At 72.6% G+C, this 56,735-nt stretch carries 50 protein-coding genes (1 of these 50 running past the window's edge); 17 read left to right on the forward strand and 33 right to left on the reverse strand.

Features of this window, described 5'->3' with window-relative positions; all coding sequences use genetic code 11:
- The first annotated feature begins 251 nt into the window (after positions 1 to 251).
- The 3 genes from AB0K36_RS23935 (at position 252) to AB0K36_RS23945 (ending at position 2,801) form a co-directional block, all read left to right on the forward strand.
- On the forward strand, positions 252 to 1,262 hold the full coding sequence (locus AB0K36_RS23935) for a small ribosomal subunit Rsm22 family protein (protein ID WP_364597867.1): 1,011 nt from the start codon (positions 252 to 254) through the stop codon (positions 1,260 to 1,262).
- Positions 1,263 to 1,301: 39 nt separating this feature from the next.
- A complete protein-coding gene (locus AB0K36_RS23940) occupies positions 1,302 to 1,919 on the forward strand; it encodes a TetR/AcrR family transcriptional regulator (RefSeq protein ID WP_189473972.1) in 618 nt (205 codons plus the stop codon).
- Positions 1,920 to 2,042: 123 nt separating this feature from the next.
- Positions 2,043 to 2,801, forward strand: a complete 759-nt coding sequence (locus tag AB0K36_RS23945) for a bifunctional DNA primase/polymerase (protein ID WP_364597870.1) — start codon at positions 2,043 to 2,045, stop codon at positions 2,799 to 2,801.
- 243 nt (positions 2,802 to 3,044) lie between these two features.
- On the opposite strand, the gene AB0K36_RS23950 is transcribed toward AB0K36_RS23945, so the two are convergent.
- Positions 3,045 to 4,040: an SCO2278 family lipoprotein gene (locus tag AB0K36_RS23950; RefSeq protein ID WP_364597873.1), complete on the reverse strand. Its 996-nt coding sequence runs from the start codon at positions 4,038 to 4,040 to the stop codon at positions 3,045 to 3,047.
- Positions 4,041 to 4,250: 210 nt separating this feature from the next.
- On the opposite strand from AB0K36_RS23950, the gene AB0K36_RS23955 reads away from it, so the two are divergent.
- Entirely contained in the window at positions 4,251 to 5,057 is an 807-nt protein-coding gene (locus tag AB0K36_RS23955) for a PhzF family phenazine biosynthesis protein (RefSeq protein ID WP_364597876.1), read from the forward strand.
- On the opposite strand, the gene AB0K36_RS23960 is transcribed toward AB0K36_RS23955, so the two are convergent.
- Entirely contained in the window at positions 5,047 to 5,709 is a 663-nt protein-coding gene (locus tag AB0K36_RS23960) for a biliverdin-producing heme oxygenase (protein ID WP_364597879.1), read from the reverse strand. The two genes, AB0K36_RS23955 and AB0K36_RS23960, sit on opposite strands and share 11 nt — an antisense overlap.
- A 135-nt stretch (positions 5,710 to 5,844) precedes the next feature.
- Complete coding sequence (gene map, locus AB0K36_RS23965) at positions 5,845 to 6,702, reverse strand: type I methionyl aminopeptidase (protein WP_005318390.1); 858 nt, start codon at positions 6,700 to 6,702, stop codon at positions 5,845 to 5,847.
- 58 nt (positions 6,703 to 6,760) lie between these two features.
- On the opposite strand from map, the gene AB0K36_RS23970 reads away from it, so the two are divergent.
- Positions 6,761 to 6,988, forward strand: coding sequence for a hypothetical protein (locus tag AB0K36_RS23970; RefSeq protein WP_189473966.1), 228 nt, complete (start codon positions 6,761 to 6,763; stop codon positions 6,986 to 6,988).
- A gap of 369 nt (positions 6,989 to 7,357) precedes the next feature.
- On the opposite strand, the gene AB0K36_RS23975 is transcribed toward AB0K36_RS23970, so the two are convergent.
- A complete protein-coding gene (locus AB0K36_RS23975; protein WP_364597882.1) occupies positions 7,358 to 8,650 on the reverse strand; it encodes an MFS transporter in 1,293 nt (430 codons plus the stop codon).
- A 54-nt stretch (positions 8,651 to 8,704) separates the two neighbouring features.
- A complete protein-coding gene (locus AB0K36_RS23980) occupies positions 8,705 to 9,325 on the reverse strand; it encodes a hypothetical protein (RefSeq protein ID WP_307706045.1) in 621 nt (206 codons plus the stop codon).
- A gap of 94 nt (positions 9,326 to 9,419) precedes the next feature.
- On the opposite strand from AB0K36_RS23980, the gene npdG reads away from it, so the two are divergent.
- Both npdG and AB0K36_RS23990 read left to right on the forward strand, forming a co-directional pair.
- On the forward strand, positions 9,420 to 10,139 hold the full coding sequence (gene npdG / locus AB0K36_RS23985) for an NADPH-dependent F420 reductase (protein ID WP_364597885.1): 720 nt from the start codon (positions 9,420 to 9,422) through the stop codon (positions 10,137 to 10,139).
- Between the two features lie 149 nt (positions 10,140 to 10,288).
- Positions 10,289 to 10,480 carry a hypothetical protein gene (locus tag AB0K36_RS23990; protein WP_189473962.1) on the forward strand — a complete coding sequence of 64 codons (192 nt, stop codon included), beginning with the start codon at positions 10,289 to 10,291 and terminating at the stop codon, positions 10,478 to 10,480.
- A 4-nt stretch (positions 10,481 to 10,484) separates the two neighbouring features.
- On the opposite strand, the gene AB0K36_RS23995 is transcribed toward AB0K36_RS23990, so the two are convergent.
- Positions 10,485 to 11,285, reverse strand: a complete 801-nt coding sequence (locus AB0K36_RS23995; RefSeq protein WP_189473961.1) for a site-2 protease family protein — start codon at positions 11,283 to 11,285, stop codon at positions 10,485 to 10,487.
- A gap of 610 nt (positions 11,286 to 11,895) precedes the next feature.
- Between AB0K36_RS23995 and AB0K36_RS24000 the strand changes: the two genes are divergently transcribed.
- Positions 11,896 to 15,525 (forward strand): ATP-binding protein, encoded by a 3,630-nt coding sequence (locus AB0K36_RS24000; RefSeq protein WP_364597890.1) that lies wholly within the window; start codon positions 11,896 to 11,898, stop codon positions 15,523 to 15,525.
- A gap of 3 nt (positions 15,526 to 15,528) precedes the next feature.
- On the opposite strand, the gene AB0K36_RS24005 is transcribed toward AB0K36_RS24000, so the two are convergent.
- From AB0K36_RS24005 to AB0K36_RS24020, 4 genes are all read right to left on the reverse strand, one after another.
- Positions 15,529 to 16,353, reverse strand: a complete 825-nt coding sequence (locus AB0K36_RS24005) for an ABC transporter permease (protein ID WP_364597893.1) — start codon at positions 16,351 to 16,353, stop codon at positions 15,529 to 15,531.
- A complete protein-coding gene (locus AB0K36_RS24010; protein ID WP_364597896.1) occupies positions 16,350 to 17,351 on the reverse strand; it encodes an ATP-binding cassette domain-containing protein in 1,002 nt (333 codons plus the stop codon). Before AB0K36_RS24010 ends, AB0K36_RS24005 begins: the two co-directional genes overlap by 4 nt.
- Before the next feature lie 98 nt (positions 17,352 to 17,449).
- Positions 17,450 to 18,091: a hypothetical protein gene (locus AB0K36_RS24015; RefSeq protein ID WP_364597899.1), complete on the reverse strand. Its 642-nt coding sequence runs from the start codon at positions 18,089 to 18,091 to the stop codon at positions 17,450 to 17,452.
- Entirely contained in the window at positions 18,088 to 18,438 is a 351-nt protein-coding gene (locus AB0K36_RS24020; RefSeq protein WP_364597902.1) for a hypothetical protein, read from the reverse strand. Before AB0K36_RS24020 ends, AB0K36_RS24015 begins: the two co-directional genes overlap by 4 nt.
- A 67-nt stretch (positions 18,439 to 18,505) precedes the next feature.
- On the opposite strand from AB0K36_RS24020, the gene AB0K36_RS24025 reads away from it, so the two are divergent.
- Positions 18,506 to 21,817, forward strand: coding sequence for a CHAT domain-containing protein (locus tag AB0K36_RS24025; RefSeq protein WP_364597905.1), 3,312 nt, complete (start codon positions 18,506 to 18,508; stop codon positions 21,815 to 21,817).
- A 73-nt stretch (positions 21,818 to 21,890) separates the two neighbouring features.
- On the opposite strand, the gene AB0K36_RS24030 is transcribed toward AB0K36_RS24025, so the two are convergent.
- Positions 21,891 to 22,253 (reverse strand): cupin domain-containing protein, encoded by a 363-nt coding sequence (locus AB0K36_RS24030; RefSeq protein WP_189473954.1) that lies wholly within the window; start codon positions 22,251 to 22,253, stop codon positions 21,891 to 21,893.
- Positions 22,254 to 22,387: 134 nt separating this feature from the next.
- Positions 22,388 to 23,248, reverse strand: coding sequence for a 3-methyl-2-oxobutanoate hydroxymethyltransferase (gene panB / locus AB0K36_RS24035; RefSeq protein ID WP_364597908.1), 861 nt, complete (start codon positions 23,246 to 23,248; stop codon positions 22,388 to 22,390).
- A gap of 339 nt (positions 23,249 to 23,587) precedes the next feature.
- Here panB and AB0K36_RS24040 point away from each other — a divergent pair, with 339 nt between their 5' ends.
- Together AB0K36_RS24040 and AB0K36_RS24045 are read left to right on the forward strand one after the other, a co-directional pair.
- Entirely contained in the window at positions 23,588 to 24,619 is a 1,032-nt protein-coding gene (locus AB0K36_RS24040) for an endonuclease/exonuclease/phosphatase family protein (RefSeq protein WP_364597911.1), read from the forward strand.
- Between the two features lie 173 nt (positions 24,620 to 24,792).
- A complete protein-coding gene (locus AB0K36_RS24045; RefSeq protein ID WP_364597914.1) occupies positions 24,793 to 26,022 on the forward strand; it encodes an MFS transporter in 1,230 nt (409 codons plus the stop codon).
- On the opposite strand, the gene AB0K36_RS24050 is transcribed toward AB0K36_RS24045, so the two are convergent.
- From AB0K36_RS24050 to AB0K36_RS24085, 8 genes are all read right to left on the reverse strand, one after another.
- On the reverse strand, positions 25,991 to 27,748 hold the full coding sequence (locus tag AB0K36_RS24050; protein WP_364597917.1) for an NAD+ synthase: 1,758 nt from the start codon (positions 27,746 to 27,748) through the stop codon (positions 25,991 to 25,993). The genes AB0K36_RS24045 and AB0K36_RS24050 overlap by 32 nt on opposite strands.
- 115 nt (positions 27,749 to 27,863) lie before the next feature.
- On the reverse strand, positions 27,864 to 28,319 hold the full coding sequence (locus tag AB0K36_RS24055) for a CBS domain-containing protein (protein WP_364597920.1): 456 nt from the start codon (positions 28,317 to 28,319) through the stop codon (positions 27,864 to 27,866).
- A 332-nt stretch (positions 28,320 to 28,651) separates the two neighbouring features.
- Complete coding sequence (locus AB0K36_RS24060) at positions 28,652 to 29,311, reverse strand: DUF305 domain-containing protein (RefSeq protein ID WP_364597922.1); 660 nt, start codon at positions 29,309 to 29,311, stop codon at positions 28,652 to 28,654.
- Positions 29,312 to 29,316: 5 nt separating this feature from the next.
- Positions 29,317 to 29,964, reverse strand: coding sequence for a DUF3105 domain-containing protein (locus tag AB0K36_RS24065; RefSeq protein WP_364597925.1), 648 nt, complete (start codon positions 29,962 to 29,964; stop codon positions 29,317 to 29,319).
- 71 nt (positions 29,965 to 30,035) lie between these two features.
- Positions 30,036 to 30,470 (reverse strand): hypothetical protein, encoded by a 435-nt coding sequence (locus AB0K36_RS24070; protein ID WP_364597927.1) that lies wholly within the window; start codon positions 30,468 to 30,470, stop codon positions 30,036 to 30,038.
- A gap of 139 nt (positions 30,471 to 30,609) precedes the next feature.
- A complete protein-coding gene (locus tag AB0K36_RS24075; protein WP_364597930.1) occupies positions 30,610 to 32,724 on the reverse strand; it encodes an MMPL family transporter in 2,115 nt (704 codons plus the stop codon).
- Positions 32,725 to 32,892: 168 nt separating this feature from the next.
- Complete coding sequence (locus AB0K36_RS24080) at positions 32,893 to 33,147, reverse strand: hypothetical protein (protein WP_307706025.1); 255 nt, start codon at positions 33,145 to 33,147, stop codon at positions 32,893 to 32,895.
- Positions 33,144 to 33,536, reverse strand: coding sequence for an ArsR/SmtB family transcription factor (locus tag AB0K36_RS24085; protein WP_364597933.1), 393 nt, complete (start codon positions 33,534 to 33,536; stop codon positions 33,144 to 33,146). The genes AB0K36_RS24080 and AB0K36_RS24085 overlap by 4 nt, the downstream gene beginning before the upstream one ends.
- Positions 33,537 to 33,761: 225 nt before the next feature.
- Between AB0K36_RS24085 and AB0K36_RS24090 the strand changes: the two genes are divergently transcribed.
- The 4 genes from AB0K36_RS24090 (at position 33,762) to AB0K36_RS24105 (ending at position 36,793) form a co-directional block, all read left to right on the forward strand.
- Positions 33,762 to 35,123: a glutamine synthetase family protein gene (locus tag AB0K36_RS24090; protein ID WP_053557377.1), complete on the forward strand. Its 1,362-nt coding sequence runs from the start codon at positions 33,762 to 33,764 to the stop codon at positions 35,121 to 35,123.
- 243 nt (positions 35,124 to 35,366) lie between these two features.
- Positions 35,367 to 35,921, forward strand: a complete 555-nt coding sequence (locus tag AB0K36_RS24095; RefSeq protein WP_364597936.1) for a hypothetical protein — start codon at positions 35,367 to 35,369, stop codon at positions 35,919 to 35,921.
- A gap of 61 nt (positions 35,922 to 35,982) precedes the next feature.
- The gene (locus tag AB0K36_RS24100) at positions 35,983 to 36,483 is read left to right on the forward strand and encodes a hypothetical protein (protein WP_364597939.1); all 501 of its coding nucleotides are present in this window, start codon (positions 35,983 to 35,985) and stop codon (positions 36,481 to 36,483) included.
- Between the two features lie 103 nt (positions 36,484 to 36,586).
- On the forward strand, positions 36,587 to 36,793 hold the full coding sequence (locus AB0K36_RS24105) for an antitoxin (protein ID WP_364597941.1): 207 nt from the start codon (positions 36,587 to 36,589) through the stop codon (positions 36,791 to 36,793).
- 68 nt (positions 36,794 to 36,861) lie between these two features.
- Here the strand turns inward: AB0K36_RS24105 and AB0K36_RS24110 are convergent, their stop codons facing one another.
- Both AB0K36_RS24110 and AB0K36_RS24115 read right to left on the reverse strand, forming a co-directional pair.
- The gene (locus tag AB0K36_RS24110; protein ID WP_364597944.1) at positions 36,862 to 37,539 is read right to left on the reverse strand and encodes a class I SAM-dependent DNA methyltransferase; all 678 of its coding nucleotides are present in this window, start codon (positions 37,537 to 37,539) and stop codon (positions 36,862 to 36,864) included.
- A 112-nt stretch (positions 37,540 to 37,651) separates the two neighbouring features.
- Positions 37,652 to 38,083 (reverse strand): VOC family protein, encoded by a 432-nt coding sequence (locus tag AB0K36_RS24115; protein ID WP_364597946.1) that lies wholly within the window; start codon positions 38,081 to 38,083, stop codon positions 37,652 to 37,654.
- Positions 38,084 to 38,415: 332 nt separating this feature from the next.
- Between AB0K36_RS24115 and AB0K36_RS24120 the strand changes: the two genes are divergently transcribed.
- Positions 38,416 to 41,403 carry a bifunctional [glutamine synthetase] adenylyltransferase/[glutamine synthetase]-adenylyl-L-tyrosine phosphorylase gene (locus AB0K36_RS24120; RefSeq protein WP_364597949.1) on the forward strand — a complete coding sequence of 996 codons (2,988 nt, stop codon included), beginning with the start codon at positions 38,416 to 38,418 and terminating at the stop codon, positions 41,401 to 41,403.
- A gap of 413 nt (positions 41,404 to 41,816) precedes the next feature.
- On the opposite strand, the gene AB0K36_RS24125 is transcribed toward AB0K36_RS24120, so the two are convergent.
- From AB0K36_RS24125 to AB0K36_RS24155, 7 genes are all read right to left on the reverse strand, one after another.
- On the reverse strand, positions 41,817 to 42,710 hold the full coding sequence (locus AB0K36_RS24125) for a phosphatase PAP2 family protein (RefSeq protein WP_364597952.1): 894 nt from the start codon (positions 42,708 to 42,710) through the stop codon (positions 41,817 to 41,819).
- Positions 42,711 to 42,784: 74 nt separating this feature from the next.
- Positions 42,785 to 43,864: a LacI family DNA-binding transcriptional regulator gene (locus tag AB0K36_RS24130; RefSeq protein WP_364597955.1), complete on the reverse strand. Its 1,080-nt coding sequence runs from the start codon at positions 43,862 to 43,864 to the stop codon at positions 42,785 to 42,787.
- Between the two features lie 78 nt (positions 43,865 to 43,942).
- Positions 43,943 to 44,512: a GNAT family N-acetyltransferase gene (locus tag AB0K36_RS24135; protein WP_364597958.1), complete on the reverse strand. Its 570-nt coding sequence runs from the start codon at positions 44,510 to 44,512 to the stop codon at positions 43,943 to 43,945.
- Positions 44,513 to 44,541: 29 nt separating this feature from the next.
- A complete protein-coding gene (locus AB0K36_RS24140; protein ID WP_364597961.1) occupies positions 44,542 to 45,282 on the reverse strand; it encodes a TetR/AcrR family transcriptional regulator in 741 nt (246 codons plus the stop codon).
- 154 nt (positions 45,283 to 45,436) lie between these two features.
- The gene (locus tag AB0K36_RS24145; RefSeq protein ID WP_435877925.1) at positions 45,437 to 47,437 is read right to left on the reverse strand and encodes a hypothetical protein; all 2,001 of its coding nucleotides are present in this window, start codon (positions 47,435 to 47,437) and stop codon (positions 45,437 to 45,439) included.
- A 71-nt stretch (positions 47,438 to 47,508) separates the two neighbouring features.
- Positions 47,509 to 48,309 (reverse strand): tyrosine-protein phosphatase, encoded by an 801-nt coding sequence (locus AB0K36_RS24150; RefSeq protein WP_364597967.1) that lies wholly within the window; start codon positions 48,307 to 48,309, stop codon positions 47,509 to 47,511.
- 26 nt (positions 48,310 to 48,335) lie between these two features.
- The gene (locus AB0K36_RS24155; RefSeq protein ID WP_364597970.1) at positions 48,336 to 51,473 is read right to left on the reverse strand and encodes an alpha-N-acetylglucosaminidase; all 3,138 of its coding nucleotides are present in this window, start codon (positions 51,471 to 51,473) and stop codon (positions 48,336 to 48,338) included.
- Between the two features lie 102 nt (positions 51,474 to 51,575).
- On the opposite strand from AB0K36_RS24155, the gene AB0K36_RS24160 reads away from it, so the two are divergent.
- Positions 51,576 to 52,148 (forward strand): hypothetical protein, encoded by a 573-nt coding sequence (locus AB0K36_RS24160; protein WP_364597973.1) that lies wholly within the window; start codon positions 51,576 to 51,578, stop codon positions 52,146 to 52,148.
- Between the two features lie 174 nt (positions 52,149 to 52,322).
- On the opposite strand, the gene AB0K36_RS24165 is transcribed toward AB0K36_RS24160, so the two are convergent.
- The 4 genes from AB0K36_RS24165 to AB0K36_RS24180 all read right to left on the reverse strand — a co-directional run.
- Positions 52,323 to 53,909, reverse strand: coding sequence for a DUF1996 domain-containing protein (locus tag AB0K36_RS24165; RefSeq protein ID WP_364597976.1), 1,587 nt, complete (start codon positions 53,907 to 53,909; stop codon positions 52,323 to 52,325).
- Between the two features lie 166 nt (positions 53,910 to 54,075).
- On the reverse strand, positions 54,076 to 54,738 hold the full coding sequence (locus AB0K36_RS24170) for a LuxR C-terminal-related transcriptional regulator (protein WP_364597978.1): 663 nt from the start codon (positions 54,736 to 54,738) through the stop codon (positions 54,076 to 54,078).
- Complete coding sequence (locus AB0K36_RS24175) at positions 54,723 to 55,991, reverse strand: sensor histidine kinase (RefSeq protein WP_364597980.1); 1,269 nt, start codon at positions 55,989 to 55,991, stop codon at positions 54,723 to 54,725. The genes AB0K36_RS24170 and AB0K36_RS24175 overlap by 16 nt, the downstream gene beginning before the upstream one ends.
- A gap of 406 nt (positions 55,992 to 56,397) precedes the next feature.
- Positions 56,398 to 56,735 carry the final stretch of an NAD-dependent epimerase/dehydratase family protein gene (locus AB0K36_RS24180; RefSeq protein ID WP_364597983.1) on the reverse strand. The gene runs 646 nt beyond the window's last position, so 338 of the gene's 984 nt are visible here — the last part of the coding sequence; its start codon lies off the right edge, out of view; its stop codon occupies positions 56,398 to 56,400.

Raw genomic sequence — 56,735 nt, forward strand, 5'->3', positions numbered from 1 at the left:
AGGCAACTTGAGCCCGCCCGGCGATTGAGGGCACCGCGCGAAGCGCGGTACGCCGCCCGCAGGGGCGGTACGGGGTCCGGGCGGAGCCTGGTTTCGGGAAGGGGCGGGGTGGGGAAACGGCCCCGCGCAGCGGCCCCGCCGGCAAGGGCGCGGCGGCCTCGCCCGCCAGGGCGCAGCGGACCCGCCCGCAGGACGCCCCCCCCCGCCCGCCACGGCGTCCGGCGTGGCTCGCGCCCGCGTAGACTCTTCCGGTGAACGCCGCCCCCGCCCCCGCCGCCGAGACCCTGCGCAGTGCCCTCGCCGGGCTGCTGGACGGGCTGCCGCCCACGCAGGCCGCGCAGGCGGTCGAGCGGCTGATCGCGAACTATCGGGGGGACACCCCCACCGGCGCGCCCATCCTGCGGGACCGGAGCGACGTCGTCGCCTACGCCGCGTACCGGATGCCCGCCACCTTCGAGGCGGTGCGGGCCGCGCTCGACGCGCTGCGGGCCGCGGCGCCCGGCTGGGTGCCCGGCAGGCACACCGACATCGGCGGCGGGACCGGCGCCGCGAGCTGGGCGGTCGCGGACGCGTGGGACGACGCGGCGCCGAGCACGACGGTCCTGGACTGGGCCGAGCCCGCGCTCGCGCTCGGCCGGGAGCTGGCCCGCGCCTCGCACGTGCCCTCGCTGGAGGCCGCCCAATGGCAGCGCTCGCGGATCAGCTCGTCGCTCCGTGTCGAGAGCACTGATCTCGTCACGGTGTCGTACGTCCTCAAGGAGCTCGACCCCGCCGCCCGCGCCGCCGTCGTCGCGGAGTCCGCGCGCGCGGCGGGCGCAGGCGCCGTCGTCATCGTCGAGCCCGGCACCCCCGACGGCTACGAGCGGATCATCGAGGCCCGCGACGCCCTGATCGCCGCCGGGATGCACATCGCCGCGCCCTGCCCCCACAGTGCCGCCTGCCCCATAGAGCCGGGCTCCGACTGGTGCCACTTCGCCGCCCGCGTCTCCCGTTCGTCCCTGCACCGCCAGGTGAAGGGCGGCTCGCTGGCGTACGAGGACGAGAAATTCAGCTACGTGGCCGCCACCCGCTTCCCGGTGGAACCGGCGAGCGCCCGCGTCACCCGCAAGCCGCAGATCCGCAAGGGCATGGTGCTGCTCGACCTCTGCACCAAGGACGACGGGCTTCGCCGCGACACCGTGACCAAGCGGCACGGCGCGCTCTACAAGGACGCCAGGGATGCCGAATGGGGCGACGCCTGGCCGCCCCGTACAGCAGAGTGAGACGAGACGTCTCGGTTCATCGTTGCTAGATTGGCCGCCATGACCGAGATGAAGGCACCCGACTCCGCCCGCCGCAGTGAACGCTCCCGGCGCGCGATCTACGAAGCGGCCCTCGCACTCGTCGGTGAGGTCGGCTATCCGAAGACCACCGTCGAAGGCATCGCCGCCCGTGCCGGTGTCGGCAAGCAGACGATCTACCGCTGGTGGCCCTCCAAGGCTGCCGTGCTCCTCGAGGCTTTCCTCGACATGGCGGACCAGGCGGCGGAGGCGGCAGGGCCCGGCGGCTATGAGATTCCCGACACCGGGGACCTCGAGGCCGACCTCCGCACGGTCCTGCGGGCCACCGTCGACGAGATGAACACCCCCGTCTACGACGCCCCCGCCCGCGCGCTGGCCGCAGAGGGAGTGGTCAACGCGGAGGTCGGCGCCCAGTTCGTCGAAAGACTGCTCGAGCCGCAGCTCCAGCTCTATGTCACACGGCTGCGCGCCGCGCAGGAGGCGGGCCAGGTGCGGTCCGGGATCGACCTGCGCATCGCCCTCGAGCTGTTCACCGGGCCGCTCGCCCACCGCTGGCTGCTGCGCACCCTGCCCCTCACGCACGAGTACGCCGACCAGATCGTGGACTGTGCCGTGAACGGTCTCGCGCCCCGCGACTGATCCCGTGCGCCCCCGGGATGACGACGTGCCCCACCCCGGTTGAGGACTGTGGCCACCCGGGGAGCAGGATGGTGGGACCATGGCAGGGTCCGCGTGGGGCGAGCGTGAGGTGTGAGGGGATAGATGGGCGACGGTATCGGCCGCTACCGCGGCACGGAGGGCAGGCCTTCCCGGGAGAGCAGGCTGGCGCAGTGGCTGCGCCGCCGTGGCGGGAACACCGACGTGGAGGACTCGCAGCGCGAGGACCTGCTGCTGGCCGCCGCCGCCGCCGGACTGCCGCTCGCGCCCGCCGCCCACCCGATCGGCTACCGCTGCTCCTGCGAGCGCATCGGCTGTCCGACGCCGGCCACCCATCCGATCTCGTTCGCCTGGCAGACCCAGTCCACGACCGACAAGGCGCAGATCCAGCGCTGGGCGCAGGGCCAGCCGGAGGCGAACTTCATCACCGCCACCGGCATGGTGCACGACGTGCTCGACGTCCCTCTGGAGGCCGGACAGGGCGCGCTCGCCCGGCTGCTCGAGCGGGGCATCGACGTCGGCCCGGTCGCTGAGGTCGGCGAGGACCGGATGCTCTTCTTCACCGCCACCCGGGGCACCCCGGAGGACGAGGACGAGTGGTGGCCCTGCGCACTGGACTGCCACCCCGAGACGATGGACGAGCACCCCGGCCTGCGCTGGCACTGCCGCGGCAGCTACGTCCTCGTACCGCCCGCGCGTCTCCCCGGCGACGGTGACCTGGCGGTCGCCTGGGTCCGCGGCCCGGAGCATCCGCTGCCGGACCCGCTGACCCTGCTGGAGACGCTGACGGACGCCTGCGCGAAGTACGCGGGCGAGAACGAGGACATCGACCACCACGCGGCAGCCTGGCCTCTCGGCCGCTGAGCCCCGCCCCGCGGCATCGCACGCGCCGCGCCGCCCGGCGGGCCCGTCCGCGAGACGACCGCCGGCGTGCGGAACGGTACGCAATGCGCCGGCCCCGGCCGCCGCATCGCGTGAGTGGTAGGCCCGGTGCGGGCCCCCGGGCCGTCGTCCTGCGTGAGCGGTACGCCCGGAGCGGGCCCGGAGGACACGGCGGGCGGCGCGGTGAGGCCCGGCGGGCGACCGTCGCTGAACGGTGAGCCCCGTCTACGAGCCCTTCGCCGCGGTCAGGCCCGTCAGGCGGCCCACGACCTCCACCGCCTGGCCGGGCTCGCCACCGTTGCCCGGTGGAACGAGGACCGCCTGGCTGGAGACCCGCTCCTTGGTGATCGTGTCCTTCACCTGGCCGGTCAGCAGTGCCTTGACGTCCGGCACGACCTTCAGCCGCACACCCTTCGCGGCCGTCTGGCGTTCGAAGTTGCGCACCGAGAAGAAGACGAAGGCGTCGCCGTCCCGCGTCATCAGCCCCAGCGGCCCGAAGTCGCCGGTGTCCAGCGGCTGATCGAGGTACTGGGTGCGCACTCCTGGCACGTTCTCGGTCTTCTTGCGGTCCTCGCGCCAGGCGGACGTGTGCGGGCCGGGCTTGAAGTGGTCCGGCTTCCCGTCCTGCATGTACGAGGCGTACTCCTCGCTCAGATTGCGGGGCGCGACCGCCGTCGCGGCGCTGTCCGGGGCGACGGGCTCCGCGTAACCGTCCTTGTCCGTCTTGAAGGCCGGGATCTGCTGCGGGAGCATGATCGTCAGATAGGCGGCCTTCCAGCCCTCGTCCGCGCCCGCGCGCACGAAGACCAGCACCCAGCGGTTGTCCGCCGGGCTGTCGTCCTGGTCGCGGTTGGAGTCGGTGTCCGCGACGAACCAGCGTGGCCAGCCCGCCTTCTTGGGGATGGTGAACTTCGCGTCGGTCAGCTCCAGCGGCACATGATTCGGGTTGCCGCCCGGGAAGTTGACCTGACGGGCCTTGAGGCCGGCCTGGTTGATCGCGCCGAGCGCCCCGGTGACATGAGCCGCGTCCAACGCCGGGTCGTAGGCCTTGTCGGCCTTGTTGTACGCCTCCGTGAACGCCGCGAGAGCCGTCGCCGCCTCGTCCTTCGTCGCCGAAGGGACGACTTCCAGTTCCCCGTGCACCGTCACGCACGCGCTCGCCGTCAGGGACAGTACCGCCGTCGCCGCGAGACCCGTCGCCGCCCGACCCAGCCTTCTCATCGGTTGCCTTCTGCTCCTCGACCCCCATGGACCGTCCGAACCCTACCGGGGCCCGGCGCAGGCCGGACGCCGGGACCGGATACAGCGCCCACACCGTGACCTGGACGACGCCGGAGCCGGCCGGAGGCCGAACACGCCCCTCTGTGGCGGCCCGTGCCGTCCGCCGTCGTGGGACCGCCCGTTCCTGAACCGGGATGCTTGAATGCCTGCGTGAACGAACTCGACGCGCTCGGCGTACCCGAGGTTCTCGACGTCCTCCACGTCTTCTGCGGCGGTGACGGGCGGCACGGCAACGCCCTCGGCGTGGTGCGGGACGCCCGTCGCCACCCCGACCGGGAGTCCCGGCAGGCGCTCGCCGCCGAACTGGGCTTCAGCGAGACGGTGTTCGTGGACGACCCGGAGCGCGGCACCGTCGACATCTACACGCCCACGCAGCGCCTGGAGTTCGCCGGGCACCCCCTCGTCGGCGTCGCCTGGCTGCTGGACCTTCAGGCCGTGCGCCCGCCGGCGGGCGAGGTGTGGGTGCGCGACGACGGCGAGTTCACCTGGATCACGGCCCGTGCCGAATGGGCGCCGCCGCGGCGGCTCGAGCAGTACGCGTCCACCGCCGAGGTCGACGCGCTGCCCGTGCCGCCGCCGGACGAGGGCAGGCTGTACGCGTGGGCGTGGCAGGACGAGGCGGCGGGCCGGGTGAGGGCGCGCGCCTTCGGGCCGCGTGGTGACCGTGCCGTGGAGGACGAGGCCACGGGCGCGGCGGCGCTGCTGCTGACCGACCGGCTCGGCCGGGCGCTGAACATCACCCAGGGCCGGGGGTCGCAGATCCTGACCGCCCCCGGCCCTGACGGCATCGTGGAGATCGGCGGACGCGTACGCCTCGCGGAGCCCGCACGGCCGGCCGGGCCCGTGCCCCCGTCCGCCGACGGGCGCAGGCCCGCTCCCAGCGCGCGGATGACCCTCCAGCGCAGCGAGCGGGCCCGGCTGCCGCACGCGGTGACCATGCCGGAGGTCACGCGCTGAGCGGGAACTCCCGCTCGAGGTCACGGAGAATGGCCACGTTGTGGTCGAACGCGACCCGGCACTCCTCGATCATGCGTTGCTTCTCCAGGTCGTCGGCGTCGACCGCGTCCAGCAGCTCGCGGTAACCGCGCTTGAACGCCGCCGGGTTGGCGATCTGCTCGAAGACGTAGAACCGGACGCCGTCGCCCTTGCGGTCGAAGCCCCAGGTCTTCTCCGCCACGTCGCGCAGCACCTGGCCGCCGGAGAGGTCGCCGAGATAACGGGTGTAGTGGTGCGCCACATAGCCCGCGGGCCAGGTCCGCGCGCACTCCTCGATCCGGGCCGCGTAGGCGGCCGTCGACGCCAGGGGCACGAGCTCCTCCGGCCGGACGTCCGCGCCCCGCAGATGCCCGAGGTCGCGCGCCAGCTCCGCGGTGCGCATCAGCTCGGGCCGGATGAAGGGCCCCGCGACCGGGTCGTCCTTCAGCGTCCCGGCCGCGTCTTCCAGCGCCCGGTAGACGAACCACAGCTCCTCGGTGTACCGCGTGTACGCCTCGACGCTCAGCCGACCGCCGAGCAGATCGTCCATGAAGGACGACATCTGCACGGTCGTGTGGCGCTCGTGCGAAGCGAGGCGGATCTGCGTCGAGAAGGGCGTGCCGGTTGCATCCAAGGCGGGCCTCCAGGGACCGAAGCGGTCGGGAACGGACGGCAGCGGCGGTTGCCGCCATCGATCCTTCTACTTAGGCTTACCTAAGTCAACGCGTTCCCGACGACCTGTCGGTAAAGACGTTACCCACCTCGGACGTCAGGGCAACGTAAGAATTTCCGCCCCGGTGTCCGTCACCACCAGCGTGTGCTCGAACTGCGCGGTGCGCTTGCGGTCCTTCGTCACGACCGTCCAGCCGTCGTCCCACATGTCGTACTCGTACGTCCCCAGCGTGAGCATCGGCTCGATGGTGAACGTCATGCCCGGCTGGATCACGGTGGTCGCGTGCGCCGCGTCGTAGTGCGGGATGATCAGCCCGGAGTGGAAGGACGAGTTGATCCCGTGCCCCGTGAAGTCGCGGACGACCCCGTAACCGAAGCGCTTGGCGTACGACTCGATCACCCGGCCGATGACGTTGACCTGGCGGCCCGGCCGGACCGCCTTGATCGCACGGTTCAGCGACTCCCGGGTGCGCTCCACGAGCAGCCGCGACTCCTCGTCGACGTCACCGCAGAGATAGGTGGCGTTGTTGTCGCCGTGCACACCGTTGATGTACGCGGTGACGTCCAGGTTCACGATGTCGCCGTCCCGCAGCACCGTGGAGTCCGGGATGCCGTGGCAGATGACCTCGTTGATCGAGGCGCACAGCGACTTCGGGAAGCCGCGGTAGCCGAGCGTCGACGGGTAGGCGCCGTGGTCGCACATGAACTCGTGCGCGACCCGGTCCAGTTCGTCGGTGGTCACCCCCGGGGCGATGTGCTTGGCGGCCTCCTCCATCGCCTGCGCGGCGATGCGGCCCGCGATACGCATCCGCTCGATGGTGTCCGAGTCCTGGACCTCCGGCCCGGAGTACGGGGTCGGAGCGGGTTTCCCGACATACTCGGGACGCCGGATGTTGCCGGGGACGGATCGGGTGGGAGAGAGCTCCCCTGGTACGAGCAGCGACTGGCCAGACATGGCAGCGAGTCTAACCAGGCCCGCTGGGGCAGCATGGCCTCAGAGGAAGGAGCCGACGATGGCCCTGTTCAAGAAGCGCACGGTGGGCAAGCCGGGCGAGTGGTACTACTGCCTCCAGCACAAAAAGGTCGAGGAAGGCCCCGAGTGCCCTGCGAAGGACCGCTTCGGCCCGTACGCCTCCCGCGTGGAGGCGACGCAGGCGATGGAGACGGCGCGGGAACGGAATCTCGAGTGGGAGAACGACCCGCGCTGGCACGACGGGGCGGCGCGTCCGTCCGACGACTAGGGGCGGGGCCGCTGCGCGGGGCTGTTCCCCTACCCGCCCCTTCCCGAACCGGGGCTCCGCCCGGACCTGTCACCGCGCTGCGCGCGGTGTTTCGGGGGCTCCTCCCCCTACGCCTGGCGGCGTGGGGGGACCCCCACCGGACCCCCGCGCCTCAAACGCCGGCGAGGCTGGAGTTGCCCGGCAACGCCGGAGTACCTCCGTCGAGCGGGCTGGTTTCGCGGAGCGAAAGCCGGCCCGCCTGGGGGCACCTCCCACGGCCGCCAGGCCGTAGGGGGAGATTGAGGGCACCGCGCGGAGCGCGGTACGCCGCCCGCAGGGCGGTACGGGGTCCGGGGCCTGCCCCGGTTTCGGGAAGGGGCGCCGCAGGCGTCACGCACCCGCACCCGCACCCGCCGCCGCGTGGCGTCGCGCCACCGCGTCCTCGTCCGTCTCCGCGTCGTACGTGACCAGCTTCGGCAGCACCGCCGCCAGCACCCCCACCGACAGCACGCACACCACCCCGCCGCTCCAGATCGCCGGGCGCGTGCCCGTCCAGCCCGCCATCGCGCCGGCGCGGACCTGGCCGAGCTGCGGGCCGACGCTGTACGAGAGGACCTCGATGCCCGCCAGGCGGCCCCGGAGGGACTCGGGGATCGTCTGGTTCCAGATCGTCGAGCGGCCGAGGCCGCTCAGCATGTCGCCGGCGCCCGCGAAGGCCAGGCACAGCAGCACCAGCCACACGTTCGAGAACCATCCCGCCGCGGCCACCGCCAGCCCCCAGCCGGCCGCGCCGAAGACCACGAAGAGGCCGTGCCGGCGCACCCGGGACGTCCAGCCGCTGGTGAGGCTGAGCAGTACGGAGCCGACCGAGCCCGCCGCGTACATGAGGCCGAGGGCCCACTCGGCGTCCAGATCGTCCGCCAGGAACGGGAAGATCGTGTTCGGGAAGGCGAACACCATCGCGGCCAGGTCGATCGCGTACGTCCCGAGCAGCACCGGCCGCGACCACGCGTACCGCGCACCCTCCGCGATGCCCCGCAGGGACGGTTTCCGGGCGTCGTGCGCCGGCGGGGCCGGGTCCAGGCGCAGGCACAGCAGCACGGAGACGGCGAAGCCGACGACGGTGAGCCCGTACGCCGTCGCGTGTCCCGCGTAGGCGACGACGACGCCCGCCACCGCCGGACCGGCGATCGCGCCCGCCTGCCAGCGGATGGCGTTGAGAGCCGCGGCCGCGGTGAGCTGGTCGTGCGGCACGATGCGGGCGATCAGTGAGTCCAGGGCCGGGCGCTGCAGACCGGAGCAGGCCGAGACACCTGCCGCGACCAGGTACAGGGGCCAGAGCATCGGCTCGGGAAGCGCGGCGTTCACCAGCAGGATCAGCGCGAGCAGACCGAGACCGGCCTCGGTGCCGAGGATCATCCTGCGCCGGTCGACGGCGTCCGCGAGGGCGCCGCCGTAGAGGCCGAAGACGATGAGCGGGACCAGTTCGACCGCGCCCATCGCACCAACGGCGAGCGGGGAGCCGGTCAGGTCCTTGATCTGCAGCGGCAGCGCGATCATCGCCATGAAGCTCGCGAAGTAGGTGACCAGCCCTTGTATCCACAGAAGCCGGAACCCCCGGGAAGACCGCAACGGGGAGAGGTCGGGCAGCACGGCGGCGAGCTTGGACGGCTTGGAGGTCACGGGTGGCCATGTTCGGTCCGCTGATGGCCCCGGGCAACCGAATTTCCCCCGGTGTCACCAGCGGGGCGGCGGCGGTGCCGTCAGCTGGTCCGCGAGCCGGGACAGCCGGTCCCTGAACCGCGACCGGCCGCGCGGCGCCGGCACGCAGTTCTCGCCGGCCGCCGCGCTCACCAGGTGCTGCACCGTGTCGATGTCGATCTCGGCCGCCCCGTCCGCGTGGTCCGGGCCCGGCACCGTGAGCGCCTCGTGCGCCAGTCCCCGCACCTCGGGGTCGCCGCCGTCGAGGGCCAGCACCGTCGCCCCCGCCCGACGCGCGTCGTGGACCCGTTCCAGCAGGCCCGGGTCAGGGGCCGCGGGGGCCACCAGCAGCAGGGTCTCGCCGCGCCGGGCCGCCTCGAGTCTGCCGAGGCCGACGGCCAGATGCGCAGGGTCGCCGGCGTCCACCCGGTGCCGTACGAGCGTCGGGGCGAGCTCCGGCTGCCCCGACCATGCCGCCTCGTCGACGAGGTGGGCGGCCATGTGCCACGGCTCGTACTGCCGCGTCCCCACCAGCAGCAGCCCGCCGCCGCGCGGCACCACGGAGGAGCGCAGCGCCCCGGCGAACCGGCGGGCCGCCGCGGGCCATTGGGTCCCCGCGAGGACTTCGCGCAGCAGCGCGACGCGTACGGCATCCATGGACCGGCATCCTGCACCGCACCGCGGCCCGGTGCGGCCCGGTCGGGCACGGCTCACCCGATCGGGAGGCAGTACCGCGAAGTAAGGTCGGGCCATGACTAGTAGTGGTACTGAAAGTCCGGGCTCCGCGCCCAAGGCACCCGCCAAGGATCCCTGGGACCTTCCCGATGTCTCCGGTCTCGTCGTCGGCGTCCTCGGCGGCACCGGGGACCAGGGCCGGGGACTGGCCTACCGGCTGGCCAGGGCCGGCCAGAAGGTGATCATCGGTTCCCGTTCCGTGGAGCGCGCCGAGGCGGCCGCCCAGGAGCTGGGCCTCGGCATCGAGGGCGCCGACAACGCGGAGTGCGCGCGGCGCAGCGACGTGGTGATCGTGGCCGTGCCGTGGGACGGGCACGCCAAGACGCTGGAGACGCTCCAGAAGGAGCTCGTCGGCAAGCTCGTCGTGGACTGCGTCAATCCGCTCGGCTTCGACAAGAAGGGCGCGTACGCGCTCAAGCCGGAGGAGGGCAGCGCCGCCGAGCAGGCCGCCGTCCTGCTGCCCGACTCACGGGTGACGGCGGCGTTCCACCATCTGTCCGCCGTGCTGCTCCAGGACGAGTCGATCGAGGAGATCGACACCGATGTGATGGTGCTGGGCGAGGTCCGCGCCGACACCGACATCGTGCAGGCGCTGGCGGCCCGTATCCCCGGCATGCGGGGCGTCTTCGCCGGTCGCCTGCGCAACGCCCATCAGGTCGAGTCGCTGGTCGCCAACCTGATCTCCGTCAACCGCCGTTACAAGGCGCACGCGGGGCTGCGCGTCACCGACGTGTAGGACCCGTCCAGGACCCGTCCGGGGGACACGTCCCGGGCGGGCGCGGGATCGCGGGGCGGGGGCGCGCGGGGGAGACGGGCGGGCAGGGGGACGCATGGGGGACACTGGAGGGCCGAACCACCCGCAGGACCCGACAGGAGCCGTACCCCATGCCCCGCCTCGCTCTCTACTCCCTCGCCGTCTGCGCCCTTGCCGTCGTCGCGGCGGTGATCTCCTTCGTGCAGGGCATGTGGCTCGGGATCGTGTGGGTGCTGCTCGCGGGCCTCGCGTCGAACATGGCCTGGTACTACCTGCGCCGGGCGAAGGCCGAGCGGGCCGCCGCCGGGTCCGGCTCCGCCTGACCCGTCAGGCGGGGACCGCGCAGAACTCGTCCTGGCCGTTCCAGAACTCGAACAGGTCCCGGCCGCAGTAGATGCCGAGCTCGTCCACCCCGAGGGCCTGCATGATCCCGTAGACGGCGTCGAAGAACATGCCGTTGACCTCGGGGATGAAGAGCACCACGAAGACGATGATCAGCCCGAACGGGGCGATCGGCTCGACCTGCCGGCGCACCTTGTACGACAGCCAGGGCTCGATCACGCCGTAGCCGTCCAGGCCCGGGACCGGCAGGAAGTTCAGGATCGCGGCCGTGACCTGGAGCATCGCGAGGAACGCCAGCGCGAAGCGGAACGCGACCGGGACGCCGTCCAGCGCGCCCAGCCAGAACGGGGCGGTGCACACGGCGGCGAACAGCACGTTCGTCAGCGGGCCGGCGGCCGAGATCAGGCTGTGCTTCCAGCGGCCGCTGATCCGGTTGCGCTCGATGAAGACCGCGCCGCCCGGCAGACCGATACCGCCCATGATCACGAAGATGACGGGCAGCACGATGCTCAGCAGGGCGTGGGTGTACTTGAGCGGGTTCAGCGTCAGATAGCCCTTGGCGCCGATGGAGATGTCGCCGCCGTGCAGCGCGGTGCGGGCGTGCGCGTACTCGTGCAGGCACAGCGAGACGATCCAGGCGGAGACGACGAAGAGGAACACGGCCAGCCCCGGGCTGGCCGCGAAGTCCGTCCATACCGCCCAGCCGGTCACCGCCATCACCGCGGCGATCCCGAGGAAGACGGGACTGATGGCGCTGTCGCTGCGGCGCCTGGCGGCGGTGGTCATGAACGCGGCTCCTGGGGTGTGGCGGGGGTGCGGGGCGGTGTGCGGAGTAGACCGCACCGGCGCCACGGGGTCAAACGTCCCGGGGCCGTTCCCGGTTCCTGCGCCTGCCCAAGGGTGCGTCGGGCGACACCGGTACGAGGGTGACGCCACCGCTGTCGCCGACCGGTACGCGGTCGCGCCGGCGGCACGGCGACGGGTACGACCCGGTACCGGCACGTCGCCGGGTGCGCGGCGGCGGTCGTGGCGCGGGTGGCACCGGCCCGGCGGACGGGAGGCGCTCGGGGCGGCCCGACCGCCGGCCCGCGGTCGCCGTCCGCCGGATTCGGTACGCCGGGGGATCGCCCCGGTGGACGGGTGGGCGGGTGGGCGGGTGCGCGGTCGGCCTCGGACCGTAGGCCGAGCGCGGGTGGCACCGGCCCGGCGGGCGGGAGGCGGCGGCCCCGGCCCGGCGGCAGGCGCGTGGTCGGACCAGGGACCGGACACGGCCGTACGCGGGCGGCGCGACCGGCACGGCGGCGACACCGGCACGTCGCCGGGTGCGCGGCGCTCGCGGCGCCGACGGCGCCGGTGCGGCGGTCGGGGCGGAGGGCGGCACAGGGACAATGGGCCGGTGCGCTATCTCCTGCTCGGCACCACACAGGCCGTCCGCGACGACGGCACGCCCGTCGCGCCCGGCGGCGCCCGGCTGCGGGCCCTGCTGACGGCGCTCGCCCTCCGGGTGGGGCGCACGGTCCCCGCGAACGTGCTGGTCGACGAGGTGTGGGAGGGCGACCCGCCCGCGGATCCGGCCGGCGCGCTGCAGGCGCTCGTCGGCAGGCTGCGCCGTGCGCTCGGGCCCGAGGCCGTCGCCCTGACCGAGGGCGGATACCGGCTGTGCGCCGACCCCGACGACGTGGACCTCCACCGGTTCGACCGGCTCACCGGCGAGGGCACCCGGGCGCTGGAGGACGGCGACGCGGCCAAGGCGGCGGCCCTCCTCGACGACGCCCTCGCGCTGTGGCGGGGACCGGTACTGGCCGACCTGCCGGACCGCAGCGCGGCCGAGGCGCGGTGGGAGGCCCGCAGGCTGGACGCCCGCCGCGCGCGGATCGCCGCGGCGCTCGGTCTCGGCGGCGCCGAGGCCGCGGTCCCCGAGCTGCTGGCCCTGTGCGAGGCGCACCCGCTCGACGAACGGCTCCAGGCCCTGCGGATCCGGGCGCTGCGCGACACCGGCCGGCCCGCCGAGGCCCTGGCGGCGTACGAGGAGGTGCGCGGTGGGCTGGCCGAACGACTCGGCACCGACCCTGGCCCGGAACTGACCGCACTGCACGCCGAGTTGCTGAACCCGCCGGCGCCGGCCGCCCCCTTGGGCAACCTGCGCGCCCGGCTCACCAGCTTCGTGGGCCGCGAACCCGAGCTCCGCGAGATCCGCGAGGACCTGTCCCGGTCCCGGCTCGTGACCCTGCTCGGTCCCGGCGGCGCCGGCAAGACGCGGCTGTCGCAGGAGGCCGCGGAACTGGCGGCCGCCCGGCCCGGCAGCCCCTGGCCGGACGGCGTCTGGCTGGCCGAACTCGCGCCGGTCGCCGACGCGTCGGCCGTCCCCGAGGCGGTGCTCACCGCGCTCGGCGCGCGGGAGACGGTGCTGCGCGGCGCGGGCGCGGAGGAGTTGCGTGCCGCCGACCCGCACGGCGCCGACCCGCTCGTGCGTCTCGCCGAGCACTGTGCCCGGCGCCGCATGCTGGTGCTGCTCGACAACTGCGAACACGTCGTCGAGGCCGCGGCGGTGCTGGCGGAGCGCCTGCTGGGCAGCTGTCCCGGTGTGACGATCCTGGCCACCAGCCGCGAACCGCTCGGTGTCCCGGGTGAGCAGGTGCGCCCGGTGGGCCCGCTGCCGGACGCGACGGCGCTGCGACTGCTGGCCGACCGGGGCGCGTCCGCGAGGCCGGGTTTCCGTGTCGACGCGGACGAGGACACCGCCGCCGCGGCCGTGGAGATCTGCCGTCGCCTCGACGGGCTGCCGCTCGCCGTCGAACTGGCAGCGGCGCGGCTGCGGATGCTCACCCCGCGCCAGATCGCCGACCGTCTCGACGATCGCTTCCGCCTCCTGACGAGCGGCGCCCGTACGGTCCTGCCCCGTCAGCAGACGCTTCGCGCGGTCGTCGACTGGTCCTGGGACCTGCTCACCCCCGAGGAACGGGCGGTCCTGCGCCGGCTGTCGGTCTTCGCCGGGGGCTGCGACCTGCCGGCGGCCGAAGCGGTCTGCGAGGCGGCGCCCCCCGGGGCCGGGACTCCGACCGGCGACGGCCCGGCATCCGTCGCCACCGGGCCCGGTTCGTCTGATCCCGGCAGCGGGTTCACGTCCGGCCCCTCGTCGGCCGCGGCCCCCGCGCACGACGGCAACGGGCAGGACCGCACCCGTACCGACGACGACGTCGCGCAGGGCCGCACCCACGTGAACGACGACGAAGCGCAGGGCCACCCCCGCGAGGACGACGTCGTGCAGGGCCGCACTCACCTGAACGACATCGCGCAGAGCGGCACCCGTGCCGGAGACGTCGGCCAGGACCGCACCCGTGCCGGAGACGTCGGCCAGGGCCGCAGCCTTGCCGGAGACGTCGGCCAAGGCCGCACCCACGTCGACGACGTCGCAGACGTCATCGGCGCTCTTGTCGACAAGTCGCTCGTCGTCGCAGAGCCCGCCGCCGACGGGCGGATGCGGTACCGGCTGCTCGAGACCGTCGCCGAGTACGCAGCCGAACGGCTCGACGAGGCCGGGGAGCGGGCCGGGGCCGAGCGGCGGCATCTTGTGTACTACCGGGAGCTCGCCCGCACCACCGACCCCCGGCTCCGCGGCCACGGCCAGCACGCCGCCCTCGCCCTGCTGCGGCGCGAGTACGAGAACCTGCGCACCGCCCTGCGGCGGGCGGTCGCCGCCCGCGACGAGCACGAGGCGCTGTGCCTCGTGCTCTCCCTGGCCTGGTACTGGCACATGCAGGACCTGCGCACCGACGCCCGCCAGTGGACCGAGGCGGTGTCCGCTTTCCACCCCGACCCCTTCGCGCCGCCCGCGCCCCCGGCGCCGCCGCTCGTCGAGCGCTGCACGGACGCGCCCCCGCCGCTGCGGCCCGAACTGCTCGTGGAGGCCCGGCGGCAGGCCGCGCTGGTCCGGATGGTCAACATGGACCACGGCGTCGAGGAGTGGACCACTCCGGAGAAGCTCGCCTGGCTGCGCCGCGTGGTGGACGTCTACGACGCGGGCCAGCCGCAGAGCTGCCGCTTTCCCGCCTCACTCTGGTTCTACGCCGTCATGGTCACGGGCGACGGCGACCGACTGCGCCGCGTCCTGGACCGGACCGTGCGGATCGCGGAGGAGTACGGCCCGGAGTGGGAGCTGGCCAACGCCCTCCAGTGGCGGGCCAACATCCTGGCCAACCGAGGCATGTGGGCCGGCGACGCCCACCGCGACGCGGACCGCAGTCTGCGGATCTTCGAGCGGCTCGGGGACGCCTGGGGTATGGCCGAGGCGCTCTCGTCCCGCGGCGAGGCCCATGAGCAACGGGGCGCGTACGACGAGGCCGCCGCCGATTACCGCGCGGCCGTCGAGCACGCCGCCACGCTCGGCGCCAGGGGCCAGGCGCTCCTTCTGCGCGGCCGCCTGGCGAACGTCCTGTTGGAGACCGGCCGGGGGAAGGAGGCGGAGACCATCCTGCGTGAGGTGGTCTCCGCAGGACACGACACCGGGTACGAAGCCAGGTCACTGGCCAGGATGCTGCTCGCGACGTGGCTCGGCCGCTCCGGCCGCACCGGTGAGGCACGCAGGGAGCTGGAGACGCTGCGCCGGGAGCTCAGGAGCGACACCCTCGCCATTTTCGAGGGCATCGTCATCGGCTCCCTGGCCTGGCTGGACACGGTCGACGGCCGTCATACGGAGGCTCGCGGCAGAGCCGGTACGGCACTCGCCTACGCCATGGAGCCGCTGTCCATGGTGGTCGCGCCGCAGATTCCGTCGGTGCACATCCTGACGGCGGCCCGTGCGATCGCCGGCGAGGGTGACGCCCAGCTCGCGGCCCGGCTGCTCGGCGCGCACGAAGCGCTGCTCCCGCCGCGGCACTTCATGGCCTCGCTGGAGCGGGAGAACCGCCGCCTCGCCGAGGAGGCCGCCCGCGCCGCCCTCGGGGACGACGCCTTCGAGGAGGCGTACGCCGAGGGCGGCGGTCTCACGTTGGAGGAGGCCGCAGCCCTCGTGCGCGGGACGGGCTGAACGTCACGTCTTCCTGCGGAACCTGGAGACCGCGAGGGGCGCCGTCACCACCGTGATGGCGGCGGCCCACCCGAGCGTCATCCACACCGAGTGGGCCACCGGCCCGCCGTTGACGAGCGCGCGGGCCGCGTCCGCGAGGTTCGAGAGCGGGTTGTACTCGGTGAACGACTCCAACCAGCCGGGCATGGTCGACGGCGGCGTGAAGATCGACGACCCGAACTGCAGCGGCACCAGTACCAGCATCGCCATCCCCTGGACGGCCTGTGCCGTCTTCATCGTCAGCCCCAGCAGGATGAAGATCCATGTGAGGGAGGCGCCGAAGACCAGCGAGAGCCCGACGGCGCCGAGGAGTTCGAGCACGGAGGTCTTGATGTCCAGCCCGAGCAGGAAGCCCACGCCGAGCAGGATCGCGATGGCCACCAGCATCCGGCCCACTTCGACGACGATCTTCGCGACGAGGACCGACGACCGGGCGATGGGCATCGTCCGGAACCGGTCCATGACGCCCTTCCTGAAGTCGTCGTTGATGCCCGTTCCGACGGCCATGGCGATGTTCAGGCCCATCATCGCCATCAGCCCCGGAACCACGTAGTTGACGTACACCTCCTGGTTGCCCTTGCCGGAGATCGCGCCGCCGAAGACGTACACGAACAGCAGCGTGAAGACGATCGGCATCAGCAGGACGTCGAACATCGACTCCGGGTCGTGCTTGATCTGCATGATGTTGCGGCGCACCAGGGCGCCGATGTGCCGGAGACCCGCCCGCGGCGTGATGCGTCCCTCTCCGGTGAGGGGCCGGGCCGGGGCGGTGACTGCTGTCGCGCTCATGCCGCGACCTCCTCGAGGATCGTGGTGCCGACGGGTGCGGGCGAGGTCTTCTCGCCGGTGATGGCCAGGAACACCTCGTCCAGGCTGGGCAGATGGGTGCCGATGTGCGCGATCCTGAAGCCGTGGGTGCTCAGCACTCCGACGACCGCGGTCAGTTGCTCGTCGCTGAGGATCGGTACGTACAGCCGGCCTTCGTCCGGCACCGCCGACGCCCCTCCGACGCCGCCGAGCCCGGCCTCGGTCACCGCCCGCGCCATGGCGGCGAGTTGCGCCGGGTCGCTCGGCCGGATCTGCAGGGTGCGCCCGCCGACCTTGGCCTTCAGCTCGTCCACGGCTCCGCCCGCGATGACCCGTCCCCGGTCGATGACGGTCAGCTCGCTCGCGAGCTGCTCGGCCTCCTCCATGTACTGGGTGGTGAGCAGCACGGTCGCGCCCTCCGTGACCATCCGCCGCACCTCGTCCCACACCTCGTTGCGGGTGCGGGGGTCGAGCCCGGTCGTCGGCTCGTCCAGGTAGAGCACGGCCGGCCGGCCGATCATCGAGGCGGCGAGGTCCAGCCGGCGCCGCATGCCGCCCGAGTACTGCCCGGCGGGCCGTTTGGCGGCGTCCGTGAGCGAGAAGCGTTCCAGCAGCTCCTCCGCGCGGCGGCGGGCGTCCTTGCGGGACAGGTCGAGCAGCCGCCCGATCATGTAGAGGTTCTCCCACCCGGACAGCTTCTCGTCGACCGAGGCGTACTGGCCGGTGAGCCCGATGGTGCGGCGCAGCTGACGGGGCTGCCGCACCACGTCGTAGCCGGCGACGGTGGCGTGGCCGGCGTCGGGGACGATCAGCGTGGAGAGGCAGCGTACGAGCGTGGTCTTGCCGGCGCCGTTGGGTCCGAGGACCCCGAGGACCGTGCCTTCGCGGACGTCGAGGTCCACCCCGTCGAGCGCTTTGGTCTCCCCGTAGTGCTTGACGAGGCCCCGTACCTCGACGGCGTTCTTGTCGATTCGCGTCATGGGGACCACGGTGGCCGCCCGCGCCGACAGACGGCCGACAGATCACCGACAGGCCGCCGACGGACACCAGCAGGCGGGCGGAAAGTCGTGGGCGGGGCTCAGGGGCAGGCGCCGGTCACGGCCATGTTGCCGACCGACGCGAGCGGGATCTCGACCGGGCCCGCCCGCCCCGCAACGGACAGGCGGACCTTGCCGCCGTCCGCCGACAACAGAACGCCGCAGGTGGTCCCCGAACCGTGTGTCACCTTCAGGAACGCGGGCCGGGCCGCAGGCGCCCACCAGGTGAGCGCGGTGCCGGCGAACAGCAGCGCGAGGGCCACCGCGACGGCGCGGCGGGCATGCGTGAGCCGCCGGGCCGCCCGTATCGCCGTCGCCACCTCGAAACCGTCCACCGACCCGTGATCGCGGTGGATGCCGGCCAGGGTCACGGTGAGCGGCCGGTTCCCCGCCTGCGCCGCCAGCGCGTGCCACAGGCCCACCACGGCCAGGGCCAGTCCGCCGCCGACGAGCACGGTGACGGCGACCCGCCAGCCGAAGGGCAGTTCGGCGGTGGTGCTCCGGCCCTTGATCACGATCGCCGCGCCGATCAGGGTGATGAAGGCCGCCAGGCCGTTCCGCCACGCCTCCGCGCTCGCACGCACCGCCGGCAGCGACTCCCGCACCAGTTCCCGGAACCGGTCCCGCTCCGCCAGGTCGGTCGCACTGGGCGGACCTGCCGGCCTGCGCGGCCGCAGGTTCATACGATGTCCAGTTCGAGGCGGAAGCTGGCACCGCATCCCGTCAGGCCCTCCGGGGCGTCCAGGTGGGTGCTGCCGCAGCCGCAGGAGATGTCCAGCACCACGGTCTCCACCGGGCCCGCGCCGGCGGAACGGCCCACCCCGCCGGTGCCGGTCAGCGCGACCGAGACCTGCCGGTCGACGATCCGGTGGTCGCAGCGGGGACAGGGACCGGCCACGACGAAGCCGTACACGTCTCCCGAGCCGTGCGGCGACACCGTGAGCCGGCCGGCCTCGAGCAAGTCGTAGGCGCGGTCGGTCAGTTCGCGGTCGGTGGTGGCGAGATAGGCAGGGGCCGCTGCGTCGGACATAGCCACACTGTAATGAGCGCCGGTTTACCTTGAGTGCTGTTTCGACCACACGCGGCAAGGGGGGCTCATGGCGGTCGGCAGCGGTGAGGGCAAGGTCGGGGGCGACGGCGCGGGGGAGGATCCTGGGCGGCAACTGCTGTTACAGGGAATCGAGTTGGACCGCCACGGTCGTACCGAGGAGGCCGAGAAGCTGTTCAGGGAGGCCGCCGAGGAGTACGGCGACTTCAACGGGATGTACAACCTGGCGCTGCTGGCGGAGCGCACCGGCCGGCTCCGGATGGCCCGTCTCTGGTACACCGAGGCGTTCCGCCACGGGCATCCCGAGGCCGCCAACAACCTGGGGGCACTGCTGCACAACCAGGACGACCCGGACGCGGCCCAGTGGTTCCGGATCGCCGCTTCCATGGGCCATCCCCAGGCCGCCGCCAACCTCCAGAGGCTGGAGGCCGCCCGCACCGGTCCTCCGGTGGACCCGGAGGTGGCGCCGGTGGCGAAGTACCTGAAGGCGGAGGCGGCGTTCAAGCGGTTCGAGGAGACGGGTGACGACGCCGCCCTCGTGGCGGCCGTCAACATCACCCGGGACGGGGTGCGTCTGGCACCCGAGGGGCATCCGGCACGGGCGATCCTGCTGGGCGCCCTGCGGGGAGTCCTGCGCCACCGCTACGACCTGCGGGGTCACACCGCCGACCTGCGCGAGGCGGTCACCGTGGCGCAGGAGGAGCTCTCCGCCCGGCCCCCGGACGACCCGCGGCGCATGGACGCCGCACGGGCTGCCGTCGGGCTGCTCCGCGACCTGTCCCAGGTCCTCGGTGACGCGGATCCGGTGCGTCAGGCCGTGGACATCGGCAGGCAGGCGCTGACGCGGCCGGGCGGTGACGAGGAATCACGGGCCCACCTCGAGGCGAGTCTCTGCGGCGCCCTGACGTGGCTCGCCGTCCAGCACACGGACGCCGGTGCCCGGCCGGTGCCGGGCACGGGCGGTGCCGACGCGGAGGCCGCGATCGACGGGTACCTGGACGAGGCGGTCGCGCTGGGGCGCGCGGCCGTCGAGGGCCTGCCCTCGCAGGACGCGGTGGCGCGCACCAATCTCGGGGCGGCGCTGCACATGCGGGGCTCGCGCGGAGGTTCGCCGGACGATCTGGACGAGGCCGTCGCCCTGCTGCGGGCGGCGGCACGCACCGCGGACAACCCGAGGCACCGGGCGGACGCCGCCACCAACCTCGCGTCGGCGTTGCGCAGCCGGGCCGCCCTCACCCGCCGGTCGCAGGACCGGCGCGAGGCCGAGGCGGTGGCGGAAGAGGCGCGGACGGTCCTGCGGGAGGCGCCCGCGGACCATCCGCGGACGCTGATGCATTCCCTGTTCGCCGCCGGCCGCTCCGCGACGTCGGACGAGGCCCGGCGCGCGCTGGCGGCCGTGCCCCGCTCGCACGCCCTGCGGCCGAAGCTGCTGGTCCTGCTGGCCACGGCACTCGAGGAGGAGGGCGCCCGGGAGGCCGCGGTCGTCGCCGCCCGGGAGGCGGCGGCCACCGCGGTGAGCAGGGAGAGCACGGTCGAGTCGCAGCGGCTCCTCGGCTCGCTGCTGCTGCGTTCGCGCGAGGACGCCGAGCCGGACCGCGCCGAGGTGGAAGAGGCCGTGGCGGCCTTCACGGCAGCGGTCGCGGCATGTGAGGCGACGGACGTGGACCGCGCCGAAGTGCTGATCGGTCTGACGGTGGCGCTGGTGAACCGCTTCCGCTTCGCACCGGACGGCCCCGACCGCGACGCGGCGCTGACGGCGCTCCGGGAGGCGGCGCACGCGGCCGGCTCCTCGCCCGAGGACCGTCTGACCGCCACCCGGATGTGGGCGGGGCTGGCCCACGAGGCCGGCGACACCGCCGACGCGCTGGTGGGGGCGCGCGTCGCGGTCTCCCTGCTGCGGGACGTCGGCCGGACCGGTCTCGAGCGTGCCGACCAGGAACAGGTCCTGCGCAGCGGTGCGGCGATGCCGAGGGACGCCGCTGCCCTGGCGATCATCGAGGGCCGGCCCGAACTGGCGGTGGAACTCCTGGAACAGGGGCGTTCGGTGCTGTGGCGTTCCACCCTGCACCTGCGCGGCGACCTGGCCTTGCTCGCGGCGCGGGAGCCGACCCTCGCGGCCGAGCTGGAGGAGATCCGCTCCGCGCTGGACGGTGACGGCCGGGTCGACCCGGAGGCCCGGATGCGGCTGGCGCGCCGCTGGACACAGCTGCGCGACCGGGTCAGGAGCCTGCCGGGCTTCGAGCGCTTCCTCGCCCCGCCCGCGTTCGGCGAACTCGCTCCCGCGGCGGCGGACGGCCCCGTGGTCCTCGTCAACATCAGCGCCGTGCGCTGCGACGCGATCCTCGTGCTGCCGGGCGGACGGGTCGATGTCGTACCGCTGCCCGGCGTCGACTTCCGTGGCGCGGACCGGGTCTGCAACACCTACCTGGAGCACCTGGGGGACGCGCTGGCACCCGGTGCCGCCGGCCGGGTCCGGCAACGGGCGCGGCACACCGTCCACGACACCCTGGAATGGCTGTGGGAGCGGATCGCCCGGCCCGTGCTCGACCGGCTGGAGCTGCCGTACCGGTCGGCGGAGCCGCCGCGGCTCTGGTGGTGCCCGACAGCCTCCTTGGTGTCGTTGCCGCTGCACGCGGCGGGGCGGTACCCGCGCACCGGTGCGGACCGGACCGAGCCGGTCGGGCTGCCCTTCGCGGTGGTCTCGTCCTACACCTCGACCCTCGCCGCACTCGTCGACGCCAGGCGGCGTCCCGCGGCCGGCGATCCCCGGCTGCTGGCCGTGGCACTGTCCGACACCGAGCGAGGTCACGCACCTCTGCCGGGGGTTCCCGAGGAACTGCGGGGGCTGCGTGAGGCGCTCGGCCATGAGCGGGTGACCACCCTGGCCGACGACGCGGCCACCGTCGCGGCGGTGCGGGAGCACCTGCCCGGACACCCATGGGCGCACTTCGCCTGTCACGGCAGACTGGACATGAACGCGCCCGCCACGTCCGGTCTGTGCCTGCGTGACGGTGACATGAACGTGCTCGACTTCGCGGAGCTCCGACTGGACCGTGCGGACCTGGCGTTCCTCTCCGCCTGCCACACCCGCCTGGGCGGCGGGCAGTTGCCCGACGAGGCCATCCACACCGCTGCCGCACTGCGCATGGCGGGATTCCGCCATGTCGTCTCCACCCTGTGGTCCGTCCAGGACCGGGTCGCGCCCGCCGTCGCCGCCGCGTTCTACCGGAACCTCGGCGCTCCGGGCGTGCTGCGTTCGGACGGTGCCGCGGCGGCCCTGCACCGTGCCGTCGCGGAGCTGCGCGACGCCGACCCCACGAACCCGATGCTCTGGGTCCCCTTCACGCACGACGGTCCGTAGCGCGGGCAGCTCCTGCGCGGGGCAGGCCGCCGGCGCTGCCGGCGGCCTGTGGTTCTTGCGGAGGCCAGAGCGGTCAGGACTTCGCGTAGTCGCCGAAGCCGACCCAGTCGAGCACCACGCACGACTCGTCGCCGACGACCCAGGCGTCGTGCCCCGGTGCGATGGACATGAAGTCGCCGGGGCCGAACTCGCCCGTCTCGCCGCCGTCCATGACGACCTTCATACGGCCGCTGACCATGTAACCGACGTGCGAGGCCTGACAGCTGTCCGTGCCCGCGATCGGCTTGACGTGGGTGGACCAGCGCCAGCCCGGCTCGAACACGGCACGCCCGACCGGCCCGTGCTCGGTGTTGATGACGTCCAGCTTCCCCTTTCCGTCCTTGAACGCACGGGTCTCGTCGGCCGAGTCGAAGTTCCTGCTCATGATCGCGGCCATGATGTCCCGCCTCCTGGCGGTGAGGTGCTGTCCCCGAGGCCATCTCTCACACTACGCCGACAGCCCGCCGACGGGGGAAGATCGGCGGGCTGTCGTCTGTGCCGGGAGTGGCTCTTCGCGGCGGTGGGCGTGGCTCAGTGGAAGCTGTGCTCCTCCGCGGGGAACGCGCCGCCCGCGACGTCGTCGGCGAACGCCTTCGCCGCGTCGCCGAGGGTCTGGCGGAGGTTGGCGTACTGCTTGGTGAAGCGCGGCACCTTGCCGCCCGTCAGACCGGCCATGTCGGTCCACACCAGGACCTGGGCGTCGGTGTCGGGGCCGGCGCCGATGCCGATGGTGGGGATGTGCAGGGAGCGGGTGACCTCGGCGGCGAGCTCGGCCGGGACCAGCTCGAGCACCACGGCGAACGCGCCCGCGTCCTGGGCGGCCTTGGCGTCACGGATCAGCTTGTGGGCGGCCTCGTCGCTGCGGCCCTGCACCCGGTAGCCCATGGTGTTCACGGACTGCGGGGTGAGCCCCAGGTGCGACATGACCGGGATCCCGGACTGCACGATCAGCTCGGTCTGGGCCAGCGAACGCTCGCCGCCCTCCAGCTTGACCGCGCCGACGCCTGCCTCCTTGACCAGCCGGGTCGCGTTGCGGAGGGCCTGGACCGGCCCTTCCTGGTACGCGCCGAAGGGCAGGTCACCGACGACGAGGGCGCGCTTGGTCCCCCGTACGACGGCGGCGGACAGGAGGGTCATCTCGTCCATCGTGACGGGCACGGTGGTCTCGTAGCCGAGGTGGCAGTTGCCCATCGAGTCGCCCACCAGGACCACGGGGATCCCGGCCTCGTCGAAGACGGACGCCGTCATGGCGTCGTAGGCGGTGAGCATGGGCCACTTCTCGCCGCGCTCCTTGGCGGCGGCGATGTCGTGCACGGTGATGCGGCGCGACTGCTTGCCGCCGTACAGCGCCTTGCTGCTGTCGGTGGCCTTCTGGGCAGGCTGAAGCGTCATGAGTATTCGGCTCCTTCTTCATCTCGAGGCGCCCTGACGGCGTCCCCGGATCGCCTCCCATGGTGGCACTTCATGCCACCCGGGGAAAGAGGACCCCCTCACACGCCGCGTCGCCGCCCTCGGGACACGCCCGCCGCGGTGTGATCCGGAACGCATCGAGTGTGCCCGTTCTGTCACAGCCTCCGCGCCACGCCCGGCGGCAGGAACCCGGCGTGCGCCCACGTCGTCATCGAGGCAGAACAGCCGTCCCCGGACGGCGGGACGACCACCGGTCATCGCCTAGGGTCCTAAGGACGGCGGCGAGGCCGGGCGTGACAGCAAGGCAGTGAGGACAGCTCTATGGCGCAGGCGTACACGGCGGACACGGAGAACGGCACGGCCCGGACGCGGCCCACCGGGTCCTTTGTCGGCAGACTCCGGGGGGTGGCCGAGCGGTGGCGCGGCGACCGCGGGATCTGGCGGCGCGGCGTCGTCCTCGCCGTCTGCGCCGTGCTGGTCGCCCTGCTGATGCTCCTGCACGCCCGGATCCCCAACCGGATCGGCAACCTCGGCAGCCTGACGGAGACCTTCCTGCCCTGGTTCGGCGTGTTCGTCCCGCTGATCGCCGTCGCGGCGGTGCTGCGCCGGTCCGCCACGGCGCTGATCGCCGTACTGCTGCCGCTGGTCGTGTGGCTCAACCTGTTCGGCGGGCTGCTGGGCAAGTCCGCGGCCACCGGCGGCGATCTGACGATCGCCACGCACAACGTGAACGCGGACAACCCCGACCCCGTGGGCACAGCGGAGGACGTCGCCGCGTCCGGGGCCGACGTCCTCGCGCTGCAGGAGCTGCCGACGGGGCAGGTGACGGCGTACGAGGAGGCCCTGTCCGCCACGTATCCGCACCACGCGGTGGAGGGCACCGTGGGGCTGTGGAGCAAGTACCCGCTGACCGGCACCTCGCCCGTCGACATCCGGATGGGCTGGACCCGCGCGATGCGCGCCACGGTGGCGACGCCCGGCGGTGAGGTCGCGGTGTACGTCGCGCACATGCCGTCCGTCCGCGTGAAGCTCCACGCGGGCTTCACCGCCAACCAGCGGGACGACAGCGCCGACGCCCTGGGCGAGGCCATCGCCCGCGAGCGACTGGACCGGGTCGTGCTGCTCGGCGACCTCAACGGCACCATGAACGACCGCTCGCTCAACGCCGTCACGTCCCAGATGCGCTCCACGCAGGGCGCGGCGGGCGACGGCTTCGGCTTCAGCTGGCCGGCGGCGTTCCCGATGGCGCGGATCGACCAGATCATGGTGCGCGGCGTGGAGCCGGTGTCGTCGTGGACGCTGCCGCGGACGAACAGCGACCATCTGCCGATCGCGGCCCGCGTGGACCTGTGACCTTGGTCCCACTGCGGCCCTTCCCGTGACCGCGCCCGGCCCGTGGGGCCGGGCGCGGCCGTCTGTCCGGGGGCGGGGCGAACGCCGGCGCAACCCGCCGTTCACCGCGCGGAACAAAACGTCTGAGAGCATTTGTTCCGAGAACGAACTTACTCGGAAAGGCTCACCCTCCCATGCCCTTGGCGCTCCTCGCCCTCGCCGTGTCCGCCTTCGGCATCGGAACCACCGAATTCGTGATGATGGGCCTGCTGCCCAATGTCGCGGAGGACCTGGGCACCTCCGTCCCCACCGCGGGCCACCTCGTCTCCGCCTACGCCATCGGCGTCGTCATCGGCGCGCCGCTGCTCACCGGCCTCGGCTCCCGCGTCCCGCGCAAGCGGATGCTGCTGCTCCTGATGGCGCTGTTCACCGTCGGCAACCTGGCCTCCGCCCTCGCGCCCGGCTTCGGCACCCTGCTCGCGGGGCGCGTGCTCGCCGGACTGCCGCACGGCGCGTTCTTCGGCGTCGGCGCCGTCGTCGCGGCGCGCCTCGTACGGGAGCACCGGCAGGCGCGTGCCGTCGCGACCATGTTCCTCGGGCTCACCGTGGCCAACATCGTCGGCGTCCCCGCCGCGACCGCGCTCGGCCAGCAGCTCGGCTGGCGTGCGACGTTCCTCGTCGTGACCGCCATCGGCCTCGTCGCCATGGCCGCCCTGGCCCGCCTCGTGCCGAGCATGCCCCTCGACGCCCACCAGGGCATCGGCCGCGAACTGCGCGCACTCCGCGACCGGCAGGTGCTGCTCGGCCTGCTGACCGCCGTGTTCGGCTTCGCCGGAGTGTTCGCCGTGTACTCCTACCTCGCCTCGATGACGACCGGGGCGATCGGCCTGGGGGAGTCGTCGGTCACCCTCGTCCTCGCCCTGTTCGGCATCGGCATGACGCTCGGCGCGCTCGCCGCCGGCCCCCTCACCGACCGCGCGCTGCGGCCGACGCTCTACGGCTCCCTGACCGCGCTCGCGCTGGTCCTGGCCGCCTTCCCGTTCACCGTCCACGTCCCGTGGCTCGCCCTGACGACCGTCGTCGTGCTCGGCGCGGTCGGCTTCCTGACCACCACGCCGCTGCAGATGCTGGTGATGCGCAAGGCCAAGGACGCCCCGACCCTCGCCTCCGCCTCGAACCACTCCGCCTTCAACCTCGCCAACGCGGGCGGCGCCTGGCTCGGCGGCGCGGCCATCGCGGCCGGCTGGGGCTGGACCTCCCCGGCGTTCGTCGGCGCGGTCCTCGCCGTCGTGGGTCTCGCGATCGCCGCCGTCGCCGGGGTGCTCGACCGTGACCGCGACGCGAAGGGGGCCTCCCGCGTGATCGCGGGAAGCCCCCTCGCACCGGAGCGGATCAGCTCGTCGCCTCGCGCCAGCGGTTCGTGATCGGCAGCCGCCGGTCCTTGCCGAAGCCCTTCGCCGAGATCTTGGTGCCCGGCGGGTACTGGCGCCGCTTGTACTCCGCCATGTCCACCATCCGCAGCGTCTTCGTCACCAGCGCCTCGTCGAAGCCGGCCGCGACGATCGCGTCCTTGCCCTGGTCACGGTCCACGTACAGCTCGAGCAGCCGGTCCAGCACGTCGTAGTCCGGCAGCGAGTCGGTGTCCACCTGTCCCGGGCGCAGCTCGGCGCTCGGCGGCTTGGTGATCGACGCCTCGGGGATCGGCGGGGTCTGGCCGCGCTCCGCCGCGGCCCGGTTGCGCCACTTGGCGAGCCGGAACACGGTCGTCTTGTAGACGTCCTTGATCGGCCCGTACGCGCCCACCGAGTCGCCGTAGAGCGTCGAATACCCCACCGCCAGCTCGGACTTGTTGCCCGGCGCGAGGACGATGTGGCCCTCCTGGTTGGAGATCGCCATCAGCATCGTGCCGCGCAGCCGCGACTGGAGGTTCTCCTCCGCGAGCCCGGTCAGACCCAGCGAACCCATGTAGGCGTCGAACATCGGCTCGATCGGTACGGTGCGGAAGTTCAGCCCCGTCCGCCGTGCCAGTTCGGCCGCGTCGCCCTTGGAGTGGTCCGAGCTGTACTTCGACGGCATGGAGACGCCGTACACGTTCTGCGCGCCGAGCGCGTCGCAGGCGATCGCGGCGACGAGTGCGGAGTCGATGCCTCCGGACAGGCCGATCAGGACCGACCTGAAGCCGTTCTTGGCGGCGTACGCGCGCAGGCCGACCACCAGCGCCGAGTACACCTCCTCGTCGTCGTCGAGCCGGTCGGCGTAACCGCCCGTCAGCTCGGCCTCGTACGCGGGCAGCGGCTCCTCCGACAGCACGACGCGGTCGATGCGCAGCCCGTCGTCCACGACGCCCTCGGGCGCGTCGGCGGCCGCGGCGGGCAGCTCGAGATCCAGTACGACGCTGCCTTCCGCGAACTGCGGTGCCCGCGCCACGACTTCGCCGTCCGCGCCGACGACGATCGAGTCGCCGTCGAAGACCAGCTCGTCCTGCCCGCCGATCATCGCCAGGTACGCCGTGGTGCAGCCGGCCTCCTGGGCGCGCTTGCGCACCAGCTCGAGGCGGGTGTCGTCCTTCTCGCGCTCGTACGGCGAGGCGTTGATCGAGATCAGCAGTCCCGCCTTCGCGCTGCGGGCGGCGGGCACCCGGCCGCCGTCCTGCCAGAGGTCCTCGCAGATCGCGAGCGCCACGTCGATGCCGTGGACCCGGACCACGGGCATGGTGTCGCCCGGCACGAAGTAGCGGAACTCGTCGAAGACGCCGTAGTTGGGAAGGTGGTGCTTGGCGAAGCTGAGCGCCACCTCGCCGCGGTGCAGCACGGCGGCGGCGTTGCGCGGCGACCCGGCGGGCTGACCGTACCGGGGCCGGCCCGTCTCCGAACGGTCCAGGTAACCGACGATCACCGGGAGCTCGCCGAACCCCTCGGAGTCCAGACGGGCGGCGAGCGCGCGCAGCGTGGCACGGGAGGCTTCGACGAAGGACGACCGCAGCGCGAGATCCTCGACGGGGTAGCCGGTCAGCACCATCTCGGGGAAGGCGACGAGATGCGCCCCCTGCTCGGCGGCGTGCCGGGTCCAGTGCACGATCGCCTCGGCGTTGCCGGCGAGGTCACCGACGGTCGAGTCGATCTGATTCAGAGCGAGGCGTAGTTGAGGCACGGGCCCAGTGTAATCGTCTTTCTGACGCGATGTCCCTCCGGGTGATGCGCGGCACATCACCGGAGCACCCGGCGGAAGGGGGCGGGCCGAGCCGGCCCCGCCCCCGGCAGGACCCTCAGGTCATGGAGCCCGCTCTCTTCAGGCGCTCCATGCCGCTCTCCGCGTAGACGCGCTCCGCCCAGCCGGCGATCTGGTCCTCGCTCAGGTGCTGCGCCAGGTCCGCCTCGCTGATCATCCCGATCAGCCGCTTGTTCTCGATCACCGGCAGCCGCCGTATCTGGTGGCCCTGCATCTCCCGCAGCACCGCCGACACGTCCGCGCCGGCGTCGATCCAGCGCGGGGTGCCCTTGGCCATCTCGCCCGCGGTGACCTTGGCCGGGTCGTGGCCCATCGCGACGCAGCCCACGACGATGTCGCGGTCGGTGAGGATGCCGCACAGCCGCTCGTCGGCGTCGGCGATCGGCAGGGCGCCGACGTCCAGCTCCCGCATCAGCTGCGCCGCCCGGTCGAGGGTCTCGTGCGAGGGGATCCACCGGGCCCCCGGGTGCATGATGTCCTTCGCAGTGGTCATAGGTCGTGCCTCCTGGATGCCGCATCGGCCCCGAGCCACCTCATTCTCGTGGCGCCGTTCGGCGTACGCGACCGCAGCCGCGTAAGCCCTCCGGGCACCCCGCCCGCGCTTCCCGGCCTCCGGCTTTCCGGCCTCCGCCTTTCCGGCCTCCGGCGTTCCCGCCCTCCGGCGCCCCCGTGCCTCCCGCCCCGGACGGACAGGGGCCGCCTCGCGCCCAGTGGCTCCTTCGAACGCCGACGGCCCCGCCCGAAACGCCGACGGCCCCGCCCGAACGCCGACGGCCCCGTCCCGGATCTCTCCGGGACGGGGCCGTCGGCGGACGGCGGCGCGTGTCAGGTGCGCGGCTCCGCGCCCCGGCGGTGCAGCAGGTCGACCATCAGCTCGACCTCCGACGCCTGCGCGTCCACCATGCCCTGCGCCAGATCGCGCTCCACCCCGACCGCGCACTGCTCGACGCAGCCCTTGGCCATGGCGATCCCGCCGTTGTGGTGGATGATCATCAGCTGGAGGTAGAGGACCTCCGCCTCCTTGCCGCTGAGCCGTCCCAGCCGCTCGAGGTCCGCCCTGCTCGCCATGCCGGCCATCAGTGAACCGTCCTCGGCCCGGTGGCCGCCGCCGTGAGCGCCGTGGCCCGAGCTCCCCGAAGCCATCCACTCCATCGGCTCGGCGTCCGCGTCCACCTTCGGCAGTCCCCACAGGTCCAGCCAGCCCAGCATCATGCCGCGCTGGTTGGCCTGGGTGTTGGCGATGTCGTACGCGAGCCTGCGCACTTCCTCGTCCTTCGTCCGGTCACGGACGATGAACGACATCTCCACCGCCTGCTGGTGGTGGACGGACATGTCACGGGCGAAACCGGCGTCCGCGGACGCCCCCGTCGGCGTACGGTCCGCGGGGGCGGAGCCGCCGCTCCCCGCGGAGGCCACCGTGGCCGCCCCCGCGAAGAGCAGCGCGAGGACCACCGCGGTGACGGCGGCCCAGTGCGTACGCGTCATGCCCATCACTTGCCGCTCAGTCCGCCCGTGCAGGCCGCGCCCGGCTCGGGCGTCTGCGGGCCCTGCACGTACTTGGTGAAGAACTGGCTGACCCGCTTGTCGTCCGCCGAGTCGACGGTCACCTGCTTGCCCCAGGCGCTCAGCATGATCGCGCCCTGCTGGTCCTTGTACGGGCTCATCAGCGTGTACGGCGTCTTCTTGACCTTCTCGGCCAGCTTGTCCACGTCACCCTTGGCGGCCTTGTCGGTGTACGTCACCCACACCGCGCCGTGCTCCAGCGAGTGGACGGCGTTGACCTCGGGGATCGCCTCCTTGTACACGTCGCCGTTGCAGTTCATCCACACCTGGCTGTGGTCGCCGCCGACCGGCGGCTTCATCTCGTAGGAGACGGCCGTCTCGACGTGGTTGCGGCCGAGCTTCTTGGCGTCCCAGGACTTCTCGTCCTGGACCGGGGCCTTCGCCTCGGCCACGCGCTGCTCCTTCTCCTCGGACTCCTTGTTGAGGACGAAGACACCGAAGCCGACGAGGCCGGCGACGACGACGGCGCTGATGCCGACGGTGAGGATGCGGTTGCGGCGCTCACGGGACTGCTCGGCCCGGCGCATCTGCTCTATCCGGGCCCGGCGGTCGTTGGTGGTGTTACGGGAAGCCATGGTGGCGGTGTCCTTCGTGAAGTCTGCGGAATGGGGGGTTCAGCGATGCGTGCGAGGTCGTGCGGGCGGTGTCACGTCCGCAGCACCTGAAGGACGTGCAGGTCCGGGGCGCGCGCGAGCACTCCGGAACGGCCTCGGCCGCCGGCGTCGGCGGCGGGCCCGGGGTGGGGGAGCGGGGCGCCCGCCTCCAGCGGGGCGTCGAGCTGCGGAGGCGGCACGGTGAGCACCGCGGGGCTGAGCACCGGCAGCAGGCCGCAGCCGCCGTCGTCGTACGGGCAGCTGTACGCGGTCGCCGTGGGGGCGACCGTCCGTGCCGACGCCGCCGCCGTCCCGGCCGCCGCCGCTGCCGTCACCTCTGGTCCATGGGCCCGGGGGGAGGGGCTGCCGTGGTGCGTACCGGCCGGGCCGAGGCAGATGAAGAGCGCGCCGAGGAGCGTCGCCACGGCGCTCAGCAGAGCCGTGGGACGTGCGGTGCGCGAGAGGCGGTCGGTCCGCGAACCCCCCATGGCCGCAGATCGTAGTGGGCGGACGCCACCGGCACCGCAGACGGGCGGCAATTAACGGCCGCCCGGCGACGGCGCGGGGCCCCGCCGCGATGCGACGGGGCCCTGCGAGGTCCGGGTGCCCCGGACCTGTGGCGGCGCGTCAGACCCGTTCCGGCGCGCGTCCGGCCGACGCCGGCCGCTCCGCGGCGGCCTCCCCCTGTGCCCCGGTCCTGAACAGCCGGCCCGGCCACCAGAACCAGCGGCCCAGGTCGAGGGCGAGGGCGGGCACCAGCACCGTACGGACCAGGAACGTGTCCAGCAGGACGCCGATGCCGACGATGGTGCCCATCTGCGCCATCGTCACCAGCGGCAGTCCGGCGAAGACCGCGAATGTCGCGGCGAGCACGACGCCCGCACTCGTGATGACACCGCCGGTGGTCGTCAGGCCCTCGAGCACACCGCGCGCCAGGCCGAGCCGCTCCGACTCCTCCCTGACGCGGTGCATCAGGAAGATGTTGTAGTCGATGCCGAGGGCGACGAGGAAGACGAAGCCCATCAGCGGGAGCGACCAGTCGACACCGGCGAAGCCGAGGACGTGCTCGAACAGAAGGTTCGAGGCGCCGAGCGCCGCGAAGTACGACAGCACGACCGTCGCCAGCAGCAGCACCGGGGCGACGATCGCCCGCAGCAGCCACACCAGGACGAGCAGGACCACCAGCAGCACCACCGGGATCACGGTCCGCAGGTCACGGTCGGCGGCCCGCTGGGTGTCCAGGGTCTGCGCGGTCGTGCCGCCCACCAGGGCGTCGGCCCCCGCCACGTCGTCGACGGCGGAGCGCAGCGCGTCGACGGTGTCCTTGGCCGCGTCGCTGTCCGGGGCGTTCTCCAGGACGACGGACAGCGTGGCGAGTTCGCCGTCGGGCGTGCGGTCGCCCGCGTCGACCCGGGCGACGCCCGGCACCTTCGCGGCGGCCGCCTCGACCTCGCCGGCCTGCGCCGCGTTCGTGACGATCTTCGCGGGGTCGGAGGCGCCCGACGGGTAGTGGGCCGAGATCCGTTCCTGGGCGACGACCGACTCGGGCTTGTCCTGGAACATCTCCGCCTGGGTGAGCCCCATGTTGATGCCGAACGCGCTGAGCGCCAGCACACCCGTGACGCCGGCCGACATCAGCCACGACCAGCGCGGACGCCGGGCGACGGCCGCACCGATACGGGACCAGACGGTGACCGCCTTCCGTACGGGCGTGCCATGACGCGGCACGAAGGGCCAGAACACCCAGCGGCCCGCGATCACCAGCAGCGCCGGCAGTACGGAGACCATCGCCAGGAAGCCGCAGACGACGCCGATCGCGCCGACCAGGCCCAGCGAGCGGGAGGAGTTGATGTCGGCCAGCGACAGGCAGGCCAGGCCGACGGCGATGGTGCCGGCGGAGGCGAGGACCGCCGGTCCCGAACGCCGCAGTGCGAGCCTCATCGCCGCGTGCCGGTCCTCCTGGCGGTGCAGCTCCTCCCGGTAGCGGGCGATCAGCAGCAGCGCGTAGTCGGTGCCCACGCCGAAGACGAGGACCATCAGGATGCCGGCGCTCTGCGGGTCGACGGGCAGTCCGGCGTACTTCGCCAGCAGATAGGTGCTGACCTGGGTCAGCACGGCGGCGAAGCCGACCGCCAGCAGCGGGAACAGCCACAGCACCGGGCTGCGGTAGGTGATCAGCAGCAGCACGGCCACCACCAGGCCGGTGGCGATCATCAGGGTGGCGTCGAGCGTGTCGAAGACCGCGACCTGGTCCATCAGTGAGCCGGCCGGTCCGCCGACCGCGACGTCCAGGCCGGGCGGGGCGTTGGCGCCGGCGATGTCGCGGATCTCCTCGACCCGGTCGCCGAGCTCGTCCGACAGCGGTACGACCACCATCAGCGCCCTGCCGTCGTCGGACGGCAGCACGGGGGACAGCTGCCGGCCCTCTGCGACGTGCGGGGCGAACGCGCGGCGGTCCGACTTCGCCGCGGCACGGTCACCGGCGGTGAGCGGCCGGTCGGAGCTGTATACGACGACGACGGGCATCACCTCGTCGGTGCGGAACTTCTCCAGCTCCGTGTTGACCGCGGCCGACTCGGCCCCCCGCGGCAGGAAGGCGTTCGGTCCGGTGTCCTCGACCTCGCCGAGTTTTCCGGCGAGCGGGCCGAGGGCCACGACGACGACGATCCAGCCGAGCAGGACGAGCCATTTGGTACGCCGGCCGCCGGGCGCCGAGGCCAGGCGCTTGAGCAGCGCTCTCATGAGTAGTCTCCTTGAGTGTGGAGTGCGGGCGCACGGAGCCCGCGCCGCGGCGTGACGGGTTCGCATACCTGCCGTGGCGTGGGGGAAGTGCCTGGTACTTGTGCTTCACGGGTACGGCCGGGAGTTGCAGCTCCTGGCCGTACCGACTTCGGACGGGTCCTCGCGGCCCTACTCGATCTCGCGCATCATCTTCTCCATCGAGGAGAGCGAGACACGGGTCTGCGTCAGCTCGTCGAGCGTGCGCCGGTGCAGTTCGGTGCTGTCCTCCAGCAACTGCGCGTACTTCTCCGCGAGTTTGCGGTACTCGGTGTTTTGGGTCGCCAGCACGCGGGCCCGCCAGGTCGCGGCGACCTGCCAGACGATGACGATGCACAGCAGGAACACCCCGGCGGCACCGACCGCTCCCACGACGTCGCCGTTCATTTCGCCGTCTCCTTCATCGTGTTCTTCTCCGTGTCCTTGCCCTTGTCGTCCTTGCCCTCGTCCGTGAGCGTGCGCGCGGCTCTCGCGACGACCTCGGGGGTCAGCGCGTAGCAGAACGGCGTCAGCTCGAAGAACTTCATCGCCTTGCCTCCCTCGGACAGCTCGAGCTCACCCCGGACCAGCCCCGCCGCCTCCAGGCGCTGCAGATGCATGTGCAGCAGAGGGCGTCCGATGGCCAGCTCACGGGCGAGCCGGCTCACGTAGTCGCGGCCGTCCGAGAGGGCGGCGACGATGCGCATCCGGTGCGGATTGCCCAGGGCGGTGAGGACCTTCAGCAGCGCGTCGCCCGTGAGCTCCGGTCCCTGTGCCGGGGCCGGGTTCTCGCTCATCGCGCCCCCTTCGCCTCGTATCTGTAGGTCCACGCTGACACGCCCGCGGAACACGTGTCAAAGAAACCTGACACATGTCGGGGAGGAGTGAGGGGGGCCTCAGGGTCGTCTCGGGGTGGGCCCTGACCCACAATGGGCACAGCCGCGTGCGCAACCTCCCCGAAACCCGCGGATGGGATGCTCCAGGGAGCAGGCACGCGCCGTGACGGGCAAGGATGGGTGGAAATGGACAAGCAGCAGGAATTCGTGCTCCGCACGCTCGAGGAGCGCGACATCCGCTTCGTACGCCTGTGGTTCACCGATGTTCTCGGCTTCCTGAAGTCGGTCGCCGTGGCACCCGCCGAGCTGGAACAGGCCTTCGACGAGGGGATCGGCTTCGACGGCTCCGCGATCGAGGGCTTCGCCCGGGTGTACGAGTCCGACATGATCGCGAAGCCGGATCCCGGGACCTTCCAGATCCTGCCCTGGCGCGCGGAGGCGCCGGGCACGGCCCGGATGTTCTGCGACATCCTGATGCCCGACGGCTCGCCGTCCTTCGCGGACCCCCGCTTCGTGCTCAAGCGGATCCTCGCCAAGACCTCGGACCTGGGCTTCACCTTCTACACCCACCCCGAGATCGAGTTCTTCCTGCTCAAGGACAAGCCCGTCGACGGCAGCCGCCCCACGCCCGCCGACAGCTCCGGCTACTTCGACCACACCCCGCAGAACGTCGGCATGGACTTCCGCCGCCAGGCGATCACCATGCTGGAGTCCATGGGCATCTCGGTGGAGTTCAGCCACCACGAGGGCGCGCCGGGCCAGCAGGAGATCGACCTGCGCTACGCGGACGCGCTGTCCACGGCGGACAACATCATGACGTTCCGCCTGGTCATGAAGCAGGTGGCGCTCGAGCAGGGCGTGCAGGCCACGTTCATGCCGAAGCCGTTCTCGGAGTACCCGGGCTCCGGCATGCACACCCACCTCTCGCTCTTCGAGGGCGACCGCAACGCCTTCTACGAGTCCGGTGCCGAGTACCAGCTCTCCAAGGTGGGCCGCTCCTTCATCGCCGGCCTGCTGAAGCACGCCGCGGAGATCTCGGCCGTCACCAACCAGTGGGTCAACTCCTACAAGCGGATCTGGGGCGGCTCCGCCCGCAGCGCCGGCGCGGGCGGCGAGGCCCCCTCGTACATCTGCTGGGGCCACAACAACCGCTCTGCGCTGATCCGCGTCCCGATGTACAAGCCGGGCAAGACCGGCTCCGCCCGCATCGAGGTCCGCTCCCTGGACTCCGGCGCGAACCCGTACCTCTCCTACGCCGTCCTGCTCGCCGCCGGCCTCAAGGGCATCGAGGAGGGTTACGAGCTCCCCGCGGGCGCGGACGACGACGTGTGGGCCCTCTCCGACGCCGAACGCCGCGCGATGGGCATCGCCCCGCTCCCGCAGAACCTGGGCGAGGCGATCGACCTGATGGAACGCAGCGAGCTGGTGGCGGAGACGCTGGGCGAGCACGTCTTCGACTTCTTCCTCCGCAACAAGAAGCAGGAGTGGGAGGAGTACCGCTCCGAGGTCACCGCCTTCGAGCTGCGCAAGTCGCTGCCGGTGCTGTAACCGCAGGCGGCGCTCGCGGTTCGAGCCTTGGCGCATCGTCGGGCCGGCGGTCGTGGACCGTCGGCCCGACGGCGTGTCCGCCGGTGATCCGCCGGGCGCTTCCGGGGCGGCCGACGTGGTCCCGGAGGCACCCGTCGCGGGTGGGGAACGGGGCCGACTTAAAGAGCCTCTGTGTCCGTTTATGTCCCCATTCCAGGGGGAGTTCCTAGTTGTACGATCCGATGCCTCGCCGGGGGTGAGCGGATGTCCACAGGAACCCTTCTCGCGATCATCATCCCGGTTGTCGTGGTCGTGGCCGCGCTGGCCGCACTCGGTGGGTACACCGTGCGTCGGCGCCGTCTCCGGGAGCGGTTCGGCCCCGAGTACGAGCGGACCGTCGAGGACGCGGGCAGCCGTAGCGCCGCCGACCGCGAACTGAGCGCCCGGGAGAAGCGGCACGACGCCCTGGACATCAGGCCGCTGTCTTCTTCCACCCGTGACCGCTATGCCCACGACTGGCAGAAGGTCCAAGGCGAATTCGTGGACCACCCCGAGGACGCCGTCCAGGAGGCCGACCTCCTGGTGACCTCGCTCATGCGCGAACGCGGCTACCCCACCGACAACCTCACGCAGAAACTGCAGGACCTGTCCGTCGAGCACGGCAGAACCGTGGAGCACTACCGGGCTGCCCACGACGTCAACGAACGGAGCCGCCGGCACACGGCGAGCACCGAGCAGCTGCGTGGCGCGATGGTGCACTACCGCGCCTTGTTCGACGAACTGCTCTCGGACGGTGGGCCCCGCCAGGCCCGCACCTGAGCGCCTTGCGTAACTGACTCTTCGACCCGCATCCGACTCTTCGACCAAGGACTGAGGAGAGATGGAACGCGAACAGACACCGGCCCCGCCGGAGAGGGGACTGTCCACAGAAGACCTCGCGGCACCGCCGGAGAGGGACGTGGGCCGCCCGCCCGAGGCGCAGCCGACGGGCTTCCCGGGCGAAGCCTCCGAGGTGCCACCGGAGGCCGACGCCGTGCCGACGGCGGCCACGGCCGTCCCGGAGGAGCCCGAACCACAGCCGGACACTCCGGACACGTCCACACAGGAAGAGGTCCCGCGACTGCTGACCTCGGAGGAGGAGGACGGATTCCGCACACGCTGGCAGGAGATTCAGAACCGGTTCGTCGACGACCCGCGTGAGGCCGTCCACGACGCCGACGGCCTGGTGGCGGATGTCATGCAGACCCTGGCCGCCACTTTCTCCCGGCACAAGCAGGACCTGGAGGGGCAGTGGAGCCAGGGCGAGGAGGCCGACACGGAGGACCTGCGCATGGCCCTGCGGAAATACCGTTCGTTCTTCAACCGCCTGCTGTCGAGCTGACCGCCCAGGCCCTGGCTGCTCCGACCACCCTTGCGGATGCGAAACGCGCCCGGTGCGGTGACCCTGGAGTCACGGGGGACCCTGCGTCGAGGAGGAAAACCCCATGTCCATGATGGACAAGCTCAAGAACATGCTCAAAGGTCATCCCGACCAGACGGACCGGGGCATCGAGAAGGCCGGCGACTACGTGGACGGCAGGACCCAGGGCAAGCACAGCCGCCACGTCGACACGGCACAGGACAAGCTGAGGGACCAGTACGGATCCGGCGGCGCCGGTGGAACGGAAGGCCGCGACGAGCCGCGTCAGTGACCTCACCCGCGTGAACGTACCGGCCCGGGCCGGTGGGGCAGCGCCCACCGGCCCGGGCCGCCCCGCGTCTACGCCCCGGCCTCCCCGACGGGTTTGCGGGCCAACAGATGCGCCTGGGGCGTCTTCTCGTCCGGCTCCGCCTCACGCACCATGGTCGCCCGCACGTCGAAGCCCACCTTCCGCAACTGCTCCGTGACCAGATCCGGCCGCATCCGGCGGAAGTCGAGCGACACGCTGTGACCGAAGGCCTCCGTGTAGCTCGAGACGTCCTCACCGACCTGGAACGCCACAGCCAGGTGCCCGCCGGGCGCCAGGAGCCGGTAGAACTCCGCGAGCACGCCCGGAACCTCGGGGGCCGGTATGTGGATCAGCGAGTACCAGGCGACGATCCCGCGCAGCGACCCGTCCGCGAAGCCGCCGAGCTCCGTCATCGACCCCTCGTCGAACCGCAGCCCGGGAAACGTGCGCCGGGCGAGCGCGACCATGGAGGGGGACAGGTCGACGCCCCTGATGTCCGTCCCGAGCCGGTCGAGATACGCCGTCACCCGCCCCGGCCCGGACCCGAACTCCACGACGGGGCCGCCCCCGTCCTGCGCCACGGTCCGGGCGAAAGCGGTCAGCATGGCCAGCGTGAGGGGCTTGCCCTCCGGCTCGTTCTTGAACGTCTCCGCGTAGTCGGCGGCGATGGCGTTGTACGAGTCGCGGGTGTCCCGCAGGAACGAAGGTTCTTCGTGTGACGTCGTCATACGGCATCGAACCACGGCCCGGCCGGCGTACGCGACGGACGCGGCCCGGGGCCGGCACATCGCGACGGACGGGCCGGGCCGCCCCGCCCGTCGCGATGTGCCGGAGATGCTGTCAGCGCTGCGACAGCGGTGCCGGCGCCTCCTGGACGCACCAGCTGTTGCCGTCCGGGTCCTTGAAGAACATGAACGAGTTCCACTCCTCGCCCGTGCCCTCCTCCCAGCCCTTCGCGCCGACGTGCTGGATCGACGTCACCGGGACCCCGCGCGACATCAGCTCGGAGTGGGCCTTCGCGATGTCCGTGACGCACAGCTGGAGGCCGTGGAGCGTACCGGGGGACATCGTGGGCTGGTCGGGATGCGGGGGCATGCCGCTCAGCAGGGCGATGGAGCAGCGCGACCCCGGCGGGGTGAGCTGGATGATCCGCATGCCGGGGGCGACCTCGGAGTCCAGGTCGACCTTGAAGCCGCAGGCTTCCGCGTAGAAGGTCTTCGAGCGGTCCAGGTCCGTGACCGGGACGGGGACGACTTCCAGGGTCATTTCCACGGGTGGATTCCTTTCAACTGGGCGACGTCGGTGGTGAATCGCCCGCGAGTCTGTCCGAACAAGGCGCCCTTCGCCGAACCGCGGGCCCCTTCGTGGCGCAACCGGAACACCCGCGTGACGGGTCAGCAGATGTGTAGACCGCGACCGTCGTCCCTACTCATCGGCCGCCGGGAGCGTCCCCCCGCCGCACCGCCGCACCGCCGCACCGCCGCACCGCCGCACCGAACAGGCCTACAGGACGGATGCCGGAACCGCGTGGTCCGCCGGGCCCCCCGCGCGCCCCTGCGGTTACGCTCGAGCGCACACGGCGGCACGGCAGGACGGAGACCGGGATGACGGTTCCGGGGCGCAGGAGCAGCACCTTCACCCGGCTGCTGAGGCACGGCTTCACCGACCCCTCCGCGGCCGCACGCCTCCTCGAGCTCCCCGACATGGCGTCGGTACGCAGCGATCCCGTGCTCCTCGACGCCCTCGGCGCCACCGCCGACCCCGATCTGGCCCTGCGCTCCCTCGTCCGCCTCGCCGAAGCGCACGAACCGGACGAACGGCGCCGGTTCCTGGACAACCTGATCACCGCCAAGCCGCTGCGTGACCGGCTGCTCGGCGTCCTCGGGGCGTCCGAGGCGCTCGGCGACCACCTGGCCCGCCACCCCCGCGACTGGCACGCACTCGCCACCTACGAGTCGGCCGATCTGCACCCCGGTGTCGCCGACTTCGCACGCGGACTCGCCGACGCCACCGACCCCGTGTCTCTGCGCGTCTCCTACCGCCGCTGCCTGCTGGCCATAGCCGCCCGCGACGTGTGCGGCACCACCGACGTGGCGGAGGCCGCCGCCGAACTCGCCGACCTCGCCACCGCCACCCTGCGCGCCGCCCTCGGCATCGCCCAGGCCGCCGCACCCGACGACGCGGCGGCCTGCCGGCTCGCCGTCATCGCCATGGGCAAGTGCGGCGGCCACGAGCTCAACTACGTCTCCGACGTCGACGTCATCTTCGTCGCCGAGCCCACCAACGGCACGGAAGAGGCCAAGGCGCTCCAGGCCGCGACCCGGCTCGCCTCCCACCTCATGCGGATCTGCTCGGAGACCACCGTCGAAGGCACCATCTGGCCCGTCGACGCCAACCTGCGGCCCGAGGGACGCAACGGCCCCCTGGTCCGCACCCTCTCCAGCCACGTCGCCTACTACCAGCGCTGGGCGAAGACCTGGGAGTTCCAGGCGCTCCTCAAGGCCCGGCCGGTCGCCGGCGACCAGGCGCTGGGCGAGGCGTACACGGAGGCGGTCGGCCCGCTGGTCTGGCAGGCCGCCGAACGCGAGAACTTCGTCCCCGACGTCCAGAAGATGCGCCGCCGCGTCGTCGACAACATCCCCGCCGCCGAGATCGAGCGCGAACTCAAACTCGGCCCCGGCGGCCTGCGCGACGTCGAATTCGCCGTACAGCTCCTGCAACTCGTCCACGGCCGCAGCGACGCCACCCTGCACAGCGGCACCACGCTCGAAGCCCTCCAGGCCCTCGCCGCCGGCGGGTACGTCGGCCGGGCCGACGCCGCCCAGCTCGACGAGGCGTACCGCTTCCTGCGCGCCATGGAACACCGCATCCAGCTCCACAAGCTGCGACGCACCCACCTCGTGCCCGAGCAGGAGGCCGATCTGCGGCGCCTCGCCCGCTCCCTCGGGCTGCGCACCGACCCCGTCACCACCCTCAACCGTGAGTGGAAACGCCACGCGTCCGTCGTACGCCGGCTGCACGAGAAGATCTTCTACCGGCCGCTGCTCGACGCCGTCGCCCAGCTCACCCCCGGCGAGACCCGCCTCAGCCCCAAGGCCGCCGGCCAGCGCCTCGAAGCCCTCGGATACGCCGACCCCGCCGCCGCGATGCGCCACCTCGAGGCGCTCGCCTCCGGAGTGAGCCGCAAGGCGGCCATCCAGCGCACTCTGCTGCCCGTACTGCTCGGCTGGTTCGCCGACTCCGCCGACCCCGACGCCGGACTGCTCGGCTTCCGCAAGGTCTCCGACGCGCTCGGCAAGACCCCCTGGTACCTGCGGCTGCTGCGCGACGAAGGCGCCGCCGCGGAAAACCTCGCCCGCGTCCTGTCCGCCGGCCGCCTCGCGCCCGACCTGCTGCTGCGCGCCCCGGAGGCCGTCGCCATCCTGGGCGACCCCGAAGGCCTGCGGCCACGCGGCCGCGACCACCTCGAACAGGAGATCCTCGCCGCCGTCGGCCGCGCGGACACCGCGGAGGCGGCCGTCGCCGCGGCCCGAGGGGTGCGCCGCCGCGAACTGTTCCGCACCGCGGCTGCCGACATCATCGGCTCCTACGGCACCGAGGAGAACCCCGCGGAGGCCGACGCGGGCACGCTCGTCGACCAGGTCGGCGACGCGATCACCGAACTGACCGCCGCCACCGTCGCGGGCGCGCTGCGCGCCGCCGTACGCGACACCTGGGGCGACACCCTGCCCACCCGCTTCGCCGTCATCGGGGTGGGCCGCTTCGGCGGCCACGAGCTCGGCTACGGCTCCGACGCGGACGTGCTCTTCGTCCACCGGCCCCGCGACGGCGTCGACGAGCAGGAAGCCGCACGGGCCGCCAACGCCGTCGTCTCCGAGATGCGCCGGCTGCTGCAACTGCCGACCGCGGACCCGCCGCTGCTGATCGACGCCGACCTGCGGCCCGAGGGAAAGAGCGGACCCCTCGTGCGCACGCTCGGCTCCTACGGGGCCTACTACCGCCGCTGGTCCCTCGTCTGGGAGAGCCAGGCCCTCCTGCGGGCCAGGCCCATGGCCGGCGACACCGAGCTCGCCGAGGCGTTCATCGAACTCGTCGACCCACTGCGCTACCCCCGCGAAGGCCTCGACGACGAAGCGGTGCGCGAGATCCGCCGGCTCAAGGCGCGCATGGAGTCCGAACGCCTGCCGAGGGGCGCCGATCCGACCCTGCACACCAAGCTGGGCAGAGGCGGGCTGAGCGACGTCGAATGGACGGTCCAGCTGCTGCAGATGCGGCACGGCTGGGAGGTTCCCGGCCTGCGCACCACCCGCACCCGCGAGGCCCTGCGGGCTGCCCACGCCGCCGGCCTCGTCTCCGCGGACGACGCCCGCACCCTGGACGAGGCCTGGGTCCTCGCGACCCGCGTCCGCAACGGCGTCATGCTCGTCCGCGGCCGCGCGGGCGACACGTTCCCGTCCGACGCACGCGAGCTGGCGGCGGTGGGGCGGTACCTGGGATACGGACCGGGGCACGTGGGAGACATGCTGGACGACTACCGGCGGGTGACGCGGAGGGCGCGGGGCGTGATGGAGGCGGCCTTCTACGACGCGTAGCCCTGGGGCGGGCGGCGGGGGGTGACCGCTGCGCGGGGCCGTTTCCCCTACCCGCCCCTTCCCGAACCGGGGCAGGCCCCGGGCCCCGCACCGCCCTGCGGGCGGGGTACCGCGCTCCGCGCGGTGTTTCGGGGGCTCCGCCCCCGGGCCCTCGCGCCTCAATCGCCGGCGGGGCTGGAGTCGCCCGGCAACGCCGGAGTACGTCCGCCGGCGGGGCTGATTTCGCGGAGCGAAATCAAGCCCGCCCGGCGATTGAGGGCACCGCGCGGAGCGCGGTACGCCGCCCGCAGGGCGGTGCGGGATCCGCACCGGGGTCCGGGCCTGCCCGCCACGCGGCGGAGCCGCACGTCGGTACAGCGGGAAGGGGCGGGGAGGGGAAACGCCCGCCGCAGGCGACGCGCGCGCCCGCGGGGTCAGGTGCGGGCCGCGGGGAGGAAGCGGCGGACGCCGCCCGCCCCCGGGTCGCGGGGCAGTTCGACGACCTGCTGCGGAAGCCGGTGCGGCAGCGCCCTGTACCACGCGTACGACACCGCGAAGCCGAACATCAGGCACAGCACGCCGCCCACCGCGTCCAGCCAGAAGTGGTTCGCCGTGGCGACGATGACGACCAGCGTCATGGTCGGGTAGAGCACACCGAGGATCTTCGCCCACGGCGCCGTCGCCAGCGCGAAGATGATGACGCCTGACCACACCGACCAGCCGATGTGCATGGACGGCATCGCCGCGTACTGGTTCGACATGTTCTTGAGGTTGCCGGAGGCCATCGAGCCCCAGGTGTCGTGGACCAGGACGGTGTCGATGAAGTTCTGGCCGTTCATCAACCGGGGCGGTGCGAGCGGGTACAGGTAGTAACCGACCAGGGCCACACCTGTGGTGGCGAAAAGGACGAGCCGTGCGGCACCGTAACGGCCCGGATGCACACGGTAGAGCCAGACGAGCACACCGATGGTGACGACGAAGTGCAGGGTGGCGTAGTAGTAATTCATCGACACGATGAGCCATGTCACCGAGTTGACCGCGTGGTTGACGGACTCCTCGACCGCTATGCCCAGGGTCTGTTCCAGTTGCCAGATCCAGTCCGCGTTACGCATGGCCTGGCTCTTCTGCTCGGGCACGGCGTTGCGGATCAGTGAGTACGTCCAGTAACTCACCGCGATCAGCATGACTTCGAACCAGATGCTGGGGCGTGCGGGCGTCCGGGGCGGCCGCGGCCGGGAACGGACAGGCGACTCGGCGGCCTCGTCCTCCACGATGGGTGACGGGGTCGCCGCCCGGCCTTCCAGAGTCTTCACGGTCGCTTCACCCATGAGAGAGGAGTCTGCCAGATGTAAGCCGCTCTCCGATCATCCCTCCGACGGGTTCACGGCGCATACTGTCCGACTCACGGACGAGGGGTTTCCCCGGGTCGGCCTCCGGGGGCCGAGGCCGTTGAACCGCGAACCACCAGCTCCGGCATGAAGACGAATTCGCTGTGCACCGGAGCCCTGGGGCGGTCGGGCGCGGAAGCCGAGTGACTGTCCCCCGTCTCCTCCAGGAGAGCCCGCACCGAGGCCTGCCCCATCGCCTGCACCGGCTTGCGGACGGTGGTCAGCGGAGGGTCGGTGAAGGCGATCAGGGGCGAGTCGTCGAATCCCACGACGGAGATGTCGTCGGGCACTTCGAGGCCCCGGTGCCGAGCGGCCCGTATCGCGCCGAGCGCCATCATGTCGCTGGCGCAGACGACGGCCGTGCAGCCCCGGTCCATCAGCGTCGCGGCAGCGGCCTGGCCGCCCTCCAGCGTGTACAGGGAGTGCTCGATCAGTTCCGCCGACGATTCGGGTGGGATGCCCAGTTGTTCCTGGAGTGCGAGCCGGAAGCCCTCGATCTTGCGGAGCACGGGCACGAACCGCCGGGGGCCGACCGCGAGGCCGATCCTGGTGTGACCGAGCGAGGCGAGATGGGTCACGGCGAGCCGCATCGCGCCGCGGTCGTCGGCCGAGATGAACGGGGCGCGGACGCCGGGCGCGAAACCGTCGACGAGGACGAAGGGGACGCCCTTGGCGCGGAGCCGGTCGTAGCGGTCCATGTCGGCGGTGGTGTCGGCGTGCAGCCCGGAGACGAAGATGATCCCGGAGACGCCGCGCTCGACCAGCATCTCGGTGAGCTCGTCCTCCGTCGAGCCGCCCGGGGTCTGGGTGGCCAGCACCGGCGTGTACCCCTGCCGGGTCAGGGCCTGGCCGACGACCTGGGCGAGGGCGGGGAAGATCGGGTTGTCGAGGCCGGGCGTGATCAGCCCCACCAGGCCGGCGCTGCGCAGACGCAGGCGTACGGGCCGCTCGTAACCGAGCACGTCGAGGGCGGCGAGCACCGACTGGCGGGTGGTCGCGGCGACGCCGGGCCTTCCGTTGAGAACCCGGCTCACCGTCGCTTCGCTGACCCCCGCCTGGGTCGCGATGTCGGCCAGGCGTGCGGGTGCGGTCACGGACCGGACTTTACCGTCCGGATCTGCGGTTTCCCACCGGGCCTCGGCCTCGCGGTGCCCGCGCCCGACGGCCTCGGCTCAGCGGGCCTGTTCCCATGCGGCTCCGGCCGGGCCGGAGTTGACGGTTGTCGCCGCCGGGCCGAGCCGCTTCTCCAGCAGCAGGACGCCGTAACTGCTGCCGTCAGCGGCCCGCTTGGCCGGTTCCTCGCCCACCACCTTGTAGCCGGCGGCCTCGTAGTACGTCCGCAGGCGCGGGTTGCGGCTGAGGCAGTCCAGCCGGGCCAGTTGTCGCCCGGCCGCGGCGATGCGGCGCTCGGCGTGGGCGAGCATCGCCCGCCCCGAGCCGGCCGGTGCGTGGGTGCGGGCGGTCATCAGGCGGTGCACGTATCCGGCGACGGGCGGCCGGACCCCCCAGGCCGGCACGTCGTCCCACCACATCTCGTAAGCTCCGGCGATCCGGCCGCCGGACTCCAGCAGCCACACCTCGCCCTCGGCGATCCGGTGGCGGAAGTGGCCCGCGTCCTTGTCGCCGGGCTTCCACTGGTCGATGCCGTGGCGCAGCATCCAGTGCGCGGCGTCGTCGTGGAGGGCGACGAGAGCGGTGGTGTCGGAGACGGTGGCGAGCCGGAAGGCGGAATCGGTGGTCACGGGCACGATGATGCCGGACGCCGATGGCGCTACCGCAGGCGCTGGGCGGGTACTTGGGCGGCCGGCGCGGTGCCCTTGATCGCGGGGAGCAGGGCCGCCAGCCGGCCCACCAGGTCGCCGAACGGGCCGTCCATCGGCTCGTCCGCGAGGATGCGGACGAGCAGGTCGGCCATCTCCTCGTCGTAGGCGGCGCTCACCGCGGCCAGCGCCGCGAAGTCGTGGACCAGTTGCAGTTCGAGCTCGGCGCGCGGTACGCGCCGCCCGTCGAGCCAGATCAGCGCCGTGGACTCGGCGAGCGACACCCAGGAGCGCACGACCAGCTCCAGGCGCGCGGACGGACGGTCGACACCGAGATGCTTGAGGATCTGGTCGCGCGCGGCCTGCCGCACCGCGTCGATCATCGCGTTGGCCGTGGACGAGCCGACGGCGGGCCCGCCGCGCATCAACGCGGAGAAACCGGGGCCGTGTTCGTCGACGAAGTCGAAGAACCGGCCCATGACGCGCAGCAGCCGCGCGCCGAGCGGTCCCTCCGGGGGTTCCAGGAAGCGGGCGGCGAGCTCGTCGGCGGCCCGGCGCAACGCCGCCTCGTACAGGCTCTGTTTGCCGGGGAAGTAGTGGTACACGAGCGGACGGGAGATGCCCGCGGCCGCCGCGATCTCGTCGATCGAGACATCGTCGGGCGAGCGGTGGCTGAACAGCTCCAGCGCCACACCGATCAGCTGCTGTCTGCGCTCCTCGACGCCCATCCTGCGCCGCACCCCGGTCGTCATGCGGACACCCTACCCACTGGCGCGCGGGTGCCCGGGTGAGGACCGCCCGCCGAGGACAGCGGCGGGGACGCCGGTGACCAGCGCGTCCACGGAGGCCGGGTGATGCGGGCGGACCGTGCGGGGCGGGTGGAGCGGGTGATGCGGCCGGACCGGCTCAGCGCAGCGGCCGGACCGGAGTGCCGTCCGGCAGAAGGCCGTTCAGTTCCGGCCGTGAGCCCTCACGCGAGCGGACCGCCACCACATGTCCGGTGGACCCGCCCTCCACACCGCCGCCCGCGACGGTGACGGAGGCGAGCTGACTGCTTCCCGCCGCCAGCACGTACCACTGTCCGGCCCGCGACTGCCACAGCACACCGGCCAGCACCCGCGGTTCGCGCACCCCGCACGCGGGCGAGTCCTCCGCCCGCGCCACCACCGTCCCCGCCGCGCCCGGGTGCTCGGCGGGCGCCTGGAACTGGGCCATGACACGGCTGCCGGTGCCCCGCCAGGTCTCCGCCCGCGTACACACCCACCCCGCCGTGCCGTTCGCCTCCGGCAGGCGCTGCCGGGCGTACTGCCAGGAGTTGACGCTGCGCACGCCGTGCGCCCGCACACCGGGCAGCAGGCAGGCCGTGCGCGCCCACGACGCGCGCGCCGCCGTGCCCGTCACGTCCTCCGCCGCCCCGGGCGGGCCGTACGTGAGCTGCGCGGGGGTCAGTTCGCCGAGGTCCGTGACCAGCGTGAGGGAGCCGCCACCGGCCAGTTCCAGGCCCTGCCACGACCGGCAGGCCCGTTGCTGCACGGGACTCGGCAGCCGCTCGGTGAGACCGTTCGCGTCCCGTCGCACCGGACGCGGCCGCCCGGCGGGGTCGAGCAGGTCCCGAGCCGACACGTCCCGTACCCAAGGCGCCGTGAGGTAGCGGACGCTGTCCCGCGAACGCCCGGCGACCAGCGCGCTGGAGCCGGCGGCGTCGGCCCCGTCCGTACGGGCGAAGTCCAGCGACGCGTTCCCGGCCGCACCCGGCGCCCGGGTCGTCTCGGCGTAGCGGACGACGCGCAGCCCGTCGTGGAGGACGACGACACGCGCGGCGCCGACCTCGCCCGCGAACAGCAGTTGCGGTGGTCCCATCGGCGGCCCGGACGGTGTCCCCGGCGTCGAGGTGACCCTGACCGCCTCTCCGGGGGCCGACCAGGCGGTGAGTGCCCGGCGCAGCAGCACACGGTCCGCGGACAGGGACCCGCGGGCCGGCCACACGGAGAAGTCCCTGCGGGCCGACTCCCGCCAGGCCGTGGGCGCGGCCCGCACCAGCCGGTCCGGGTCCAGCGCCGCCTCCACGGCGGGGTTACGGGTGTACGGGACGTCCGCGGCGCCGTCGCCGCCGCCCGGCAGCAGGAGCAGCGTCCCGCACACCGCGAGGGCGGCGGCGGCCACCACGGCCGCCCTGGTGTGTCCGCGGCGGCGCATCAGGTCGGTGGGCCGCACCTGGAGGGAGCACGCGTCGAACTCGGACGAGCGGAGCAGTTCCGCGCCGCGACTGCCGTCCGCCACCCCGTCCGCCTCCGCGAGGGCGGAGCCCGGGTCGCCGGCTCCCGCCGCGGTCAGCACCTGGCGCACGTCAGGGTCGGACAGTTTCTCCAGGTGGCGCAGCACGTACGCGGCCCTGCCCGGCCCGGACAGCGCGGAGAGCCACTGGTCCAGGGCGAGTTCGTCGGCGCCCCCCGAGCGGGGGAAGACCCGCAGACCCCACACGTGCGGCAGCAGCGGCGGGAACTGGGCGCGCCGGGGAAGTGCCCGCCGCCGCAGCGGCCGCGACGCGTCCAGCGCCTGCCGCAGCACCCGGTCCCGTACGTACCTGTAGCCCGGGTCGCCGGCGCCTTCCGGGCGACGGGCCCGCGGCACGGCCGGGAGGGGCGGCACCGCGCCGGTGTCGCCGCGGGGGAGCGAACGCTGCACGAGCGCGTGGGCGGTCAGCACGCGGCGGCCCTGGCCGAGGGACGGCGGCAGCACCAGGTAGGCGATCCGTACCAGGCGGGGGTAGTGCTCGACGACGGCCGCCTCCGCCTGCCCGACCCCCACTGCCCCGGTCCCTGAGCCGGCCTCCGTCCCGGTCCCGGCGTCGGTGGGTACAAGGCCTGCGGTGGGGTCCGGGGAGGGAACGAGGTCGTGTGGGCGCACGTTCAGCAGAACGAGCGAATCGTCGTATGGTCACCGGGCGCGGCCCGACGCGACGCTCGGCGTCCGGCGGGTCAGGCGGGGACGACCAGTCGCCCACGGATGCGCTCCAGCGCGGCCTGCGTGACGCCGAGCCCCTCCCGTACGTACTTCTCCATGGAGCCGTAGCGCGCGTCGACCTCGTCCAGGGCGGCCGCCAGATAGTCCGGGACGACGCCGATGATCGACAGTGCCGTCTCCGGCTGCCCGCCCTGGAGGGTGTATCCCTCGACGAGCGGCGCGAACGCCTCGCGCACCGCCATGTTGACGGACATGTACTCGGCCTCCACCGTCTCCTGCGTGGCGCCGAGGAGCGTGAGCACGATCGTCGCCGCCCAGCCGGTGCGGTCCTTGCCGGCCGTGCAGTGGAACAGCAACGGGCCCGAATCGGGGTCCGCGACCTCGTTCAGGAACGCACGGTACGACGAACGGGCCGAGTCGGTCGTCACGAACCCGCGGTAGATGTCGCCGAACAGCTCCCGGACCCGGCCGCCGCCGAGTTCCTGCTCGGCGACGGCCGGATCGGTGAGCAGCCGCCGCAGCCGGGTCGCCGCCGGCATCCGGCCGGCGGCGACCTGGTCGGCCAGGACGTCGGCGAGCAGCAGCCGCCCGCCCTCCGGGAGCCGGTCGGGCCGGGCCTCACGCTCCGACCGGGTGCGGAAGTCGACGACGGTACGGATACCGAGCGCGGCGACGGCCGGGTCCGACGCGGCGTCCATCCGGTCCAGATGCCCGGAACGGAACAGCAGACCGCCGCGCACCGACCGGCCGCCGGGCAGAGGCGTGCCGCCCAGATCACGGAGGTTCGCGACGGTGGTGGAGGGGATCGCGTTCATGATGCGGAATGTAGGCCCACCGGACGTCAGCCGCCGGTCGCGACACCGCCGCCCGTCAAGGACCATCCGCTGAACCGCACCGTCCCGCGCGCACCGCTCCCGCCGTTCGTGGCGCTCATGAAGAACCCGGCGTCCTGCGTCGCCGCCGTGCCCGGCACCGACACGGTGGCGACCGGGCGCCAGGTGGTGCCGCCGTCGGTGGAGCACGCGCCGGTGAACGACGTCCCGGCGTTCTTCGTGAGCCGGAGCAGCACCGGCGCCCTGACCCCGGTGATCCGGCCGTAGTTGTCGAGCGTGCCGTCGCCGTTCGTGTCGTACGACAGCGCGACGCCCTGCCCCGGGGTCACCGCCAGGTTCAGGAAGCCCACGTCCCCCGGGGTCGCCAGCGAGTTGCGGACCATGATCCCGGCGCGTGCCCAGGTACCGGTGTTGTCCTGGGCGTCCACCCGCAGCACGATGCTCGCGCCCTCGGTGAACGCCCCGGGCAGGTAGGCGGTGCCGAACTGGGTGGTGCCGCGCCACAGGTCGTTGCCGGCCCCGTTGATCGCGAACCGGTCGCCGAGCTGGCCGAAGACGGCGCCGTTGGAGGTGAACGTGCGCCATGCCGGGTCCAGCGGCGCGGCGATGTACACGCTGCCCGGCTGGGTGGTGGTGACCCGGTCCTCGTCGAGCGGCCCGTACTGCGTCGTGAGGTCGTACGGCATGGGCCTCAACGGCTCCGTCAGCGGATCAGTGGGCGCCGTCACCCGCCAGGAGACCTCGCCGCTGCCCCCTGCCGGTACGCCCTCCAGAGCGCTCGGGCCCTCGGGGGCGGCGTCGAGCCCGGCGAGCGCGAAGTCGATCCGGCCCGTGCCGCTGAGCCCGTTGATGTTGCGGAAGACCGCCGTGACGGTGCCCGTGCTGCCCGGGGTGAACGCCGGCGGCTCCACCTCCACCGTCACGACCCCCTGGTACGGCGCGCGGGCCAGGGCGTCGAACACGCGAAGGGCCGTGCTGTAGGCGTCCCCGGTCGGCCGCACGGGATAGGTGCGGCGCTCCAGGGTCCACGCCTCCTCCTGGGGATACCAGTCGAAGGACTTCGGCGCCCTGCCCGCGGCCATCGCGTCGGCCTGCTCCGTCAGGAACGCCTCCCACTGCGGCACATGGACGTCGGCCATCAGCCCCTGCCAGTCCCGGTTGGCGTAGTTGCTGAGGCTGTTCGCGGTCGGACGGTCCGCCCAGGTGGTGATCAGGGTGCGCGCGGTGCGCTCCAGCTGCACCGCCTCCTCCGGGCTGGTCGCCAGCCGCTTCGCGTCCTCCAGCCACGGACCGAGCAGGAACTGGCGGTGGCAGCCGGCCATCGTGTCGCTGAGCCGCATCAGCTTCAGCCACAGGGTCGACACGGCACGGAAGGTGGCCACGTCCTTGTTCCGGTGCGCGGCCCGCAGCGCCAGCTGGAGCGTGCGGGAACGGTTGGCCAGCGCCTGGCGGGCCACGTCGGTCAGGTCGTTGCGGTACGCGTCCGAGTCACGCAGCGGCGGCCGCACGGCGAGCAGCGCGGCGAACGCCCGGTCGAAGCCCGCCGGGTCGAAGGCGGTGCCGATCGCCGTCGTCAGCGACGGCCGGCGCGAGAACAGCGAGTCGTACGGCCGTCCGTCCGTGCTCGTCAGCTTGTACGCCGTCGCGGCCAGCGCGGTGAACGCCTCCCGCGCCGAGCGGTCGACGCCGCCGTACCGGATCTGGGCGTACTCGGCGAACCACGCCTCCCGGTCGATCTTCTCCTCGCGCCAGGCCAGTTCGCTGAAGAGTTCCAGCGCCGCCGGGTCCCGCTCCGCCGCCTCCGGCATGTACGCGGTGCCCACCAGCGCACTGCCCGGCTTGTCGCGCCAGGCCGTGAACTTCTCCGTCCACCGGTCGGTGTTCGCGCCGATCGTCGTACGGCCGCCGAAGTTCGGGATCGTGCCGAAGGCGTACGGAGCCCCGCCCCAGTCCGCCTCCCGGTCGGTGACCGTGTCCAGGTCGGAGAGGCCGTCGACGATGAGGACGCGGGAGGTGTCGATCGAGTCGAGCAGCAACGGGCGCGGGTTGGTCTGCCAGCCGAGGATCACCCAGGTGGCACCGGGCCGGGCCGTCTGCAGGGAGGTCTCCACCGCGCGTGCGGCGTCCGGGACCGGCACGTCGCCCGCGGTGCCGCCCTCGTGCAGCAGGTCCATCTTGAAGTGCGACACCTCGCCGAACAGCTCGCCCTGGTGCCGGTAGAAGGCCGCGGCGACGTCGGAGAAAGCCTGCGTCCGCGGGTCCAGCCAGTCGGGCCGGCGCATTCCGCCGCCCCAGGTGCCCTGGGGGATCACACGCGCGTCACTGCCGGGGTTGTGGCCCGGGAAGTCGTCGGGCACGGTGCCGAAGTAGCCGGGCACCACCGGGTGCATGCCCAGCTCCCGCAGCCGGTCGGCGATCCGCCGGCCCAGCTCGGTGCGGCGCTCGATGAGGGCCGGAGACATCGGGCCGCCGTACTCGCTCATGTTCTGGAGCAGCCACCACGGCTGGTGCGAGGGCGCCGGCAGCCAGGTCCTGGCCTCCTCGTCCGAGTAGCCGAAGTCCATCAGCAGCCGGTGGTACACGGCCTCCTGCCCCGGCGTCACCAGGACCTCGTTGCAGCCGTGCAGGGCCAGGACGTCGATCAGCCGCTCCCAGCGCGGCCAGTCGGCGTAGGGGGCGGTGTAGCCGTCGTGCGTGTCGTTGTACGCGAACCGGTGCCGGACGGTGGCCCTCCGCTCGAGCGGACGACGGGGCGCGGGCAGCCGGCGGGGCAGGTCGAGCTGGGACCCGGACCACGAGATGTGCGCCCGGCAGACGTACTTGAGATACCAGTGCACACCGGTCAGCAGGACCGCCGGACCGGTGCCCGCGATCTCGATGCGGCCGGTCGAGCCGGTGACACGGAAGCGCTCGGGACCGGTCAGCGCCGTCAGCCGCAACTGGTCGGCGTGGTCGGGCAGCAGGCGGTGCAGCGCGGCTACGGCCGGGCCGGTGCGGAAAGCGTCCCCGGCGCCCGCGACCGGTGCCGCGGGCGGGGAGGCGGGACGGGGCAGGGCGGCGGCCGCGGGAGTGTGCGCGCCGAGCACCGCGCCGGCTCCCACAGCTCCGGCCGTGCCCAGCAGCGTACGTCTCGACAGCTCGTTCATCAGCGCTCCTCCGTGTTGCTGACGCGACAACAGGTGCGTGCGGAGCGCAGGTTACCTGCGGTTCTGCCGCGCGAAGAGGGGGCGGGAAGGCACCATGGCCGGATGCGGACGAGTACGAGCACCAGCACACGGCGGGCGGCCCGGGCAGGACTGGCAGTTGTCGTCCTGGCCCTGGCGGCGGCCTGCGGTTCCGGAGATGACGACGACGGGCGTGTCGGACCCGACAAGGGCGCGAAGGCGCCGAAGACGGCGACCGGCAGCCTGGAGGATCTCGCACGCCAGGCCGAATGCGAACCGAACATCCAGACGGACGCGGACGAACTGCGCCAGGCCAACTGCACGACGGCCGACGGCAAGTACATCCTCGCGACCTTCGCCACCGACCGCGGCCAGCGTGAGTGGATCAACGAGGCCAACGACTACGGCGGCACCTATCTGGTCGGGCGCAAGTGGGTCGCGGTCGGCGACGAGAAGGTCGTGGCGGCCCTGCGGGACCGGCTCGGCGGCACGGTCGAGACCGGCGCCCAGCACGGCTCGGGCCACGGCGGCGACGGCGGCGGCGACAGCGGTGACGTCGGCGGCCACGAAGGCCACGAGAGTCCCGACAGCGACGCGGAGAGCGGGGAGAACGGCGGGAGCGCCGGGGAGGGGCACGAAGGACACCAGGGGAGCTGACCGGCCGGCCCGTCGTCCCGGGCCGGTCCGGGTGCTGCGTGCCCGGACCGGCCCGGCAGAGGCCGTGCTGTGCCGTCCGCAGACGGAACGAGGCCGGGCCGGCCCGGGAATCTCCCGGACCGGCCCGGCCTTTGAGGTACCGGTGGTCACCGGCCCTCCGCCGTACCCGGTGGATCACTGACAACGGCGGCCGTCGTTGATGCAGTCCACCATCTCGTCCATCAGGTCCTCGTCGAAGACGTTGATGAAGTCACCGTGGTCGGTGATCGGCTTGTGCAGCTGCTCGGGGAACGAGTCGACCGCGAAGGCCGACGCGTTCTCGCCGTCGAAGACCGGCGGCGGCACGTCGTAGACGATCCGCTGCACCAGTTGCGGAATCGGCTGGAAACCGTCCTGGCACCTGCCGTCCTCGTCGGCGAAGTCCACATGGGTGCGGTGGTTCGCGCTGTCGGTGTTCTGACCGTCCCAGCAGCTCTGGAACTTGAAGCTGCGCACCACCTGGCTGCCCTCGGGGCAGATCGGGTACTTGTCCTTCAGCTGGCGGTCCTCGAATCCGGTGCAGCTCCACGAGGCATTGGCATTCGCGTCGCCGTTGGTGAACGACTTGGCGTCACCCGTGATGATCCGGAGGAATTTCGGCATCGCGGTGACCTTGCTCCGCGGATTGCCCTCGAACGTCAGCGTGACCTCCGTCGGTGTCTGGATCTCACCGACGTTCTGGTCGTTGCCGCCGCCGTCCTCGCCGGCGTCGAACTCGTTCTGGCCGTTCTGCACCCGCAGCACCGGCCAGTAATAGGTCGACTTGTCGCCCTGGTTGTTGCAGGTGGTGTCTCCGTTCGCGAAGTCGTCGTCGCTGGCGAAAGCGTCATTGGCCTGGTTGCCCACATAGTCGTGCATGTGGTGCGCGCCGTTGCTGACACCAGGGGCGGCGATCACATTGTCGGAATTGAACTTGCCGTTCTCGTTCACGCCGCAGTCGGTGGTGAAAGTGCCCCGGGAGGCACCGCGGCGCTGCTGCGGCTCCTGGACGTTCGGCTCGACGGACTGGATGTCGACGAAGTCGCCCTCTTCCGGGCCGTTGCCGGCCTGGCCGCCGTTGTCGTTGTTGCCGTCGTTCCCGCCGTTGTCCCCGTTGTCGCCGCCGTCGTTGTTGTCGCCGTCACCGTTGTCCTGGTCGCCGCCGTTCTGGCCGCCGTCCTGGTTCTGGTCGTCCTGGCCGCCGTCGCCGTCCTGGTTCTGGCCGTCCTGTCCGTCGTTCTGTCCGTCGTTCTGGTCACCGCCGTCGTTGTCGTCGCCGCGGAGGGTGCACGGAGCGGTCGACTCCAGACCCTGGGGGCGTTCGGCGGAGCGGTCGATCAGGGCGACGATGCGCTGGATGATCACCAGTCGCTCGTTCTTCAGCGGCGTCAGAATCTCGTTCTGCGCGAAGGTGCGGTCGCTCTGGACCCGCTCCTTGTTGTCGGCGAACCGCTGGTAGTAGTTGGTGATCTGGGTGTCCAGCGTGGCGAGTTCCCGGTCGACCGCGAAGCGCTGGTCGTCGGGGACCTGCTCGATGGAATTCACGACCTCCGGGCAGTCGATCGTGGAGACCGCCTGCCCGGCGCTCTGTGTTCTGGGCCCGGTGCGGTCATCGCCCCAGCCCTCGTGGGCGGAAGCGTAGAAATTGGCCGCGACGAGCCCGCCCCCACCCAGAATGAGGGCAGCCGTGGCGGCGATCGCCCGGTTTGCCAGCGTTGAGCGTTTTCTCGATGTGCGTCCCATGGAACTCCAATCCCGGGGGAGGGAAGTAGCGTCGTTCCATACGGAGACCGTCGACGGGGTGTTCAGTCCTGTGGGGAAATCGTAGAAGCCTCCAGCGTCAAATCGTTTGGACGTACCCGAAAAGGGGCACTGCCGAGCGCCTGCGTCCGAGGGAGGGCCCCACTTCTCAACTTCCGGTCGTCCGCCCGTGGTCCAGATACGCCAGCACCGCCAGGACCCGGCGGTTGTCGTCGTCCGACACCGGCAGGTCCAGCTTGGCGAAGATGTTCGACGTGTGCTTGGCCACCGCCCGTTCGGTGACCACCAGCTGCGACGCGATCGCCGCGTTCGAACGGCCCTGCGCCACGAGCTCCATGACCTCCCGCTCACGCGGCGTCAGGCGACCCATCGGCCTGTCCTGGGAACGCCGCGACAGCAACTGCGAGATGACCTGCGGGTCCATCGCCGTACCGCCCCCCGCCACCCGGCGCACCGCGTCGATGAATTGCTCCGCGTCGAAGACCCGGTCCTTCAGCAGGTACCCCACTCCGCCGTTGCCGTCCGCCAGCAACTCACGTGCGTACAACTGCTCCACGTGCTGCGAGAGCACCAGCACCGGCAGCCCCGGCCTCGCCCGCCGCGCCGCCAGCGCGCACTGGAGCCCCTCGTCCGTGTGCGACGGCGGGAGCCGGACATCGACGACCGCGACGTCCGGCTCCAACTCCGCGAGCGCCTTCTGGAGTTCGGGACCGGTCTCCACGGCGGCAAGGATCTCGAAGCCGAACGCCTCGAGCATCCGGACCAGACCGTCCCGCAGCAGGAACAGGTCTTCCGCTAGAACAACTCGCAAGGGATCTCCATGGTGACCATGGTGGGACCGCCCGCGGGGCTGCTGACGGCCAGGACTCCGTCGAATGTACCCAGCCGCCGTTCGACACCGCTCAGCCCCGAGCCCGCCCCGACCACCGCACCGCCCTTGCCGTTGTCCGTCACCGAGATCCGCAACGCCCCGTCGGAGTACGTGATGTCCACCCAGACGCGCTCCGCCCCCGCGTGCTTGACCGCGTTGGTGAGGGCCTCGCTCACCGCGAAGTACGCCGCGGACTCGACGGGCGCGTCCGGGCGGCCGGGCAGCTCCACCGCCACCTCGGACGGCACCGGCAGCCGCAGCGCCAGCGCCCTGACCGCGTCCCCCAGCCCCCGTTCGGCCAGCACCGGCGGATGAATACCGCGCACCAGGTCACGCAGCTCGGTCAGCGCCTCTGCCGACGACTCCCGCGCCTTGGAGATCAGCTCCTTCGCCTGCGCCGGATCCTTCTCGATCAGCGCCTCGATCGTGCCGAGGTTCATCCCCATCGCGACCAGCCGCGCCTGGGCGCCGTCGTGCAGGTCGCGCTCGATCCGGCGCAGCTCGGCCGCCGACGTGTCGAGCGCGTCGTGACGGGTCTCGGTCAGCCGGTCGATGCGCTGCTCCAGCTGCTCCTCACGTCCGGGCGTCAGTACGGCCCCCGCGAGCCTGAAGTGCGCTCGTACGAGGCGGGGGTTGACGTGCAGCGCCACGATCAACCACACCAGACCGAGCAGCGCGGCCAGCCTGGCCGTGTCACCGCTGTCGACGGGCAGGAACGTGTACCAGTACGTGCCGCCGGCCTCGACGATCGGCTTCCACAGTCCCGCCGCGAGCAGCAGACCGAACACGCCCTCGAGGATCAGCGCCGGCGCGAGGATCGCGACGGCCGCGCCGCCCGTCATGTCGGCGAGCAGCCACCGCATGTCCCGCCACGTCGCCGGGTCCTTCAGCATCAGCGAGCACCGCTCGACCTGACCGGTGACGCCCGTGCGCACGTCCTTGGGGAAGGGCCGGTAACGGGCGGGGATCCGGACCTTGGACCATTGCGCCGCGAGCAGCCGGCGGCGGTTCACATGGGCCCGCAGCAGGGCCAGCGCCGGGGGCGTGGTGAACACGCCCACTCCGGCGGGGATCAGCGCGATCGACACCGTCGTGAGAGAGAAGAGGGTGACGGAACCGATCCACCCCGCCAGCGCGAGCACCAGCCCTTGCCCACCGGCGGCGAGCGCGCCGCGGGCCTTCTTGATCGCCATGAATCCCCCTGCTTGGGCGTGTGTTCGTCCGTCTGTCCCCTGTCGATCACCAGTGTGGCGGTCCCGAACGTGCCTCCGCACGGGTGGAGGGCACCGGGTGAGGGGTGTACCTGACGACACCATGGGGTCGCGCCTCGAACGCCGGCGAGACTGACACAGTCGGCCCGCCGGTGCGTCCCGGCCCAGAACGCGCCGGCGGCCGAGCTCCGGGGGGACCTGCGCGGCGCGAAGCTGCCGCTTGGCGGGTGTGGGCGCCGGCCCCCACAGAACCCTCCCCGGGAGGGGCAAGGACGCCGGCCCCCACGGGGCCCGGGGCTTGCCCGGTTCGGGAAGGGGCGGGGTGGGGAGAGGCCCCCGCGCACGCGGCGGGCGGCGTCCGGGGGCGCGAAGCCCCCGGGACTTACCGTCAGCCGGCGAGCAGGCGCTGCTCGACCTCCGGCGCCAGCCCCACCCGTGGACGGTCCGGACGGTGCGGCGCCGTACCGCCCAGGGACGTGAGCCACGCCCACGTGTCGCGGACCGTGTCCGCGACCGGCCGGCATCGCAGACCCGTCGCCGTCGCGCGGCCCACGTCCACGCCGTGCAGCGCCCCGTACGCCTCCTGCGCCGGAGGGATCCAGACCGGCAGGTCCGTCCACGGTTCGACGCCCGCCGCGAGGATCGTCTCCGCGTCGGTCCACCGCAGCCGTGCCGTGGACCCCGTCACCGTGACGCATGCGTCGAGGAGTTCGCCCATCGTCGTGT

It is taken from the genome of Streptomyces kurssanovii (assembly GCF_040677245.1).
GTDB classification, from domain to species: Bacteria; Actinomycetota; Actinomycetes; order Streptomycetales; family Streptomycetaceae; genus Streptomyces; species Streptomyces kurssanovii.

Coding starts and splice junctions, on each gene's coding strand:
- AB0K36_RS23940 (WP_189473972.1), top strand. CDS start 1,302: ATGACCGAGATGAAGGCACCCGACTCCGCCCGCCGCAGTGAACGCTCC.
- AB0K36_RS23945 (WP_364597870.1), top strand. CDS start 2,043: ATGGGCGACGGTATCGGCCGCTACCGCGGCACGGAGGGCAGGCCTTCC.
- AB0K36_RS23950 (WP_364597873.1), bottom strand. CDS start 4,040: ATGAGAAGGCTGGGTCGGGCGGCGACGGGTCTCGCGGCGACGGCGGTA.
- map (WP_005318390.1), bottom strand. CDS start 6,702: ATGTCTGGCCAGTCGCTGCTCGTACCAGGGGAGCTCTCTCCCACCCGA.
- AB0K36_RS23970 (WP_189473966.1), top strand. CDS start 6,761: ATGGCCCTGTTCAAGAAGCGCACGGTGGGCAAGCCGGGCGAGTGGTAC.
- AB0K36_RS23980 (WP_307706045.1), bottom strand. CDS start 9,325: ATGGATGCCGTACGCGTCGCGCTGCTGCGCGAAGTCCTCGCGGGGACC.
- npdG (WP_364597885.1), top strand. CDS start 9,420: ATGACTAGTAGTGGTACTGAAAGTCCGGGCTCCGCGCCCAAGGCACCC.
- AB0K36_RS23990 (WP_189473962.1), top strand. CDS start 10,289: ATGCCCCGCCTCGCTCTCTACTCCCTCGCCGTCTGCGCCCTTGCCGTC.
- AB0K36_RS23995 (WP_189473961.1), bottom strand. CDS start 11,285: ATGACCACCGCCGCCAGGCGCCGCAGCGACAGCGCCATCAGTCCCGTC.
- AB0K36_RS24005 (WP_364597893.1), bottom strand. CDS start 16,353: ATGAGCGCGACAGCAGTCACCGCCCCGGCCCGGCCCCTCACCGGAGAG.
- AB0K36_RS24010 (WP_364597896.1), bottom strand. CDS start 17,351: ATGACGCGAATCGACAAGAACGCCGTCGAGGTACGGGGCCTCGTCAAG.
- AB0K36_RS24015 (WP_364597899.1), bottom strand. CDS start 18,091: ATGAACCTGCGGCCGCGCAGGCCGGCAGGTCCGCCCAGTGCGACCGAC.
- AB0K36_RS24020 (WP_364597902.1), bottom strand. CDS start 18,438: ATGTCCGACGCAGCGGCCCCTGCCTATCTCGCCACCACCGACCGCGAA.
- AB0K36_RS24025 (WP_364597905.1), top strand. CDS start 18,506: ATGGCGGTCGGCAGCGGTGAGGGCAAGGTCGGGGGCGACGGCGCGGGG.
- AB0K36_RS24030 (WP_189473954.1), bottom strand. CDS start 22,253: ATGGCCGCGATCATGAGCAGGAACTTCGACTCGGCCGACGAGACCCGT.
- panB (WP_364597908.1), bottom strand. CDS start 23,248: ATGACGCTTCAGCCTGCCCAGAAGGCCACCGACAGCAGCAAGGCGCTG.
- AB0K36_RS24040 (WP_364597911.1), top strand. CDS start 23,588: ATGGCGCAGGCGTACACGGCGGACACGGAGAACGGCACGGCCCGGACG.
- AB0K36_RS24045 (WP_364597914.1), top strand. CDS start 24,793: ATGCCCTTGGCGCTCCTCGCCCTCGCCGTGTCCGCCTTCGGCATCGGA.
- AB0K36_RS24055 (WP_364597920.1), bottom strand. CDS start 28,319: ATGACCACTGCGAAGGACATCATGCACCCGGGGGCCCGGTGGATCCCC.
- AB0K36_RS24060 (WP_364597922.1), bottom strand. CDS start 29,311: ATGACGCGTACGCACTGGGCCGCCGTCACCGCGGTGGTCCTCGCGCTG.
- AB0K36_RS24065 (WP_364597925.1), bottom strand. CDS start 29,964: ATGGCTTCCCGTAACACCACCAACGACCGCCGGGCCCGGATAGAGCAG.
- AB0K36_RS24070 (WP_364597927.1), bottom strand. CDS start 30,470: ATGGGGGGTTCGCGGACCGACCGCCTCTCGCGCACCGCACGTCCCACG.
- AB0K36_RS24075 (WP_364597930.1), bottom strand. CDS start 32,724: ATGAGAGCGCTGCTCAAGCGCCTGGCCTCGGCGCCCGGCGGCCGGCGT.
- AB0K36_RS24080 (WP_307706025.1), bottom strand. CDS start 33,147: ATGAACGGCGACGTCGTGGGAGCGGTCGGTGCCGCCGGGGTGTTCCTG.
- AB0K36_RS24085 (WP_364597933.1), bottom strand. CDS start 33,536: ATGAGCGAGAACCCGGCCCCGGCACAGGGACCGGAGCTCACGGGCGAC.
- AB0K36_RS24090 (WP_053557377.1), top strand. CDS start 33,762: ATGGACAAGCAGCAGGAATTCGTGCTCCGCACGCTCGAGGAGCGCGAC.
- AB0K36_RS24095 (WP_364597936.1), top strand. CDS start 35,367: ATGTCCACAGGAACCCTTCTCGCGATCATCATCCCGGTTGTCGTGGTC.
- AB0K36_RS24100 (WP_364597939.1), top strand. CDS start 35,983: ATGGAACGCGAACAGACACCGGCCCCGCCGGAGAGGGGACTGTCCACA.
- AB0K36_RS24105 (WP_364597941.1), top strand. CDS start 36,587: ATGTCCATGATGGACAAGCTCAAGAACATGCTCAAAGGTCATCCCGAC.
- AB0K36_RS24110 (WP_364597944.1), bottom strand. CDS start 37,539: ATGACGACGTCACACGAAGAACCTTCGTTCCTGCGGGACACCCGCGAC.
- AB0K36_RS24120 (WP_364597949.1), top strand. CDS start 38,416: ATGACGGTTCCGGGGCGCAGGAGCAGCACCTTCACCCGGCTGCTGAGG.
- AB0K36_RS24125 (WP_364597952.1), bottom strand. CDS start 42,710: ATGGGTGAAGCGACCGTGAAGACTCTGGAAGGCCGGGCGGCGACCCCG.
- AB0K36_RS24140 (WP_364597961.1), bottom strand. CDS start 45,282: ATGACGACCGGGGTGCGGCGCAGGATGGGCGTCGAGGAGCGCAGACAG.
- AB0K36_RS24150 (WP_364597967.1), bottom strand. CDS start 48,309: ATGAACGCGATCCCCTCCACCACCGTCGCGAACCTCCGTGATCTGGGC.
- AB0K36_RS24155 (WP_364597970.1), bottom strand. CDS start 51,473: ATGAACGAGCTGTCGAGACGTACGCTGCTGGGCACGGCCGGAGCTGTG.
- AB0K36_RS24160 (WP_364597973.1), top strand. CDS start 51,576: ATGCGGACGAGTACGAGCACCAGCACACGGCGGGCGGCCCGGGCAGGA.
- AB0K36_RS24165 (WP_364597976.1), bottom strand. CDS start 53,909: ATGGGACGCACATCGAGAAAACGCTCAACGCTGGCAAACCGGGCGATC.
- AB0K36_RS24175 (WP_364597980.1), bottom strand. CDS start 55,991: ATGGCGATCAAGAAGGCCCGCGGCGCGCTCGCCGCCGGTGGGCAAGGG.